Origin of the sequence: Psychromonas ossibalaenae ATCC BAA-1528 (assembly GCF_000381745.1) — a bacterium.
GTDB lineage: Bacteria > Pseudomonadota > Gammaproteobacteria > Enterobacterales > Psychromonadaceae > Psychromonas > Psychromonas ossibalaenae.
Window position 1 is genome coordinate 1 of the sequence record NZ_KB907009.1, and the last position, 41,011, is coordinate 41,011.

The following is a 41,011-nucleotide window of genomic DNA, read 5'->3' on the forward strand; positions in this document are numbered from 1 at the left end:
AAGAAGATATGCCCAACGTTAAAGCCATAACGGGTTGGACTGCTTGAATAAAGCCGAACCATAGAATTGTTAAGTTGCAGGGAAATCTGCAAAGAACTGGATTAGCGTTGGCACTAAATAATTACTGAGGCTTATAAAGCCAAGAGCAGTAGCCATACAACATTGCATGACTACATCGCTTAAATTCAGATGGGTGACTGGTGCATATTGACACCAACATTGTGATTTTTAGGTGTGTATTAACAAACAACAAATTAGCGGTTCATGTACGATTTAATACTTGGTTAAAAAACACCCAAGGAAACTTGCATACCAGCTTGACCAGAACTCACTAATGGGCGACCCCATAGATGTTAGGGTATTAGGTGCGTACTTAGTCTGACAAATATGCATCTAATGCCAATACCTCAGATTCAACACTTTGATGGATGCGCTTAATAGATTCATTATCAGCCGCGCTTCCTAATATGCAGAAAAGCGGCAAAAGGTGTTCCGGTGTTGGATGATTAAACAAAGGATATGGTGCATCATCTACATAGTTTAAAAGGCTTTTGATATTACTCGTTTGTAGATTTTTGCAAACCCATTCAGTAAACAAATTTACTTTCTTTGCTCTATCAGGATCAGGTCTTTTCGTAAACAGTTCTCGCAAGTTATGACTTATCCCGCCAGAGCCTACGATCAATATATCCTGCCCGCGTAAAACTCTCAGACATTGACCTAACCGATAGTGTGCTTCAGGCCCGAGCTGACTATTGATAGAAATTTGTACGATGGGAATGTCTGCTTTCGGGAAAATCAATTTCATCGCTATCCAGACGCCATGATCCCAGCCTTGGCCAGCATCTAAGCGGGATTTTATTCCGCCTTCACTCAACAAAACAACAACCTTTTCTGCCAGTTCAGGTGCTCCCGGTGCCGGGTAGTTAAGAGCGTACAGCGCTTCAGGAAAACCATAGTAGTCATGGATCGTAGCTGGATTCTCTCCGCTAGTGACGACAACATCATCATGCACATCAAAATGCGCTGAAAAGATAACAATTGCTTTTGGTCTAGGAAGCGTATTACCTAACTTACTTAAAAATTTCCTTGCGGCACTCTCCTCTATTGCCATCGCTGGAGAGCCGTGTGAAACGAAGAGTAGCGGAAACAGTGTTGAATTCGATTGTGCCGTCATAAAATTATACTTCGGGCCCTACTGGTACGATCCCTGTGGGGTTTAATGCTTTGATTGAATAATAACCCTGTTTGATGTGATCAAGGTTAACTGTTTTTTCAATACCCTTAATTGATAGAATGCGTTTAACGTAGCTAAATAGGTTCGGCATACTAGCTAATGTATTACGGTTACACTTAAATAACCCGTGATAGGCCGCATCAAAACGAATCAGGGTGACAAACACTCTGATATCAGTTTCAGAAATTGTGTTAGCAAATAAGTATTTATGACTGCCTTCTAAGCGGTCTTCAAGTTCATCCAGCATGTTAAATACTTTATGATAAGCCTCTTCATAGGCTAACTGCGAACTTGCGAAACCCGCCTGATACACGCCGTTATTGAGATTGTCATAAACTCGTTTATTTAATGCATCGATATCTGCGGCAAATTCATCGGGGTATAGATCCAAGGTTGATCCGGTTAAATCATCAAAGGCTGTATTTAGCATGCGAATAATGTCTGCCGATTCATTGTTAACCACAACCTTATTCACTTTATCCCAAAGAACGGGGACGGTTGCGCGCCCTGTAAAGGTTGAGTCTGCCGCTGTATATAGCTCATGCAGGTATTGATAGCCGTTAAGTGTGTCAATATCTGAACCAGGATGACCGCCAAACTGCCAACTTTGCTCTGTTAGCACAGGGTTAACAGCGCTAATGCTGATATAGTCGCTTAGCTGTTTAAGCTCTCTGACCATTAGTGTGCGTGATGCCCATGGGCAGATATAAGCAACATACAAATGATAGCGACCTTTTTCCGCTTTAAAGCCGCCAGTACCAGTCGGACCTGGTTGACCATCTTTAGTGATCCAGTTTCTAAAGCTAGAAGTTTGCCGAATAAATCGACCATCTTTATCTTTTGCCTGAACAGGCTGCCAGCTTTCAGTCCACACGCCGTTTACTAACATATTCTTTATCCTTATAGTATTTGTGAAAAAGTAACAATTTGTTCTGATTGAGGTTTGTTGGACAGATCTATTAACGGCTTTGTAACCATGACTTAATTAGATTATCCAATGAATAACGACCTGCGCCTTGAATGGCCAAAGAAACCGATGCGAACAGTAGAATTAGTGCAAATTCATAACCATTGTCGGCAAGGAAAAGACCATTTCCCCAATGTACTGTCATTGCGATAAGCATGGTAAAGGCCGTCACTGCTGCCGCTGGACGTGTTAACAATCCGAACATAAGCGCAATACCGCCAAAAAACTCTCCACTACCTGCCAATAAGGCCATTAGCATACCCGGCTCAAAGCCAATACTTGCCATCCATTGACCCGTTCCTTCCAGACCATAACCGCCAAACCAGCCGAACAGCTTTTGAGCACCGTGAGCACTTAAAACAATCCCTAATGGAATGCGAATTGTCAGCGGTGCAATACTCGTTGTTGTGTTTAATACAGATTTAATATTTTTAGAATTCATCATTATTGTCCTATTTCAATTAACTCATTTAAGTTATGCATTACCCGTTTGTTTTGCATATTCATAATATAATTAACAACCGTGAAAGGATAAATAGAGAGATTGTTGAATAACTATCAACAAAACGTTGTCAATCAGGGGCGAGGCAAATCAGTAAAAATAACGCTTCGATTTTAGGGGAGTTCAGTGAGCTGGCCGCATAGGCTTGAAACACTAATTTTTCAGCTGATAAGCTTTAATAAAGCAAAAAGCCCTACAGCTATCAAAGCTCGTAGGGCAATAAAGGCAGGATGCATATTTGCAGGTTAGTTAAACGTCTTTGAATAACGTTTCATAACCATAGTAGAGCCGTCAATATTATCGACAAATTTTTGCGCTGCCGGGTCACTCATGAATGAAGCCATAGAGGCATCAGCATCCTTCGCAGATTCCCAGTGTACAATGACAAGCCACTCTCCATTCTCCCCAGCGGCTGATTCACGTGATATGAATCCTGACTGTTTAGCAACATGTTGCTCTTCAATCGCTTTATCAATTGGAGCAAACTCACTATATGAGACTCCCTGTTTCAGTTTTAGTGTGACAATTTCAATGACTGCTGTGTCTGATGCAAAAGCACTAGAAAGTGTAATCATCATAGTTAGCAATACTAAAGATAATCTTTTGAAATAACGCATAATTAATATTTCCTCTGTTCAGTGATAATAAATAAGTTCAACTGAGTTAACTTTTTAATAGTTACCTCAAGGTGATTGGTTAATTCAGTTTGCTGCACAGGAGTAATTTACCTATGTTTAAAAACATGATAAATGCTATATTTATTGAATTATTATCAACAATACGTTGCAAATCATGGATAAAATCGATGCAATGCGGGCCTTTTCGACAGTAGTGCAAGAGGGCTCTTTTTCTAAAGCTGCAGAAAAATTAAAACTGTCACCGCAGTTAGTGAGTAAATACGTCTCGCAGTTAGAAAGCTATTTACAAACCCGACTTCTAAACCGCACTACACGTCGAGTCAGTACAACAGAAGCAGGCCTCGCTTATTTTGAACGATGCCAGCAAGTGCTTATTGATATAGAAGATATGGAAAACTCGCTTGGCGCCCTGCAGCAACAGCCTTCAGGAACACTGCGGATCAGCGCTCCCATGTCATTTGGGATGCACCATTTGTCAAAAGCATTAGTTGATTTTCAAAAGCAATACCCTCTAGTCGAGGTAGACTTACAGCTAACAGATAGAAAAGTAGATATTGTTGAAGATGGTATTGACATGGCACTACGCATCGGAGAGTTGAAAAGCTCATCTTTGATTGCGAAAAAAATTGCCCCAATCCGCTTAGTCATCTGCGCTTCTCCGGATTATCTAACATCCAATGGAACACCGAATAACCCAAGCGACTTAGCTGATCATTGTTTCTTGCGCTATAGCTATACCGATAACAGTGCTAGTTTTTCTCAGTTTAATCTAAAAGCATCTGAGATTAAGTTTAAAAGTCACTTTGTCGCAAATAACGGTGATGTTTTAGTTAATGCCGCAGTTCAAGGTGGTGGTATCACCATTCAGCCAACGTTTATCACTGGCAAACCTATATCCGAAGGAAGGTTAACGACTATTCTGGAAGAATATGAACCCGCTTCTTTAGGGCTTTATGTTGTTTATGCTCACCGGCATCATTTAGCAAGCAAAGTACGCTGCTTCATTGATTTTATCGGTGATTACTTTGGCTCTCCTCCTTATTGGGATCAGTATTGAACTCTGTTACAGAGGTAATGCCAACAATAAAAGTTAAACCAGACGCTTCAAGCGATAGCATACAAACAAAGTGAATCAGCTGCATGAGGTTTCAGGTTAAGCGAAACCTCTGAAGCTTACTGCTTAATCCAAATGCTTAATAAACTTCGCCGGTGAACCGCCTACCATAGTATCGGGCGGTACGTCTCTGGTAACCACGGAGCCGGCAGCTACAATGGATCTGGCGCCAATGGTCACTCCCTGACAGATAGACACATTGCCGCCGACCCAGACATCATCTTCTACGATAATAGGTAAACACTGGAATTCCCAGTTACGGCGTTTGCGGTGATCCAGCGGATGAGTAGGGGTATAAAACTGGGTGCTCGGGCCGATTAATACATTGTTGCCTATGGTGATCGGTGCATTATCCAGCATAGTCACACCCATATTAATATAGGTGTCACGGCCCACTGAGATAGTTTTTCCGTATTCGCATAAAAACGGCGGGCAGATAATGCTGTTGTCACCAAAGGATTTTAATAACTTGTTGAAGTAGGGTTTAGCTTTAACAAACTGACGTTGATTGATACTCTGCAAAAGAGCAAATGCTTGATCACGTAATTCATCAAATTCAGGTGCAAGGGCATCAAAATCCAGTCCCTGCTGCATTTTTTCAAATTCATTCATGGCTTATTACCTTTTTATTATTTTACATACACTGCATTGTTATCCATATTGATCTGGATATCAGCCCAGTTATTAAAGGTTTTTAAAGTACCGTTTATCTGCTCGCAGTGTCCCGCATGCATAATCTGGGCAACCGACATGCCGGCATTTAAGCCGCTTTCAATGCCGGCTTGTGCATCTTCAAAGACTAAACAATTCTGAGGCTCTATATCCAGCCACTGTGCGCCTTTTAAATAGGGAGCCGGATCCGGTTTGCTCTGCAGTACATCATCAGCAGTTACCAGGATATGCGGCACAGGCAGTCCGGCTGCCTTTAATTTTGTTAAGGCGACACGTTTTGAACTCATGGTGACGATTCCCCAGGGAACTTCGCCTAAATTTTCCAGCATGCTCTTCGCGCCGGGAACAGCAGTTACATTACGGGATAATTTTTCTTCATCAATCAGCAGCTGCGTAATTTCAGTTTTAATATCTAAATGCGGAGCATATTTTGCAATGATTACCTTGCCGTGTGTACCGTGCATCTCCGCAAAAATGGGAGCTGCATCGATTTTATGTTTATCGGCCCATGCTTCCCATAATGTTTCAACCGCAGTCGTGGTATCTACTAAGGTACCGTCTAAATCAAATAACAATGCTTTTGTAACTAACATATTCACCTCTAACCCCATAACGGGCATAAACAAGCAATAAAAGATGTGTAAAAGCGCATTTTCGCGCACCAATAAACGCATTTAACCCTAGATCTTCGTGCAAAATCAAGTAAAATTATGGAAAAAAGCGCAAAAGGCCAAAAATGTTACAGCAAGAAAGACATAACAAGATATTAGATCTGCTTAGCCAGTTAGGCAGGGTTTATGCCACCGAGCTGAGTGTGACCCTACAGGTATCTGAAGATACGATCCGCCGCGATCTTAAACAGCTCGACGAAGCCAAACTACTGCGTCGTGTACACGGTGGGGCACTGCCGCTGCAGCAGGAGTTTGATGAGTATCGCGAACGCCATGAAGAGGTGGATCCGCTGAAAAAACGGGTGGCACTAGCTGCGATTCCATTTATTAAAGAAAACCAGACTATACTGCTGGACTCGGGCACTACTTGTCTGCAGCTGGCGATGAATCTACCCACCCACTTTAATTTTACTGTGGTAACCCCCAGCCCGCTGGTGGCCACCAAACTGATCCATCATAATAATATTGAGCTGATTTTATTAGGCGGAAAAATATTTAAACCTGCGGTAATGGCATTAGGCGCAACCACCAATGCCATGCTGCGCAAGATTCATTTTGATGCCTGTTTTTTAGGTATTTGCGCCCTGCATCCGAATAAAGGGCTAAGTATTAATAACCTTGACGAAGCGGAAACATTAGCCACCATTATTGAGCAGTCAGAAAAGGTTATTGCTTTAGGTTCATCACTAAAACTTGGCAAGATGGCCACGCATAAAGTCTGTGACAGTAATAAGCTGGATCTTTTGGTGACGGACTCAAACTCGGATCAACATATTTTAAATCTATTAAAAGAAAAAGGTGTGCAGATCGAAATTTGTTCTGATTAATAAAAAGTAAAGGTTTAAGGAAATAATGGCAAAAAACTCCCAACAAGAAGCTTTGCTGACTGAGCAGCGGATTCACCAGGCAATCATTGATATATTTATGGAGCAGGGCTGGCAGGCGGTTACCTATGGTTCGCTGGCAAAGCATACTGGTTTGTCCCGCGGCGGTGTGCAGCGCATTGTTCCGAATAAGGAAGCCATGTTAAATGCTTTTCAGGGACAAATATTTCAGTCTGTTGCTGGCAGATTAGATTTTACAACCTCGGCTGCGCTATTTAAGAGCTGGAATGAGGCGCTTGATAATGCGCAGTTTAGACATTGTATAAAATATCTAATCACCGCAGTCAATGCCGACTGTGGCGGTAAACAAAAAGCTAAAGCGGGGTTGGACAAGCTGGCGGACATGGCTGGTAAAGACAACATGCATAGTTTATTAGGTATTGCTATTTACCGCTTATTAGATTAATTCCCTCTTAATAATAAGGTATTTACTGCTTATTTCCAAAAGTACAGAAGCGCTGTCACATTTATTAAACTGAAATATTTCAAATTAGAAATCAGTTATCTAGCTCTAATGTAAAAGATAAATAATCGTCTAAGCTTGCTTTGTTATCATTACAACTGGAATGCTTATGGAAAAAATACCAGCTTTGACACCGGCATCACTCAGGTACTGCATATCAGCTTTTTCTTTTTTCTCTTTCTGTACAGTCTGACTGGAGTGAATTATGCAGGAAGATAATACCGGGGTGGTTAAAAGTAAAGCTAAACAGCGCTCCATCTTTCGTGAACTGACTTTCTGGTTTTTAATACTTTCTCTATTACCGGTAAGCATCACCTGCTGGATAAATTATCAGCAGGCAAAAAACAGTCTGGTTGATGCAGCCGGTAAGCAGTTAATCCAAGATTCACATCTCACTCAGGCATTTATTCGTAACTGGTTTGATTATCGAATCAAGGATATTAAGACTCAGGCAAACTCTCCCGTTAATATTAAATTTATGCAGCGGTTAAACTATGGCTGGTTCCACAGTCAGCTGCCGTTAACAGAATATATAAACAGTTATGACTGGCAGTTTAGAAGCGAAATTTTACAAGGTGGTCTGATAAATTTTTGTAAGCAGTATGAATATATTGATGATCTGTTCTTGATTGATACTCAGGGTAATATTTTATATTCAGTAAAAAAGAAAAGTGATCTGGGAGTTAACCTCTTTTCTTCACAATTGAGCAGTACAAAGTTCTCAAAAGCGGTATCTGAAACGCTTGAGTCAGGACAAACCGGGTTTTCCGACCTGGAACGTTACGCGCCTTCAAATAATAAAATTTCATCTTTTTTAACTGTGCCTTTAATCGACGAAGAGGGCATGATGATCGGTGCTCTTGCTGTGCAGCAGCAGCTGGAACATATTTTTGCCCACATGACTCATAAAGAGGACAAAGGTTCTTCGCTGGTACATTATTTAACTTCCTTAGACGGGGAGTTACGCTCCCCGATCTCGGAAAATTTAAATACTGTATTAACGGAAAAAATAAGCAGCGAACAGTTTGATTTATGGGTTGATGAACATACAAAACTAAAAGCTGACAGTGTGCAGGAGGATCAGCATAAGCAGGTGGTGTTTGAATATTTAGGCCCTTTTGCGAAAAAAGTGTTTGGTACCCATGAATTAATTACAATTCAAAATGTTAAGTGGCTGCTGATTACTGAAATAAACAGTGAGGAGGTTTTTCAAAGTAGTAAAGAGATGGCCGAAACTGTGCTGCTGATATTATTCTTGCTGGTATTAGTGATTGTTGTTATCACGATTATTCAGGTAAAACGTATTACCGATCCGATTCAGGCATTAGTAAAAGCCAGCTTAAAAATTGCCCAGGGAAATACAGAACAGTTTGTTGAAGTTGCAGCAAATAACGAAATTGGGCAGCTTGCTGATGCATTTAATGACATGGTAAGTAAACGTAATCAGAGTGATTTACAAATTGTAAATAGTAATATTAAACTGAAAGCCGCTTTAACCGAATTATCCAGTCAGCAGTATGCCTTAGATCAGCATGCTATTGTTGCGATAACGGATATCCGGGGCACCATTACTTTTGTCAATGATAAATTCTGTGAAGTCAGCGGTTATAACCATGATCAGCTAATTGGTAATGATCACCGTATGCTTAAGTCCGGTTATCATTCTGATGCGTTTTTTAACAACCTCTATCGAACCATTGAAAGTGGAAAAATATGGCACGGAGAAGTCTGTAATAAAAGCAAAAGTGGTGAGCTTTTCTGGCTTGATACAACAATTGCCCCCTTTAAAGATAAAGACGGCTCTCCACAGAGTTATATCTCGATCCGCACTGATATTACCGAGCAGAAAAAGGCAGAGTGGCAGCAGGCCGCCAATCTGAAAGTTGCCGCGGTAAAATTAGATATTACAAAGTCTCTTTCAGCACACTCCCCGCTTTCTGAGCGTTTATCTGAAGCACTGCATAATATGATTGAACTGCCTGATTTTGGTTTTAATAATACGGCATGCATCTATTTATATGATGAACAGCTTGCGGAGTTTACTCTAGGTGCTTCGATAAATAATTTTGTTATTAATAAGGCAGAAAGTAGGGAGCTTCTACAGTTATGTAAGAAGAGTATTGCTTCACAGGCGGTTGATGTTATTAGTTCCTGCCATCACGACTGCTTAGGGGAGGAGAAACACGGGCACTATATATTACCTCTAAAAAGCAGCATCGAAAATGATATTTCCAGTCACTCTCCGCTGACCGGAGTGCTAGTTTTATCGACTCATGAAACGGTGAATTTAACTACAGAGCAGATGAATATACTGCATGACGTTTGTGATATTTTTATTAATGTACTTATCCGTGAAAAAGCCGGCAGACTGCTGCAGCAGGCGACTGTGACAGCTGAGCAGAACAATCTCTTAAAAGGCGAATTTTTAGCCAGTATGAGTCATGAAATCCGTACGCCGATGAATGGGGTACTGGGTATGTTAGGTTTACTGCTTAACAGCAAGCTTAATGAAGATCAGCAGCATAAAGCTCTGTTGGCTAAGTCAAGTGCCGAGTCGTTACTTGGACTGATCAATGATATTTTAGATTTCTCAAAAGTTGAAGCCGGTAAAATGGAGCTGGATATTATTAACTTTAATCTACGGGAAGTCCTAGGAGAGATCTCTGAGGCGATGGCGCTTCGGGCGCAGGAAAAAGGTATCGAGATTATATTAGACCTGACTAATGTCGATCATTCCATGGTAAAAGGGGACCCGGGGCGTCTGCGTCAAATTATGACTAATTTAATCAGTAATTCGATTAAATTTACCGAGCAGGGAGAAATTAAAATTACGGCCTCAGCGTACAATACTCAGGAGGAAAATATTGACTTCAGCTGCTCGGTTGAAGATTCAGGAATAGGTATTCCACAAGATAAAATTTCCACTTTATTTGAAATTTTTACTCAGGTAGATGCATCTACAACGAGAAAGTACGGCGGAACCGGATTAGGTTTGGCAATCTGTCAGAAGTTATGTTTTTTAATGGGCGGGGAAATTTATGCGCAAAGTGAAGTTGCTAAAGGGAGTATTTTTACTTTTACTGCCAAATTACAAACCAGTCATCAGTCGCAAAAAGTGCTGCCGCGGGTTGATATCAGTAAACTGCAGTTATTAATTGTTGATGATAACAGTACCAACCGGCAGGTATTACGCGGCCAGTTAGAGCACTGGGGGGCTTCGGTTGTCGAAGCGGAAGACGGCAGGCAGGCGCTGCAGATATGTACAGAGCAGCTGGCAGATAAGCATAAAATTTTTGATGTTGCTTTTTTAGATATGCAGATGCCGGAAATGGACGGTGCCCAGTTAGGAGAAATAATTAGAGATAATCACGCTTTTGATGATATGAAATTAGTTATGATGACTTCGATTGCCGCTCGTAACGAATCTAAGTTCTTTGCAGACTTAGGCTTTAATGCATATTTTCCTAAGCCGGCTACAACCTCTGATCTGTTTGACGCCTTAAATGTTGTTGTGGATAACGGTGAAGTGTTAAAAGATGCGTTGCCGTTAGTCACGCATGATTATTTAAGTACCCTGGTTCGTAAAAGAGATGTCAAATCCTGTGATAAATCACTAATTAAAATTCTCTTAGTCGAAGATAACCGTGTTAATCAGTTAGTGGCGCAGGGGATTTTAGAAGAGCTTGGTTTTAGTGCAGATATTGCCGAAAATGGTCAACAGGCTTTATCTATTCTACAGGCTTCATTAAATAACAGCGCTTATCAGTTGATCTTTATGGATTGTCAGATGCCGGTGATGGACGGCTATGAAACAACCCTGGCTATACGTAACGGAGATGCCGGCCGATCCTACACAGAGCTGCCTATCATTGCCATGACCGCTAATGCGATGGAGGGAGATCGGGAAAAATGCTTGAACTCAGGTATGGATGATTATATCGGCAAGCCGATTGATCCTAAACTTGTTGAAACTAAATTAGTTCACTGGTTAGGCTGTGACAACGAGCGTCGTGAAAGCGTTGAATTACAGCAGGGTATTAATACCAGTAGTGACGCCGCGGTTGAGCAAAGCTTATTGTGCTGGGATAAAGCAGATGCCCTGCACAGAGTATTAAACAAAGAGCCGTTATTAATTACTCTGATTAAAACTTTTATTGATGAAATGCCATCTAAAATCGATGAATTAAGCGGTGCGGTTAATAATAATGATCGCAGTCTGATTGGACATTCAGCACATACGATTAAAGGTGCTTCTGCTAATCTAAGTGCGCTGGCTCTGGCATTTTATTGTTCTGAATTAGAGAAAGCGGCTAAAACGACAAGTATTGAATCCTGTTTACAGGCTTTTACTCTTGTGAAGCAAAGCTATACTGAATTAACGGCCGAATTTAACGCTTATTTACAAGCTGCTGATAATGACAGTGAACAGAAACAGTTTGTCGGTAGCCGTTTGACTGAAAGTGAAATACTTAATCAGCTGAAGCAGTTAGCTGTCCGTTTACAGCAGAGTGACTACATTGAAGGTCAAGAAATATCACCGTTAATCGAAAGTTGTGTTGTGCCGGATATAAAACAAAAGCTGCTTAATTTACAGGAGTTGATCGGTTTGTTCGATTTAGCTAATGCCTCCAGATTAGTTGAACAAATAATTGATGAAATATATAAGCTCCCTCTACAGCAAAAGGATTGATAATGTCAGATAAAGCGTTAGTTTTAATTGTTGATGATTCAGCGACTAATCTGCAGGTGCTGGCCGCTTGCGTGAAAGATTATCATCAGTTGAAAGTGGCAACCGACGGGGAAAAATGCCTGCAGATTGCTCATCAAAGCCCGCAGCCTGACCTTATTTTATTAGATGTGGAAATGCCGGGCATGAACGGACACGAAGTCTGTAAGCGTCTCAAAGCAGATCCTCAAACAGAGGCGATTCCGGTTATTTTTATTACCGGTCTGCAGGGAGATAAAGATGAGGAGCTCGGCCTTAAACTAGGGGCTGTCGATTATATAGCCAAACCTATCCGGCCGGCGATTGTCATTGCGCGTGTTAATACTCATATCACCTTAAAACTGCAGCGTGATAAACTTAACCAGATCGCTTTTAATGACCAGTTAACGGGATTATATAATCGCCATTTTCTATTTGATGCCGCCGCTAAAAAAGTCTCCCGAGCATTAAGACACCAGTATGAACTGTGGCTGCTGATGATTGATATCGACCACTTTAAAATGATAAATGATACCTATGGCCACCCCATGGGAGATCAGATATTGAAACAGGTTGCAGCTGTGCTGGCGGTTGATAATCGGGTGGAAGATCTGGCTGCTCGATTCGGCGGAGAAGAGTTTGTGGTCATATTTGATCCCTGTGAAGATCAGGATGCATTAAATAAAGCGCAGCGGATCCTGCGTAAAATAGAGCAGCTTAAACCGCAGGGTATTAAAGTGACTGTGAGTATCGGCATGGCTAAATTAAAAGTCGAAGATGGTGAGTTTGAAAGGTTATTAAAACGTGCCGATGATGCATTATATAAAGCTAAGCAGGGCGGCAGGAACCGTATTGAGCTGGCGGCATTCCCTTAGAAGCTAAAAATTAAAAAGGCAGCCGAAGCTGCCTTTAGTGTCTTTAACAACTAGTTAAACATTAAAACGGAAGTGGATAACATCACCGTCTTTAGTTACATAGTTTTTACCTTCTAAACGCCATTTACCCGCTTCTTTCGCGCCTGATTCACCTTGGAATTCAATGAAATCATCGAAACCAATAATTTCAGCACGAATAAAGCCGCGTTCAAAGTCGGTATGGATAACACCGGCAGCCTGTGGTGCTGTTGCACCCACTTTAACTGTCCAGGCTCGTACTTCTTTAACACCGGCTGTAAAGTAAGTTTGTAAATGCAGCAGCTGGTAACCACTGTAGATAACGCGGTCTAAGCCGGGCTCTTCCTGGCCGATACCTTCTAGGAACTCTTGTTTGTCTTCTTCATCAAGCTCTGCAATTTCAGATTCAATAGCAGCACAAACAGGTACAACAACCGAGCCTTCTTTTTCTGCAATCTCACGTACCTGGTCTAAATATTCGTTATCTTCAAAACCGTCTTCACTTACGTTGGCAATATACATAGTTGGTTTAGAGGTTAAGAAATTTAAGTAAGCAACTGCTTCTTTTTCTTCTTTACTTAACTCTAGACCGCGTACCATGCCGTCAGCTTCAAGGTGTGCTTTGATTTTTTCTAAAACCGGCATTTCAAATTTAGCGTCTTTATCACCGCCTTTTGCTTTTTTAGCGACACGCAGGATACTGCGCTCACAGCTTTCTAAATCAGCAAGTGCAAGTTCGGTATTGATGATCTCAATATCATCTTTAGGGTGGATTTTACCCGCTACGTGAACGATATTATCGTCCTGGAAACAACGAACAACGTGACCGATTGCGTCTGTTTCACGAATATTCGCTAAGAACTTATTACCCAGGCCTTCACCTTTAGATGCACCTTCAACTAAACCTGCAATATCAACGAATTCCATTGTTGTAGGTAATACGCGCTGCGGGTTTACAATTTCAGCTAACTGATCAAGACGAGGATCAGGTACAGGTACAATACCTGTATTAGGCTCAATCGTACAAAATGGAAAGTTAGCAGCTTCAATGCCCGCTTTTGTTAACGCGTTAAATAATGTTGACTTACCTACATTTGGTAAACCGACGATGCCACATTTGAAACCCATGATTAATATCCTATTTTGTTAGTTGTTTGTGTTAATTGATAGATAGTTTTGTGAATATTATTCAGCTTTAAAACTATGTAAGCGATTCATCGCTTTTTCTAACCCGTCCTGCCCTAATATGTGGGTACAACGTGCAGCTTCATCAATACTTTGGTCAATCAGGTTCTGCTCGCTGCTTGGTGCTTTGCCAAGTACAAAACCACTGACTCTATTGCGGTCACCAGGGTGACCAATACCGATACGCAGACGGTAAAAATTTTTATTGTTGCCAAGTTTAGAGATGATATCTTTTAAGCCGTTATGTCCGCCGTGTCCGCCGCCTAATTTAAACTTCGCAATACCGGGAGACAGATCCAGTTCATCATGTGCGACGAGGATCTCTTCAGGTTTAATGCGATAAAAATTCGCCATAGCAGCCACTGATTTTCCGCTAAGGTTCATAAAGGTCGTTGGTACAAGAAGACGCAGATCGTTACCAGCAAATTGAATACGTCCGGTAAGGCCGTAAAACTTTGCTTCTGCTTTAAGCTGGATATTTTCTTGAGAGGCGAGCTGGTTTAAATACCATTGCCCTGCATTGTGTCTGGTTTGCGCATATTCGGGGCCTGGATTAGCCAGGCCCACAAGCAGTTTAATCGTAGTTGACACGATTACTCAGCTGCTGCTTCTTCTGTTTCAGCTACTGGAGCTTTCTTAGATAGTGCGATTGAAACTAATGGAAGGTCATGTGAAGCACCTTTGATTAGTTCAACTGACTCAACACCAGTAGGAAGCGCTAGGTCAGAGATATGTACTGTTGCGCCGATTTCCATTTTGCTGATATCAACTTCAATGAATGCAGGCAGATCAGAAGGCAGACAAGAAACTTCAACTTCGTTAGCAAGGTGAGAAACTACACCGCCGTTTTTAACTGCTTCTGAAGCATCTTCATTGATGAAGTGCAGAGGAACAGTTGTATGCAGTTTTTGAGATGCATCAACACGTAGAAGATCTAAATGCTGGATACGCTCTTTGAATGCGTGACGCTGGATATCTTTAAGCAGTACTTGCTCTGCAACACCATCAATTTCAAGATCTAGAATTGAAGAGTAAAATGCTTCTACAGTTTCAACTTTAAGTAGTTCTTTATGTTCAAAAGTTACTGATACAGGCTCTTTAGCTGCACCGTAAACGATTGCTGGTACTAGATCTTCGTGACGAAGGCGGCGGCTCGCACCTTTCCCTAGGTCTGTACGAGATGTTGCGATTAATTTAATAGACATGGTGTAACTCCAATAACGAGGGGCTTTACATTAAGCTCCTCAAATTTAAAATAGATTTTATCTTGCGACCAGATAAAACCGCCTTACCAGTCTCATGTGAATGAGGCAGATAAAAAAGGCGCGCTATAATAACGCGCCGAAAGAATTTTGTACAACATTAAAATAGATTCAAGGTATAAAAAAACGCTTAACTGTGAAAACAATTAAGCGTTTTTTTGAAAAGCGCGTTAAACCAGGTTTAAGTGCTTTTACTTAGTAGTGAAACATTGCCGAGATTGACTCTTCGTTGCTCACGCGGCGAATAGCTTCTGCAAGCATGCCGCTTAATGTTAACTGCTTAACTTTACCCGTAGCAAGAAGCTCATCAGAAAGCGGGATAGAATCGGTAACAATGAATTCATCTATAACAGAGTTTTTGATGTTTTCAACCGCTGAACCAGAGAATACAGCGTGTGTTGCATAAGCATAAACAGATAATGCGCCGCGCTCTTTAAGAGCCGCCGCCGCCTGGCATAATGTGCCGCCGGTATCAATCATGTCATCAACGATAATACAGTTACGGCCTTCTACTTCACCAATCAGGTGCATAACTTGTGCTACGTTTGCTTTCGGACGACGTTTGTCGATGATTGCAAGATCGGCGTCATCTAATAATTTAGCGTGTGCACGTGCACGTACAACACCGCCGATATCAGGGGAAACGATCATCGGATTATCCAGTTTCTTCTCTAACATATCTTCAAGAAGCACAGAGCTGCCGAATACGTTATCGACTGGTACGTCGAAGAAACCTTGAATTTGTTCTGCATGCAGGTCAACCGTTAAGACACGGTCCACACCAACGTTCGATAAGAAGTCAGCAACTACTTTTGCAGTGATTGGAACACGACTTGAACGTACTCGGCGATCTTGACGTGCATAACCAAAGTAAGGGATAACGGCAGTAATACGACCCGCTGATGCACGACGAAGCGCATCAATCATCACGATTAACTCCATTAAGTTATCATTGGTTGGTGCACAAGTTGATTGAATGATGAAAATATCATCGCCGCGTACATTTTCGTTAATCTGTACGTGAATCTCTCCATCACTGAAGCGTCCGACTTCTGCACTTCCTGGTTTAATGAAAAGTCGATCAGCAATTTTTTGGGCTAATTCGGGTGTGGCGTTACCGGCAAATAGTTTCATATTTGGCACTGTGAGGACCTCTGTAATCCTGATGGGTTACGTTAAAAAGCAACATGCTGATTAACATTTGTTACTGATTATTAAAGATAATCAGTAAAGTAAGTTTTATTTTAATGTGGATAATAACTGCCTTAAAGGGGAGTTATTCAAGCCCTGCGCGGTGAAAGCATTTAACCATGCAGGAGTTTTCTCCAACAAAACTTGGGCGTCGGGTAAACTGTTAAATGTGCTGAAAACACATGCACCAGTCCCGGTCAGCCGAGTCGGTGCGTATTCTATCAACCAGTCTATTATCTTGGCAACCTCCGGATAGGTATTTTTCACACAGGGCTGGCAGTCATTTGACCATTTTTGATTCATTAAAGCAGCATGCTCCCGCTTAACCGTAGTGCGGATTAACTGCGGATCACCAAATACTGCTGGTGTTGAAATAAAACAGTCTGGCACTGCGACTAGGTAACTGTTTTCAATAGGGTTTGCCGGGCTTAGTTGTTCACCAACCCCCTCGGCTACTGCCGCTTTTCCATGCACAAAAATCGGTACATCCGCCCCTAGTTCAAGGCCGATATCAGCTAGCTCCTGTTCGCTAAGATTGATGTTCCAGTGATAATTTAATGCGACTAAAGTTGTGGCAGCATCTGAAGAGCCGCCGCCTAAGCCCCCTCCCATAGGTAAATTTTTCTGTAAATGAATAGATGCGCCATAGTTCTCGGGAGCGTGAGCTTTTAAAAGCATAGCCGCTTTGTAGATCAGGTTGTCTTTTATATCTAAACCTTCTATCTCAGGAGTGATGGTTATTTCACCAGACTGGTTTGATCTGATGGTTAAATAATCACATTTATCAATAAATTGAAATAGTGTCTGTAATTCATGATATCCGTCTTCCCGCTGGCCGTTTATATATAAAAAAAGGTTGAGTTTAGCGGGCGCCGGCCAACGGATCGTATCGGTATTTATCATGTTTTATCTCTTTATTAAGCTGCTTTGAAATCAAGATAGTAGCGATTTATTGTTTTTAAATACAGGATTGATGTAATTATTTAATTTCATGTAGAAGACCTGTACGAAATATTTTTCGCGCAGGGTATCAAACGGATTTGTCCAGTTTAGTGCTAACCGCTTACTGGTGAATAAGATCAGCACTAAACTGGTTTTTAGGTTGGTGATATGTTTTACTCTTCAATTAAGCGATGATCGATCTGACTCTGGTGTTCCTGCGGTTTAAACTGATTAAACCGAGGAAGAAATTTGTCCCAGTCGATTATATGGCTGTTTATTTCAGGACCATCGATGCAGGCATGCTTGCGGATCAGCTTACCATTTTCCATAACCGGCACCATACAGGCGCCGCACATGCCCGTCGCGTCGACCATGATCGAGTTCAGGCTGGCAACGCATGGCACCTTATAATTGAGTGTTAAATCACTCACCGCGCGCATCATCATTGGCGGACCGATAGTGACAACCTCGGCAATGCATTTTTCGGCTTTGTCGAGATGATTAACCAGCATCTCTTCCAGCGGCATGGTGACAAAGCCTTTAATCCCCAACGAGCCGTCGTTACTGGCATAAATCACTTCAAGTAGATCCGGGTAGCGGCTGCGCAAGGTTTCAAGGCGACCGTTGTCTTCTGTCCAGAAGCATAAATCTCGGTTTCTGAAGCCTGATATCAGGGTGACTTTATTACCTGTTTCAAGGTGTGCACGCATAATCGGATATACGGCAGGCAAACCCACTCCACCTGCGGTGAATATCACGCGCTGCTTTTCTGGATGTATAGCTATATGACTTGCCTGTCCAAGCGGACCGGCAATAGCGGCAAAACAGTCTCCCTGCTGCATCTGGTTAATTATTTTTGAGCTGCTGCCAAGGCCCTGGATAACGAGAGTAATGGTGCCGTCTTCTCGATTCCAGTCAGCAATAGTCAAAGGTATCAGCTCACCTTTATTATCGGCTAATACGCGTACAAACTGTCCGGCTTTAGCTGATTGTGCAATTAAAGGGGCTTTGATGGTGAATTCAACAATGCCGTCGGCTAACTGACTGCGCTTAATGATTTCTGGCGGGGTTTGCCCCAAATCCGTATAGCGGCTCGCTCGTTCGACAAGATTATTAATCTCCCGGGCATTAAAATTCAAACCCTTCATGATTTCCTTCGCTGCCGCCTGGCCGTCACCAGCGGCTTTAATCGCAGTAGATCCGCCGCGGGCTGCGTCGCCACCACTATAAATACCGCTTAACGAAGTTTGCTGCGATCCTTTATTGAGCAGTACGGTGCCCCATTTAGAGGTTTTTAAATCAGGCTCTGCATCTTTAACGATTGGATTGGAGTTGTTACCGAGCGCCATGATGACTAAATCAACCTGCATCAGTTCAGTTTCGCCGGTTGCCTGCGGGCGCCGGCGACCCGATGCATCCGGTTCACCTAAGACCATTACTTCGAGTTTAGTGCTGGCGAGCTGGTGGTTTTTGTCCCCGTTAAACTCACAGGGAGAACGCAGTTCTTTAAGTTTGATTCCCTCTTCGATAGCATGGTGCAGCTCTTCAACTCGCGCAGGCATTTCCTGGCGGGTACGCCGGTAGACAATCGTCACGTCGGCACCCAGGCGGCATGCGGTACGTGCTGCATCCATTGCGGTATTACCGCCGCCGATGATCATCACCTGTTTGCCTTGAACGTAAGGCAATGGAGTTTCATACTCGGCTTCATTAGCATGCATCAGGTTAACCCGGGTTAAAAACTCATTGGCCGACATGATATTAAGCAGATGTTCACCCGGTACATTCATAAAGCGAGGCAAACCAGCGCCTGTTCCCACAAATATTCGTGTAAAACCTGCTCGTTTTAAATCAGCAAGTGTGGCTGTTTTACCCACAATGTAGTTGGTCACGAAGCGGCCGCCAAGTGCTTTGATTTTGCCGACCACATCATCGATTAACTGATTTGGTAAACGGAATTCGGGAATGCCATAGCGCAGTACCCCGCCGAGCGCGTGAAATGCTTCAAATATTGTTACAGGGTAACCCGCTTTCGCTAATAGATAGGCGTTAATCAGGCCTGACGGGCCGGAACCTACAATAGCAACCGGTGGTTTGGAGGCTACAGCCCAGGGACTGCACACGACGGTATCGTCTTCTGTGCCGTTTTTTAACTCACGCTGCGGTAAAAACCATTCTAGCTGTCCGATCTCGATCGGACGTTCGTTAAGGGTACACACGCCTTGACACTGAAGTTCTTGAGGGCAAACTCGACCGGTTACATCGGGCAGCGGGTTAGCATCGCGAATCAGTTCAAAAGCGGCTTTAAACTTGCCTTCACCCATCAGATTTAATACTTGAGGAATATGAATTTTTACCGGACAGCCGCCGTCATTATCACCGCTCTCCTCGCCTTGTTTATTACAGCTTGGAATACCGACTTCACAAGGACTGTCTTCACATTGTTTGTCACGTAATACTTCCAGCCAGACAAACAGATCCACTTCTCGTAAGCTGTAACCCAGGCCCATGTAACCAAGGTAACCCTGGTTAACCAGGTCAAAGTCCCTGCGTCGTTCATCAGCTGGACGGACATAAGGGGGAATATTATTTTTTCCCGGCCAGCCCGCTGACAAACCTTTAAACATAGGATAACGGCTGGACAGATGTTGATCTAATCCGTGGATAAATGCACGTTTGTGTTTAAGCGGACTTCGCCATAAATAGCGCTGCAGGGTGATACTGAGTTCATTATCTGCTAGCAGTAATTCCCACAGTTTTTCTGTAAAGGCTGCGTTTAGTTTACCTTGTTTCATCATTTGCCGGATAGCCTGCTGGCTGTCGTCAATGATCATCTGTTGAAACCGCTGCGGGTCCTGATCCATCCGCTGCATCAATAAGTTGCGCTGTGACTGAGATAATGTGGCTGTCATAATTACACCTCCGCCGTGGCTGGCGTATTGAGCTGAATAATTTCAGCGTCACATTCATCAGCGATACGAGCCGCCCGATTGATAAGTTCATCATTGATTACGGTATTTTCCAGTGCGCCGGGAATGACGCGGCTGACGACTTTTGTGGTGCCGTTATCGACAATGGTAATTTTCTCAAATAACTCACTTAACTGCTGGTAGCAAGTTTTGCAGTCAGTGCATTCACCCTGCTGCTCATCGCTAATAACGACTAAGGGTTTATTCTCTGTACTGTCTGCTGATTGTGCAGCTTCAACCTGAGTCACTGGAATAGACTGATCAGGAGAAAAAACGCCGGCGGTCATCGCAAGTTCCGCTAAGCCGTTGGCGATGCTGTCGATCGTCTGCTCTTTGGCTTCGACGGCTTGTTGATAGTGCAGCTGCCACTGCTTGAGCTGCTGCTGGTAATCCCGCTCAATTTTCACCAGGTGCTGACCGCTGATGTACTGCAGCATTCGCCAGTTACGTAAGCGTTCTTCTGTCAGGGCAATAATCGAATCCGAAACACGCAGCTGGATTAAATGGCGCTGTTTGTCAGTTGACCAGATAAACGGCACTTTATCGATGCGCTCTGACGGAGTTAACGCGATGTAGTCGGCCGTCTCTACGAGCGATGCGCAGCTGTCGACAGCTTGGAAATGTTTCTTAAAGCGTCCTTCATGCAGAGCAAAATCAGCCGGAGTAAAGGGTACTTGTTTTAACTGGGTCATACCATCAGCATCGGTATAAGTAATCGTTTGTGCTGCCCAGTCCTGCAGGAGGTCAGGGTTTCCTTCTAATGAGAAGCGCTGTGCTAATGTTTCACCTTTACGCGGATCATGAACAAAAACCGGATTCATGCGGCTCTCAACGGCCCATCGAGAATGACGTGTACTGGCATCATCGGCAATACCATGCTCACCCATGCAGGGTGTATAGACGTCAAACAGAGCGGGGGCATCTTGATAGTTCAAGTACTCCGTCAAGTTTGACATAAAGTGACCCTGCAGCGCTGTTGAGGTTTGTACAACCATCACTTTCGGGTGGAAGGTCGCAATAATGCCTAACTCCTTACGCGCCTCTTCTTTACCGCTGTGAGTGGCACCGATACGGCTGAGATCCGAGTCTTGCGCCGTGAAGCTTGAGGTCGATGCCTGGCCGCCTGTATTAGAATAGCTGCCGGTATTAAGTACCACGATTTTTATTGGTGTCGATGTTGTCAGTAAACGGGACAGTGCACCGAAACCAATATCGTAAGTAGCGCCATCACCGCCGATGCTGAATACCGTCGGCAGCAGCGCCAGTTCCTGCTCGGAAAGCTGTGTCCATTCAAGGTAGCGCAGCTGCTTGTCATGGACTTGCGGGTCATAGAGATCATCAATATCCAGTTTTGCACTGCGCACGGCTTTGATTTGTGCCAGCTGATTAGCAGCTTCACCTTCAAATAACCCTTTCGCGACAGCCGGAGTATCCTGGAATAAGCTGTTTACCCAGGGATCATTATACGGATTTGACGGGAACGTTGATGCGTAAACGCTGCTGCAGCCTGTCGCATTGGCAATAAGGGCATCAGAAGGACCGTTACCCGTCGGGCCATGTTCGTAGTGGAATAGACGTTTGTCTAATATCGAGATGGTCTGCTGGATACGTTCAGCTCGATCTGCATCCTTTTTATCAGTCAGTATTATAGGCAGCTTGACCTGTAACTGCTCAATTAGATTTTCTAACTGTTCGATATGTGTTTGATAACGCTGCTGCTGCAGCGCGCGGTTTATCGATGTGATTAAACGCAGCGCGGTCACTTCACCGCAGCCTCGACAAGCACCATGACCAGAAGTCATTGCGTAGTAATTATCACGATCCAGTAATAAGCGTTTTGCTTCACCACTGGAGCGGGTCGCCTGTTCGATGAATCGATTCGGGGTTTTCGGCATTTCTGCTAATGTATTAAAGGTCTGATGCATCTGCGTATTAAGTTCACTAGTCTGACGAACTTTTTGAAGTGCGTTAGGACCGCAAACCTCGACGCATTCCATGCAGCCGCTGCATTTGCTTGGGTCAACAGTAACGCTAAACAGCCCGCCAGATCCCGGTAGTGTATTTTCCATGGCATCAAAAAAAGGTTTGGTGCGGCTGAAGGGCATATCTTCAAGCATGCTGCAAATACTGAACAGATGCTGCTGCAGTGCCTGGTTGGTGAATGTCATTTCATTGACGGCGCGTGCCGCTAGTGCATGTAGAGCCGTTGTTTGACCTTTGGCTGCGCTGTGGTATTGAAAACGAACCGCATCACAAAGAGAGGGAACTTGAGCCTTGATAAGTTCAAGCTGTGCCGGCGGCAGTTTCAGCCTGCTGACGGCAAAATTTAAAATATCGTGCAGTTCATGCACTGCATTAGGAATTGCGCCGTCAGGGCAGGCAATGGTGCATTCCATACAACCGGTACATTTGTCTATGTTGAATATTGGAACATTTAGGCGGAATAAACCTTTATCTTTAGTTACCGCACTTGCGGGCGGCAGAAACATGCCGGAGCCGGGGATGACAGGGGCTTCGCTGATACTGCCGTCAGCGTATTTTTTACCGGCAATATTGTCAAAGTAAACCTGATCGAATAAACCGCAGCTGGCGTTGTTGGGGTTACAGTGCCGCTTGTGTGCGGCTTCTTCGCTTGTATCATTATCACTGAAGTCGGTATAGCAGACCGCTTGTGTTGCTTTCACGCCGTCGCGGATAACCGCCATATTTCCGGCCACAACTTTTTCTCCTTTGGCGGCAAATTTTTTATTAATTTGTCGCTCAATACGTTCTAACATCTGTTGTGCATCAGCACCGTCTGTTACCTGCTTGGCATGGCCGCATAGGGCGCCGATAAAGGCAATGCCCATCATTCTAATTTCTAAGTCGGGCGTCGGCGCGTGTTTGCGGGCAACGGCAAAGGCATCGACGACATAAAAATTAATGTTTTGCTCACGTATGTACTGGCGGGCACTTTGCGGTATCTCCTGCCATACCTGCTCAGGCGTATGGTGGGTCTGGAGAATAAAAGTGCCGTTTTTGCTAAGCCCTGCAAGCGGGTTGGTATGCATGAACACCTTATGATCCGGTGACAATACCACTTCAATCTGCAGAAGTTCGGCGTTGGTTATTTTGATCGGCTCTGGTGACAGGGTAATGAAGAAATTAGTTGGTGCGCCGCTTTTTTCTGAACCGTATTTAGGCATTGATTTTGAATGTAAATCCAGTGCACCTGCTAGAATGTCGGTAAGCAGTTTACCCGTTGCAATGGTGCCGTAACCTCCTACAGAGTGGAAACGGATGCGCATTGCACTTTCCGGAAGCAGGTTCGGGTTTTCACCGGTTTCCAATGCCATCAGTTCAGTATTCGGATAGGCTTGATGTAGACGCCGCTGGGTATCGTTTAATTCTCCCGATGCTGTGTATTCAAAGAACTGACTGCCTAAGTAGAAGAAGGGTTTACTATCTTCTGCTTTCATATTTTCAAATGCGGCGATCAGATGACAAGGCTGCAGATCATGACCGCCTAATCCAAAGATACCGGTACTGATCTGCGGTGGATGGGTGAGCGCCATAATGCCTGTGTGACGAAGAGTGACCGCATTTTCAGCTGCTTTAAATAAAGCACGCGAGACACGTTCAGTCAGGCGCGTTTCATCGCAGCGCTCAAGAATGGTAACCGATTTTTTACCTGCTAGTTTTTCAACTAACTGCGCTTCCGGAAAGGGATGGAGCTGCTTAATTGAAATCACGCCCACTTTATGACCCTGGCTGCGCAGATAACTAGCAACCGCTTCTGCATCATCGGTAACAGAACCCAAACCAAGCAGTACGTACTGTGCATCAGTGCACATAAATTCCATAACCGGCTCATAATGTCGGCCTGTTAATTGTGCGTACTCATTCATTGCCTGCTCGATAAACTGCGGTACATCACTCATAAAATGTGTACTGTGATCGATGATACCAGCTTGATAATCAGGTTGATTCTGAACTCCGCCGGTTAAGCCGGGGTTGTGCGTATCAACTAACGCGGGTACCCGTTGACGCGTATCTTTCTGATAAGCGTTCAGCCATGTACGGCGCCATTTTTTGTGCAGTTCGGCCGGAACGAATTCATTGCTTTCGCTCAGACGAATACCGTTATTATCTTCTTCTAACTGTTCGCTAAACAGTTCAATATAATCTTTTAAACTCTGGCATTTATCCGGCCAGAACTGATCCTGGTATTTGTTTATAAACTGCTTGAGCTGCCATACCCGTCCTTTTGCACCATAAAGCATTCGCTGTGCTTCAGTTGGTGCGGTAATACGATCGCGAGGGTCTCCAAGGTACTGCTTTAGCATTTCCGGCTCAGGCAGTTTAACTTGACTCTGAATGTGACTGGTTGCAAAACCATCCATTGTATTAGCAACTGGAATAAGGGAGAGAGCGCTGACTCGATAAGAAATGGCGGCTAAATCGGCTGCCTCCTGAGAGTTGCTGGAAAACAAGGTGGTGTAACCAGCAGAGAGCAGAGCGTAGACATCATCATGACCGGCCATGACATTAAGTGAGTGACGGGAGACTGAGCGTGCTGCAACATGCAGTACAAATCCAGCAGCTTTTTTACCGACCGTTACATAATGAGACTCTAACGCATACAGGATACCTTGGCTGGAGGAAGCATTGGAAATGTATTTTCCGCCGGTTAAAGCTGCGCCTAATGCGCCGCTTTGTGCGGAGTGCTCACCTTCAGGCTCAAAGAAAAAGGGGTGTTCACCCCAAACATTGCATCCGCCCTGGGCACGGAACTCTTCATATAATTCAGAAATTTCAGTCGATGGCGTAATGGGATATCCGATCACGCCGCCACATACATGATCCATAACATGTGCAACCGCGCCGTTACCGTGAATGACAGTGGCTAAACCTGGGTATTGTGGAAAATCCTGCTGTTGTTTATCAGATTTGGACAATAAAGACATGAGCTATTTCTCCTTGTATGTATTAGGCAAGCTAATCGGTCGATGACTCTGGCCAACAACATACAAAACGCCATGAATTTTCGGCAGTTCAGGAAGTTTAGGCGCGTATCTCAGCTTGAAACCTTAAAACCATAACTATTTGAAAAACAAAATGTGTGTCCTTGAAATAGTACACTAGTCGCGGGAAGATAATGCGCAGATGTTCACAAAATAGACGCTTGCTTTCGTTCTCAATAAATTATTATTTTAGACAAGCAATCCGGATATACATTCATTATTGATGTGAAGTTAATTTAACTAACATGCCTGCTGAATTTGGCCGATACCCTGAATGAGATGAAGAACTCTGTAAATGAGTAGATTTTTGTCGGGTGAGGTGTCGGAAAAACATTTGGTGCAGTGAACGTTTAACGACTGAAGTAAATGCTGCAGATAATATCTGCAGCAGGGGATTTCTGCGACTGCGCACGGTGTTTTTTTCTGATTATGCTTTATCAGTAATAATCCATTTATTGATAGCAAACTTTAACCGTAAATTCGGGCGTTTAAGCTGTAATTTATGCGGCAGATTAATATGCTGTGTAGTTTTATAGTCGGCATAATCAATTGACCAGTTGATATTGTGTTTGTCCTGTCCATTTAAGCTTAGTAATTGATTATTTTCATTCAATTGATACACAGCATCAGTCGGGTTGCCTTTAATCCACTGCTGCAGCACATCAATCGGTATAACAAATCCTGACAGCTGCTTAATTAGGGTTTCTGTATCGTCTCCGTAATAGGTTTTACCATCAAAGATAATTTTTGTCTCGCTTCGATCTTTTTTAACATCTAAAACGCTTAATCCGACAAAGTTAGTTAAAGTGATTTGAAACTCCTGGTCGGACTGCTGCCAGAACAGGTTCAGACTGATACGCTCTTCCGGTGTGATAAAAGCCAGTTTGCCGCTTAACTGCCAGTTATTTAAATTTTGTAACTGCCGCTGGTGTTGAGACCATGAGTCATTCTTCGGGGCATCGTCAACTGGTATTTGTGCGCATCCGGATAATATGAATATAAAGCAGAAAAAGAGAAAACGTATTTTCATGGGCTGTACACCAAGTGAGATAAAATAGAATAGTAACGAGTAACAAAAAAAAATACAGTAAAATTTTTGGGAAGGGGATAACGACTGTCACGGAGTTACACAAGAAGCTCAGAAAAAGTTTAAGCCTCCTTCTTCAAATTCTTCTGCCTGTTCGCATATTTCTCCAGCTGATAATAAGTCCTCATAAATATGCACTTGATTTCTGCCGTGATGTTTTGCGTAATATAATGCAGTATCTGCTTTAATAATAACCTCGCGCGGATCATTTTCTTCAGTGATCTGTTTTGCACCGATGCTGACCGTCAGTTTTTCAATTTTAGCATAGCGGTGAGACTCTATTACTTTTCTTATACGTTCAAAGGCCGTCTGTGCATCCTGCTGATCGGAAGCTTTTACTATTAAAACAAACTCCTCTCCGCCAAAACGAAATACTTTGTCGATATCCCGGACACTTTGCTCCAAAAGACGGGAGACGAGTATTAATATTTCGTCACCGTAGATATGGCCGTAGTTGTCGTTAATATCTTTAAAATGGTCAATATCCAGCACGCACAGCCAGTCTTTCTGTTTACCATTATAATGTCGGGTGTCCAGTTTGTCGTGCTGGTGGGGAGGAACACTGCTCGTGCAGGGGGGGCTGTTTTTAATTAATAAACGCGTGATTTCAGACTCCAGAGTTTCACGATTCAAAAGACCTGTTAACTTATCCCGGTTAGTGACAGCAATAAGTTCTAGGTAATTGCAGTAGATTTGTAATAAACCGTGAACCAGGCATCTTTCATCCTCTTCTCGGTGTTTACTGGTCTGGATTAATACAGCAAAAATTTCGTTATGAGCATTAAAAGCCGGGTAGATGATCTGGTCTTGTAGATGACTGTGTTCCTGGTTTAAGGAAACAATTTCCCCTTTATCAACAACATCAAAAATTGCCTGCTGGAAATGTTCGGAAAAGCGCTGTTTTCTGGTAACCTCGGTGGTGATGATATTATCCTGAGATGCGAATGCTGACAGCCCTAGCCTGATAGCCGGCTGTAATGAAATAACCTGGTAAAGGTGAAAGCTGCTTTTTTTATCAAATTCCATCAATGTTTTTAATAAGTTATGTTCAATAACCTTAGGGTCTCGGTAACGTGTAATTTCAGCTAAAGAGTTAATGAACTTTATAGAATTAATCTGTTTCAAAATAACTCCGAAGCCGTTGACGATCATTACAATATAGTCTGCTTTTAAAAAAGATCGACATAAGTACTTGTTTTGTGATCTATTGAACAATTTTAAATCAATAGTCAATGGGTTAATTCGGATACTTTTCCCTTATAGTGAGGAATAGAGGCAGGTTTTCTAATAAAAGATCAACCAGTTTCGGATCGAAATGCACACCGCGCTGCTGTTTAAATAATTCTAGTATTTTATCTAACGGCCAGGCCTCCTTGTAAACTCGTGCACTGCCTAATGCATCAAACACGTCGGCTACTGCTGTTATGCGTCCGTAGATATGAATATTTTCACCTGTGAGTTGTTGTGGGTAACCACTTCCGTCCCATTTTTCATGATGCTGATAGGCAATAACGGCTGCTGTTTTTAATACTGGACGGCTGGAGTGATTAAGTAAGTTAAACCCGATTTCCGCATGTGTTTTCATTATTTTAAATTCGTCTTTATCAAGCTTCCCCGGTTTCTTAAGCACGGCATCCGGAATGCCGACTTTACCAATGTCGTGCATCGGAGAAGCAAGTTTGATCAGTTCTGCTTCATCTTTATTAATACCGTTAAGAAGCGCTAATAGTTCAGAATACTCCGCAACACGACGGACGTGATCGCCTGTTTCTTTTGAGCGTGTTTCGCCGATCTCACCCATGGCGTACACAATCTCTTTCTGCGTTTCAATAATCTCCTGATTGAGCGCCACAATTTCAGTGATATCAGCTCCATATACCACGATACCATCAAGTTGAATTGAGCCCCTGATTACTAATGAATAAACGCAGCCGTTATTCAATGTCAGTTTACTGCGTTGAATCAGTTCTTGATTTATGATCGGTTGAATATCTGTTCTAACTAAGTCTTGAAATTTTTCTACTTCAGGAAAAAGTTTTTTAGCAGGTTTGTTAGAAAATGCGAGCTGGCTGTCTGATTTAAAAATAAACACTGGCTGAGGGTTATATCTCGGTAAAAAATTAACAAAGAGATGTTCTTTTGCCTCTTGAGTTTCTTGATGAAGAAGATGAGTAATGGGGCATTTTGATGTTAATCCTGTATGGATTAACATCAACCCGGCAGGAATTAACAAGTACCATAAAGAATGGGAACCAAGAGCTACCAGCAGGGTACCGAGCAGCACCCTGATATTACTGTCTTTTTTACTAATATTGATTAACATTCGACGAATAACCTTAGATTATATTTATTAATTCCGACAATATAAAAATACTATCTCTAAAGCTGAATGTTGCAACTTACTAACCTGAATTGTCAGCTGTTTTTAGTCGATATGCTAAGTGAAACCACATTTTCATCTTACTGTACAAGCAGTTCCTGGGCATTCGCCAAAGTGCGTTCAGTAATGCTGTCTCCGCCTAATAAACGCGCCAGTTCATTTAAACGGTCTTCACTATTGAGCTTTAGCATCGTGGTATTTGTTGTCTTACCATCACTGTGTTTATTCACAAACATCTGCTGATGACCGTTTCCGGCAACTTGAGGTAAATGGGTTACACAGAATATCTGTGTATTTTCTCCAAGGCTTCGCAGCAGTTTGCCGACAACAGAAGCCGTTGCACCACTGATACCGACATCGACTTCATCAAAAATCAGTGTGGGTGTAGATACCCGCTGGCTGATTATTACTTGAATCGCCAGACCGATTCGCGATAACTCACCACCGGATGCTACTTTACCTAAGTCCTGTAATGACTGGCCTGCATTGGTCGCAACCTGAAACTCAATACTGTCAATACCAAGCGGACTTAGAGAACTGCCTTGACTTAATGCAACATGGAACTGTCCTTCCTGCATATTCAGCTTCTGAATACTTGCAGTTACTTTTTTACTGATCTCTTTACTGTAACGTAAGCGGCTTTGGCTGAGTTTTTGTGCATGCTTAAAGTAATCCTGTTCGGCCTGCTGCAGATCCTGGCTAAGCTGTTCAATTTGAGCTTCACTATTGTTTAATTGTTTATACTCTTTGGCCAGTTTCTGATGATGATGATAAAGTGATTCTGGCTGTACCTGATGCTTACGAGCAAGCGCCAGCGCTTCACTCATGCGTGTTTCTAACTGCTGAAAGTATTCAGGATCAAGCTCTAAATTATCACTGAAATGGCGCAGTTCGTAACTTGCTTCTTCGATTTGAATAACTGCTTCCTGCAGACTGGTCACAATGCTCTGTAAATTTGCATCGTTTTCCATTTGTGATTCCAGCAGAGAAACACTTTTACGCAATAAACTCAGCGAATCTGTTTCCTCGCCTTCCGTTAACTGATTTAAGCTGACCTGGCAGGCTTCCAGCAGACTGCCGCTGTTTGCTAAACGTTTATGCTCCTGTTCAATAACCTGAAATTCGTCTTCACTTAGTGCAAATTCGTCAAGCTCTACAATCTGGTATTCCAGCAGCTGTTTACGGGCTTGTTTTTCCTGCTGGTTAAACTGCTGCTGTTTTAATTGTTTATTTAAGAAGTGCCAGCCCTGATAAGTATCTTTTACTTTCTGCAGCAGAGCATGGTGACTTGCGTATTCATCGATAACTGCAAGCTGAATATCATTTTTGAGCAGGCTCTGGTGAGCGTGCTGACCATGGATATTAACTAATAACTGCCCGAGACTTTTTAATTGTGAAAGCGGTACAGGGGTTCCGTTAATGTAGGCGCGTGAGCGTCCTTCACGGGTAATAATACGGCGTAATAAACACTCTGTATTAGCGCTTAAACTGTCTTCAAGGTCATTGTTTTTTAGCCAGTTTTGAGCATGCGGCGTATCATTAAGCGTAAATCTGGCACTGACTTCTGCTTTTTCTGTGCCTGTTCTGACCATGTTTGCATCTGCTCGAGAGCCTAGGCACAAGCCAAGTGCATCGATAGCAATTGATTTACCTGCACCTGTTTCTCCAGTGATGGTGGTCATACCGTTATGAAATTCAAGTTCTAGAAATTGAACAATGGCAAAATGTTGCACGGTTAATTGATTAAGCATAGTGGTCACACCTCAAATACTGCAGATAGCTGCTGTTTAAAACTACTGTTTGTAGGTACAGTGTATTACTGTTTTTTTAAACAGTAAAGTGAGGTGTGCTAAATTAAAGGAAATTTTTTAAAAGAAGTTAAAAAAGTTTGTTACCCCAGCCGAGTTTATTCTGCAGCACATGGAAATAGTTATAATTTTCAGGATGTACCAGTTTCAACTGATGTTTGGTTTTTCTGATTATAATTTCATCGCCGGGTAAAACGGATAAATTTACATGGCTGTCGCAGCTGATCTGCATCTCAGTGGTATTACTTTCCGCTACTTTTAAACGTACACAGCTGCTCGCATCAATAACTATCGGACGGCTGTTTAAGGTATGTGGAAACATAGGCAGCAGACTAATCGCATCAAGGTTCGGGGTTAAAATCGGCCCGCCGCCGGAAAGAGAATAAGCTGTTGACCCTGTTGGTGTAGAGATAATTAAACCGTCTGCACGCTGGTTAAGCATAAAGTCATCATTCACATAAACTTCAAATTCAATCATATGGGCGATTTTATCCGGATGTAATACCGCTTCATTTACTGCTGTATTACTGCTCTTCATATGTCCGTGGCTATGAACCTGTGCTTCCAGTAAAAACCGATTTTCTACCTGATAGTTGCCTTGTAAAACTTCATCCAGCGGGTGCTCAAAATCATCGGGATCCAGGTCGGTTAAAAACCCTAAATTCCCCCTGTTTACGCCGATAACCGCAATATCAAAGCGGGCGAGTACTCGTGCCGCTCCGAGCATGTAACCATCCCCGCCGATTACAACGGCTAAATCACACAGCTGGCCGATACCGACAAGATCGGCACTTTTTACCTCTGCGATAGGCAGGTCAGCGGCAATACGATAATCAACAATCAGCTTTAACCCTTTCTTTTCTAAGAAACGGTATAAAGCCAGCAGAGTCTGCCTAGCTTCTGGGTGTTGAGGTTTTCCGATTAAACCGATAGTTTTAAATTCAGTCAGATCAGTATCTTGGCCTGGCATAGGGCACCTATATAGGAATAAGTTAAGTACTGTGAGTATACCGTTTACTCACCCTTAATAATAGAAGGCGGTACTATGATGTACTAATGTGCTTAGTTGACTATTGATAAATGCAGCAGAAGTAAGCTGGCAAAGTTAATCAGCAAAGAATTTAAGCATATTGTTATAACAGGCTTGAAACTATTATTGTGATCCCCATAATAGGGCATATATAACTTAATAATCGTAACAGTTAGGATTGAATAATGAGTACAAAACAAAAAGTAAGCCCTGAAGAGCAAGTTGAAACGGCTGCAGAGCAGGTTGAAGCCGCTGAACAAGTTGAAACTGCTGCCGAGCAGGTTGAAGCTGCTGCAGAAGAAAAGGTGGAAACTGCGGAAGAGCTAAATGTGCTTGAGCGCTTAACTAAAAAACTGACAGAAACAGAAGAACAGCTGAAAGAGCAGAAAGATCTGACTATCAGAGCGCAGGCTTTTGCACAAAATGAAATTCGTAAAGCCGGTATCGATGCTGAAAACCGCAGAAAATCAGTACTTAAAAGTTTTTCAAGTGGATTAGTGCCGGTTGTGGACCATCTAGAAATGGCCATTCAGCATGCAGATAAAGAAAATGAAACGCTAAAACCAATGCTTGAAGGTGTTGAAATGACCTTAGCAGAACTGGTTAAAGCAATTGGTCAACTTGGTGTGGTTCAAATTGATCCGCAGACTGGTGATGATTTAAACCCAGAAAAGCATCAGGCAATGAGCATGCAGGTAGTTGAAGGTGTTGAGCCTAACAAGATTGTTGCTGTTATGCAGAAAGGTTATGAGCTAAGCGGCGGACAAATTGTTCGTCCTGCTATGGTCGTCGTTTCTAAAGCTGCTGAATAACTGTTAATTGATCAGTGTATTAAAAGGTACTGCGGTACCTTTTTTTGTGGGCAGAGATAATATTGAAAAAAAATTAAATTTTTTTATTAATAAACCTTGAAACTGAAAAATGACCCCTCATATATAAAAACATCAAAGCGACAGTGTAATTTAAAAAATGAACATCTGTATGCTTACAAAACAAAAACATAATTAAGATTGGAGAAGAGTAAGATGGGTAAAATAATTGGTATTGATTTAGGTACAACAAATTCATGTGTTTCTGTACTTGATGGTGATGTAGCTAAAATCATTGAAAATGCAGAAGGCGAGCGTACTACTCCTTCAATCATTGCTTACACAGACGGTGAAACGTTAGTAGGTCAGCCTGCTAAGCGTCAGTCTGTAACTAACCCACAGAATACACTTTTTGCTATCAAACGTTTAATCGGTCGTCGTCACGAAGATGAAGAAGTACAGCGTGATATCAAAATCATGCCTTACAACATTGTTAAAGCTGATAACGGTGATGCATGGGTTGAAGCGCAAGGCAACAAAATGGCGCCGCCGCAAATCTCTGCTGAAGTTTTGAAAAAAATGAAAAAAACTGCAGAAGAGTACTTAGGTGAAGCTGTTTCTGGTGCGGTAATCACTGTTCCTGCTTACTTTAATGATGCACAGCGTCAGGCAACTAAAGATGCCGGCCGTATTGCTGGTCTTGATGTTAAACGTATCATCAATGAGCCGACTGCCGCTGCATTTGCTTACGGTGTTAACAATGCAAAAGGCGACAGTGTTGTTGCAGTATACGACTTAGGTGGTGGTACATTCGATATCTCTATCATCGAAATTGATGAAGTAGACGGCGAAAAAACCTTCGAAGTACTAGCAACAAATGGTGATACTCACTTAGGTGGTGAAGATTTCGATAACCGTTTAATCAACTTCTTAGTTGCTGAGTTCAAATCTGAACAGGGTTTTGATTTAACTAATGATCCGCTTGCAATGCAGCGTGTTAAAGAAGCTGCTGAAAAAGCAAAAATTGAACTGTCAAGTGCACAGCAGACTGATATCAACCTGCCTTACATCACAGCTGATGCAACAGGTCCTAAACATTTAAATATCAAAGTGACTCGTGCAAAACTTGAGTCTCTTGTTGAAGACATGGTTAAAGCAACACTTGATCCGCTGCGTATTGCATTAAAAGATGCTGACCTTTCAGTTGGTGAAATTAATGATGTTATCTTAGTAGGCGGCCAGACTCGTATGCCTTTAGTTCAGTCTATGGTTGCTGAGTTCTTTGGCAAAGAAGCGCGTAAAGATGTTAACCCTGATGAAGCTGTTGCAATGGGTGCTGCGATTCAAGGTGCGGTACTTTCTGGTGATAAAACTGACGTACTTCTTCTAGATGTTACGCCGTTATCTCTAGGTATCGAAACAATGGGTGGTGTTTTAACAAAAGTTATTGATAAAAACACAACTATCCCGACTAAACAGTCACAAACTTTCTCTACTGCTGAAGATAACCAGAGCGCTGTAACGATTCACATCTTACAAGGTGAGCGTAAACGTGCTGCTGATAATAAATCTTTAGGTCAGTTCAATCTTGAAGGTATCCGTGCTGCTACTCGTGGTACACCGCAGATTGAAGTAACTTTTGATATGGATGCGGACGGTATCTTACATGTATCTGCAAAAGATAAAGATACTAACCAGGAACAGAAAATCACTATCAAATCTAGTTCAGGTCTTTCTGATGAAGAGATTGAACAAATGGTGAATGATGCAGAAGCAAATGCTGAAGCAGATAAGAAGTTCGAAGAAGTTGTACAGGCGCGTAACCAGGCTGATGCAATGATTCACGGTACACGCAAACAGATTGAAGAAGCTGGTGACGCATTAGCTTCTGATGAGAAAGAAAAAATCGAAGCTGCGCTTAAAGAACTTGAAGAAGCAACTAAAGGCGAAGACAAAGAAGTAATCGAAGCAAAAACTACAGCACTTGCTGAAGCATCACAAAAACTGATGGAAATTGCACAGCAGAAAGCACAAGCTGAACAAGCTGGCGGTGCTGATGCACAGCAGCCTCAGGAAGATGCAAAAAAAGATGACGATATTGTTGATGCTGAGTTTGAAGAAGTAAAAGACGATAAAAAATAATTCATGAACTGTTGAAGTTTCAATGAATAACATTACGCGGATTATGGAGTTTTTCATAATCCGCGACTTTGTTTTAGATAAACAGCAATTTTGAGAAGTAAAAATGTCGAAACGTGATTGTTATGAAGTGCTTGGTGTCAGCCGAAGCGCAACAGAGAAAGAAGTAAAAAAAGCATATAAACGCTTAGCTATGAAATATCATCCGGATCGTACTAAAGGTGATGATGCCCTTGAAGAAAAATTCAAGGAAGTAAAAGAAGCTTACGAAATTCTAAACGATCCGCAGAAAAAAGCCGCTTATGATCAATATGGTCATGAAGGTGTAAATCAGAGTCATGGCGGCGGCGGATTCGGTCATGGTGATTTTGGTGATCAGTTCGGTGATATCTTTGGTGATATTTTTGGCGGCGGCCGTCGCGGCGGTGGTGGTGCACAACGTCCGCAGCAGGGGTCAGACCTTCGCTATAATATGGAATTAACGCTGGAAGAAGCGGTAAAAGGTATTTCCAAAGAGATTGAGATTCCAACACTGGTCCATTGTGAGCAGTGTAACGGTTCAGGCGCTAAAAAAGGTACTCAGGCTAAATCATGTGGTACTTGTCATGGACAGGGCCAGGTGCAGATGCGCCAAGGTTTCTTTGCAGTTAACCAGACTTGTCCAACTTGTCGCGGTAAAGGAAAAATAATTACTGATCCGTGTCATAAGTGTCATGGTGACGGTCGTTATGAGCGCAGTAAAACATTATCAGTTAAAATCCCGGCCGGTGTTGATACGGGTGACCGTATTCGTTTAAGCGGTGAAGGTGAAGCTGGGGAACACGGCGCACCAGCGGGTGATCTGTATGTACAGATGAATGTCCGTGAACATGAAGTCTTTGTACGTGACGGTAATAACCTATACTGTGAAGTGCCGATTAGTTTCACAGAAGCGGCGCTAGGCGGTGAAATTGAAGTACCAACCCTTGACGGGCGGGTAAAACTGAAAATTTCAGCTGAAACACAAACCGGCCGTATGTATCGTATGCGTAATAAAGGTGTTAAATCAGTACGCAGTCACAGTACCGGTGATTTAATGTGTAAAGTTATTGTCGAAACGCCAGTGAAGCTGTCAAGTAAACAGCGTGAACTGTTAAAAGAGTTTGAAGCTTTATGCTCATTAAGTTCAAAGAAAAATAAACCTAAGTCAGATGGTTTTATTAACAGCCTGAAAACGTTTTTTGATGATTTAAGTAAATAATTCTATAAAAAACTTATTCATTTTAAAGCCACCCTTACGGTGGCTTTTTTATCGGAGGTCAAATGCTGGAATTAGTTATTGGCGGTGTGCGCAGCGGCAAAAGTGATTTTGCAGAAAACAGGTTAAAGTTGTGGCTGGATCAGGATATGCAGCAGCAGGCTGTTTATATTGCAACCAGTGTGGCGATCGGTGAAGAAACCAAAAGCCGTATTGCCCGGCATCAGCTGCACCGGGACAGTAAAATCAGTACCTGTGAGCTTGATTATAAGGAGCAGGATCTGCAGATTTACCTTGAACAGTATAATAAGCCGCAGCAGCTGATTTTAATTGAGTGTTTATCAACCTGGGTCGGCTGGTATCTTTCTCAAGATAAATCGTTAAAAGCCTGCACTGCAGATTATGAATTAGTTAAGAATAAGTTTCTTCATGAACTTAGTCAGTTACAGGCAAAGGTTGTTATTGTCACTGGAGAGGTCGGCTGCGGTCTGATTGGGGAAAGTAAGCTGATGCGCTGTTATGCGGATAAGCTGGGAGAATTAAATCAGCAGGTGGCGGCCTTAGCGGATCAAGTTACGCTGGTAACTGCCGGAATAGCGCAGACAATAAAAACCAATACACAGTGAAAATAAATTTAAAATAATTTGTTTTAGGCCTTTAAAAATAAATTAGCCTCCCCATATTAATATAAATCGCTAACAAGGGATGCTTTATTTGAGTCATCCCCTCATTTAATAAGAGAACAAATATGTCTGAATTACAACTGATCACTAAAGAACAACAAGCAAGTTACGGTATTGGCCTACAGATGGGTGAGCAGCTTGCCGCTAACCCTTTTGACGGACTATCTGTAGCAGCTGTTTCTGCTGGTATCGCTGACGCATGTGCCGGCGCAGAAAGTAAAGTTGCTCAAGCTGACTTACAAGCTGCTTTTCAGGTTATTTCTGAGCGCATGCAGGCTGCAGCTGCTGAGAAGGCTAAAATATTAGGTGCTGCCGGTGCTGCTTACCTAGCTGAAAATGCTAAAAAAGAAGGTGTTGTAGTTACTGAATCTGGTCTTCAGTATGAAGTGATTGCTGCTGGTGAAGGTGAAAAACCAACTGCAGAATCTACAGTAAGCGTTCATTACCACGGTTGTTTAGTAGACGGTAAAGTGTTCGACAGCTCTGTTGAACGTGGCCAGCCTGCTGAGTTCCCAGTTGGCGGTGTTATCGCCGGCTGGACTGAAGCACTACAGCTTATGACTGTTGGTTCAAAATACAAGCTGACTGTTCCTTCTGAACTTGCATACGGTGAACGCGGTGCAGGTGCTGCAATTGCTCCTCATTCTGTACTAGTATTTGAAGTTGAATTATTAGACATTAAATAATTCCAGTCCCGTTAATTAACGGAAGTTGAAAACATTCAAGCTCCTAATCTGCTTACAGATTAGGAGCTTTTTTATTGTTTCTTAACAGCTCCAAAAAAATAGATTTCCGCTTCAATAATATCCCCGTAAAACTGTACTTCTTCTGATACGCAAGATTCAGCATCTATCCTTACTGCTTATATTAAATAAGGTATAAGTTGTCATTTACAAAGCATAGCTTTATCTGTAATACAGAATGTATGGATAACCCTTTACGCTCGATACCGGGAAGAAGCGAGCGTAGTACGATCTACAAATCACTGACTGAAGACACTGTTCTCGTTGTATTCCATGTTTCCACCGCAAATACGGAATAATTCTGCCTTTCTACAATAGATAAAACCTATTACAAAACACAACCATTTGAAAAGCAGTGTTAAAACATGTAACGTTTATTTTTATTATAAATATTTGATGGGCGTGTTTCTTGTGGAAACACGGAACTTTTCCGCCTAATAAGATGTTAAGTTTCAGTGATGGCTTGATCTAACATTCGACTAAGTAGGGACTATGAGCAGAACAGCAGAAAGTACAATAAAGGGTTTTCTATATCAGTTCCAAAAAACAATAAAAGCGATCCTTGAATCGTCATATGAAGACACAGTCACAGTAGAAGGAATTGTTGAGGATGTTGATGTTTCACATACTGACGGCAGTACGACAGCTATTCAGTGTAAATATCATGAATCAGTTGAAGTCTTCTCTACTAGCCTTATTTATAAACCATTACTTCAAATGGCTGCCAATTATTCCTCAAACCCTGAAGCAAATATAATTTATCGTTTGTTTATTCACGTTAAAAATCAAGCTAATACAACGCGAAATATCACTAAAACTGAACTTAACTCTGCTCTAGGGTCTACTAATCTGAAGCTTCAACCTACAATTAACCGAATTTCGGAAGATTTTGATAAGGATGATTTTTTAACAAAGTTAACTCTTGAGTTTGGTGAGTCTATTGATGATTTATCTATTAGTATAAAGGGTTTGTTGGCAGAAATTGAGATTCAAAATTCTGATGTTGAGAATATACTGTATCCAAACTCCATAAACCATATTGCTAGGGTTTCATGTGGAGATACTCCTGAGTCGCGAGAGATCACTAGGCAAGATTTCGAAAACTTACTATCTACTTCGAATAGTACTGCCATCTCCAAATGGACACTTGCATTAAACACTAAGAAGCAGCTATTAACATCTAAAAGAAAGCAGTTATCTCAGTATTTATCTTTAAATTCACGAGAAAGATACTTCTACCTTTCTAAAGATCAACTAACTGATTTCAATGAAGGTATTGTGGTGTTTATCAGTAATTACCTTGCTAAATACCACACAAAAGCATTGCATCTTAAAACGCCTACATTTGTGTTTGACTGCGAGTTAGACGTACTACTAGACATTCAATCTCGCTTATTTAGGAAGAATATCAAGGCATGTACTGGCTATGTCGGCACTAAGTTTGAAGTTCAGGAGTTTTTCCGTGAACCAATTAGTCGAAATAGCCGAAGTTTAGTAAATGAAAGAGAATTTCAAATTCGGATTCTGTCATATATGGATCAACCTGATGCGGTAAATCATAGAAAATGCGATGACTTATTTTTTGTTTGCCAAAATAAACCTAATCAAATTGATTGTACTGACATTGAAACATCCGAGATAGGGGTTCCTAATTTTAGTGAACTTGAATTTGTATTAACCATAAGGAACGAATATGAGTAGCATTGGCAGTGTAATGATTAGTTCTCCGTCTCAAATAACAATTCAAATCAATTCTATAGATATTTTCGAGGCGAATAAATCGAGTTTGCAAGTAGGTAAATATCTAAAAATAGAGGATGGTAATCATAACTTTGCAATCGCTATTGTCAAAAACATTGCGGGTAAAAATGATGATGATAAATGGATTTTTACCATTGATGCAACCCCCATCGGCGCACTGATAGCAAATGGTAGCGGTTATGACTTTAAAAAGGGAACTCCTGTTTTACCTGTTCCAACAGAACCCGTTTACATTATGGATTCAGAAACCCTTGATATTCTATTCTCTAGTGATGGAGGGTTCGACTTTAATATAGGTACTCTTTCTAATAATTCGGCTGTTAATTTCAACTTACACGGGAATAAGTTTTTCAGTAAACATATTGGTGTTGTTGGTTCTACTGGTTCTGGAAAGTCGTGCGCCGTATCGGGAATACTGCAAAAAGTTGTAGGTATTGATTCTAGCGGCTATTCATTGCATGGATCGAAAAACAATTCACACGTCGTTATTTTTGATTTACATTCAGAATATGCAACTGCATTTAATATTGGTGAACAAAGAGCGTTTACTTTAAATAATTTAACGGTAGATGATCTTCAATTACCATATTGGCTTATGAACTCTGAAGAGTTAGAGAGCATGTTTATTGAGAGTAACGAAAGTAATTCTCATAATCAAATGGCTATTTTTAAGCGGGCTGTTATTGCAAATAAAAAATTGCATAACCCCCTGCTTGTTGATGCGACCTATGATACCCCATGTTACTTTTCAATTAGTGAAGTTGTAAATTATATTGACAATTTTGATAGAGAAGTTATTGGAAGAAAAGAAGGGGAAGGGAAGCCAAAGCTTATTTGTGGTTCGCTAGTAGATAATCAAGATGAAGAATATTTTAATTCTAGACTTACTTTCGTAGCTAATTCAGCAGCAAAAGACACAAAAGCTACCAACGGCCCATTTTACGGTGAATTTAACCGCTTTATATCTCGATTAGAAACTAGGCTTTCAGACGACAGGCTAAGATTCCTTTTAAAGCCAATAAAAACTGACGGCGAAATATTCAATACAAATGATTTTAGTGATCTGTTAAAGCAATTTATCGGGTACTCTAATAAGTCGAATATAACAATTTTTGATCTGAGTGGAGTTCCATTTGAGGTGTTAAGTGTAACTATTAGTTTATTATCTCGAATAATTTTTGATTTCTCTTTTCATAATTCAAAGCTTAGACATGCCGAAGGAGAAGATAATCATATTCCAATTTTGTTAGTTTGCGAAGAAGCACATAATTACGTCCCCGCTTCTGATTCTGCAATGTACAGAGCGTCAAGAAAGTCTATTGAAAGAATTGCCAAAGAAGGCAGGAAATATGGATTGAGTCTTATGGTTGTCAGTCAGAGACCATCTGAAGTTTCACCAACAATATTTTCACAATGCAGTAATTTCATTGCGTTACGTTTAACAAATAAAGCTGACCAAAATTACATTAAAGGGCTTTTACCTGAAAACACTAGTGCAGCTGCTGAAATGCTTCCTAGCCTAGGTCAAGGTGAAGCTCTTATCGTAGGCGATGCTTCTATTATGCCCAGTTTAGTTCAATTACCTAAGCCAATACCTGAGCCAAAATCTGCAAGTGTTGATGTTCATTCTGTTTGGAATGAGAGCTGGAAAGAACCGAGCTTTATCAATGTGATAAAACGTTGGCGTAAAGAAAGATCTGACCTGGTCAACTTAATTCAGTCACCCTAGTTAAGTTCTTTAAGCTACTTCTTTTAATGGTTTAGCCATACGCTCAAATTCATTGGGACTTTGATAATTCAGGTATGAATGCATCCGTTGGCTGTTGTACCACATTGTGATGTAATTCAGTACATCTTGCTGAGCTGCATAGCGCTTTCGATAATTGCGCCAGTGGACTCTCTCCTGTTTCAAGCTGCCGAAAAAGCTTTCTGCTACTGCATTATCCCAGCAACATCCTTTTTTGCTCATACTACCTACAAACTTATGCAACCTCAGTATCCGTCTATATTGATGGCTCGCATATTGAACGCCTTGA

General features: G+C 42.1%; 31 protein-coding genes. 12 read left to right on the forward strand and 19 right to left on the reverse strand.

Going from position 1 to position 41,011, the window contains the following annotated elements:
- Positions 1-373: 373 nt before the first annotated feature.
- The 4 genes from G327_RS0117495 to G327_RS0117510 form a co-directional block, all read right to left on the reverse strand.
- The gene (locus G327_RS0117495) at positions 374-1,177 is read right to left on the reverse strand and encodes a DODA-type extradiol aromatic ring-opening family dioxygenase (protein ID WP_019616103.1); all 804 of its coding nucleotides are present in this window, start codon (positions 1,175-1,177) and stop codon (positions 374-376) included.
- A 4-nt stretch (positions 1,178-1,181) separates the two neighbouring features.
- Complete coding sequence (locus tag G327_RS0117500) at positions 1,182-2,126, reverse strand: glutathione S-transferase family protein (RefSeq protein ID WP_019616104.1); 945 nt, start codon at positions 2,124-2,126, stop codon at positions 1,182-1,184.
- Positions 2,127-2,196: 70 nt separating this feature from the next.
- Positions 2,197-2,646 carry a DoxX family protein gene (locus tag G327_RS0117505; RefSeq protein WP_019616105.1) on the reverse strand — a complete coding sequence of 150 codons (450 nt, stop codon included), beginning with the start codon at positions 2,644-2,646 and terminating at the stop codon, positions 2,197-2,199.
- Between the two features lie 305 nt (positions 2,647-2,951).
- Complete coding sequence (locus tag G327_RS0117510; protein WP_019616106.1) at positions 2,952-3,323, reverse strand: hypothetical protein; 372 nt, start codon at positions 3,321-3,323, stop codon at positions 2,952-2,954.
- A 175-nt stretch (positions 3,324-3,498) separates the two neighbouring features.
- On the opposite strand from G327_RS0117510, the gene G327_RS0117515 reads away from it, so the two are divergent.
- Positions 3,499-4,401, forward strand: coding sequence for a LysR family transcriptional regulator (locus G327_RS0117515; protein WP_019616107.1), 903 nt, complete (start codon positions 3,499-3,501; stop codon positions 4,399-4,401).
- A gap of 123 nt (positions 4,402-4,524) precedes the next feature.
- On the opposite strand, the gene G327_RS0117520 is transcribed toward G327_RS0117515, so the two are convergent.
- Positions 4,525-5,070, reverse strand: a complete 546-nt coding sequence (locus G327_RS0117520) for a sugar O-acetyltransferase (protein WP_019616108.1) — start codon at positions 5,068-5,070, stop codon at positions 4,525-4,527.
- A 17-nt stretch (positions 5,071-5,087) separates the two neighbouring features.
- Entirely contained in the window at positions 5,088-5,723 is a 636-nt protein-coding gene (locus G327_RS0117525; RefSeq protein WP_019616109.1) for an HAD-IA family hydrolase, read from the reverse strand.
- Positions 5,724-5,866: 143 nt separating this feature from the next.
- Between G327_RS0117525 and G327_RS0117530 the strand changes: the two genes are divergently transcribed.
- The 4 genes from G327_RS0117530 (at position 5,867) to G327_RS0117545 (ending at position 12,728) form a co-directional block, all read left to right on the forward strand.
- Positions 5,867-6,628: a DeoR/GlpR family DNA-binding transcription regulator gene (locus G327_RS0117530; protein WP_019616110.1), complete on the forward strand. Its 762-nt coding sequence runs from the start codon at positions 5,867-5,869 to the stop codon at positions 6,626-6,628.
- Between the two features lie 25 nt (positions 6,629-6,653).
- Complete coding sequence (locus G327_RS0117535) at positions 6,654-7,091, forward strand: TetR/AcrR family transcriptional regulator (RefSeq protein WP_019616111.1); 438 nt, start codon at positions 6,654-6,656, stop codon at positions 7,089-7,091.
- A 262-nt stretch (positions 7,092-7,353) separates the two neighbouring features.
- Positions 7,354-11,838 (forward strand): response regulator, encoded by a 4,485-nt coding sequence (locus G327_RS26195; RefSeq protein ID WP_019616112.1) that lies wholly within the window; start codon positions 7,354-7,356, stop codon positions 11,836-11,838.
- Between the two features lie 2 nt (positions 11,839-11,840).
- Positions 11,841-12,728 (forward strand): diguanylate cyclase, encoded by an 888-nt coding sequence (locus G327_RS0117545; protein ID WP_019616113.1) that lies wholly within the window; start codon positions 11,841-11,843, stop codon positions 12,726-12,728.
- Positions 12,729-12,782: 54 nt separating this feature from the next.
- Here the strand turns inward: G327_RS0117545 and ychF are convergent, their stop codons facing one another.
- The 12 genes from ychF to nadK form a co-directional block, all read right to left on the reverse strand.
- Positions 12,783-13,874: a redox-regulated ATPase YchF gene (gene ychF / locus G327_RS0117550; RefSeq protein ID WP_019616114.1), complete on the reverse strand. Its 1,092-nt coding sequence runs from the start codon at positions 13,872-13,874 to the stop codon at positions 12,783-12,785.
- 57 nt (positions 13,875-13,931) lie between these two features.
- Positions 13,932-14,522: an aminoacyl-tRNA hydrolase gene (gene pth, locus G327_RS0117555; RefSeq protein ID WP_019616115.1), complete on the reverse strand. Its 591-nt coding sequence runs from the start codon at positions 14,520-14,522 to the stop codon at positions 13,932-13,934.
- Between the two features lie 2 nt (positions 14,523-14,524).
- Positions 14,525-15,136: a 50S ribosomal protein L25/general stress protein Ctc gene (locus G327_RS0117560; protein WP_019616116.1), complete on the reverse strand. Its 612-nt coding sequence runs from the start codon at positions 15,134-15,136 to the stop codon at positions 14,525-14,527.
- A gap of 252 nt (positions 15,137-15,388) precedes the next feature.
- The gene (locus tag G327_RS0117565) at positions 15,389-16,336 is read right to left on the reverse strand and encodes a ribose-phosphate pyrophosphokinase (protein ID WP_026339426.1); all 948 of its coding nucleotides are present in this window, start codon (positions 16,334-16,336) and stop codon (positions 15,389-15,391) included.
- 96 nt (positions 16,337-16,432) lie between these two features.
- Complete coding sequence (gene ispE / locus G327_RS0117570) at positions 16,433-17,287, reverse strand: 4-(cytidine 5'-diphospho)-2-C-methyl-D-erythritol kinase (RefSeq protein ID WP_019616118.1); 855 nt, start codon at positions 17,285-17,287, stop codon at positions 16,433-16,435.
- 212 nt (positions 17,288-17,499) lie between these two features.
- Positions 17,500-20,238: a sulfide/dihydroorotate dehydrogenase-like FAD/NAD-binding protein gene (locus G327_RS0117575; protein WP_019616119.1), complete on the reverse strand. Its 2,739-nt coding sequence runs from the start codon at positions 20,236-20,238 to the stop codon at positions 17,500-17,502.
- Positions 20,239-20,240: 2 nt separating this feature from the next.
- Positions 20,241-25,241 carry a 2-oxoacid:acceptor oxidoreductase family protein gene (locus tag G327_RS0117580; protein ID WP_019616120.1) on the reverse strand — a complete coding sequence of 1,667 codons (5,001 nt, stop codon included), beginning with the start codon at positions 25,239-25,241 and terminating at the stop codon, positions 20,241-20,243.
- Positions 25,242-25,725: 484 nt separating this feature from the next.
- Positions 25,726-26,328 carry a lipoprotein insertase outer membrane protein LolB gene (gene lolB / locus G327_RS0117585; protein ID WP_019616121.1) on the reverse strand — a complete coding sequence of 201 codons (603 nt, stop codon included), beginning with the start codon at positions 26,326-26,328 and terminating at the stop codon, positions 25,726-25,728.
- Positions 26,329-26,436: 108 nt separating this feature from the next.
- Positions 26,437-27,510 carry a GGDEF domain-containing protein gene (locus tag G327_RS25035; RefSeq protein WP_169337246.1) on the reverse strand — a complete coding sequence of 358 codons (1,074 nt, stop codon included), beginning with the start codon at positions 27,508-27,510 and terminating at the stop codon, positions 26,437-26,439.
- Between the two features lie 112 nt (positions 27,511-27,622).
- Positions 27,623-28,708 (reverse strand): HD domain-containing phosphohydrolase, encoded by a 1,086-nt coding sequence (locus G327_RS0117595; RefSeq protein ID WP_019616123.1) that lies wholly within the window; start codon positions 28,706-28,708, stop codon positions 27,623-27,625.
- Between the two features lie 137 nt (positions 28,709-28,845).
- On the reverse strand, positions 28,846-30,516 hold the full coding sequence (gene recN / locus G327_RS0117600) for a DNA repair protein RecN (protein WP_019616124.1): 1,671 nt from the start codon (positions 30,514-30,516) through the stop codon (positions 28,846-28,848).
- A 127-nt stretch (positions 30,517-30,643) separates the two neighbouring features.
- A complete protein-coding gene (nadK, locus tag G327_RS0117605; protein WP_019616125.1) occupies positions 30,644-31,543 on the reverse strand; it encodes an NAD(+) kinase in 900 nt (299 codons plus the stop codon).
- Between the two features lie 245 nt (positions 31,544-31,788).
- Here nadK and grpE point away from each other — a divergent pair, with 245 nt between their 5' ends.
- The 7 genes from grpE (at position 31,789) to G327_RS25040 (ending at position 40,704) form a co-directional block, all read left to right on the forward strand.
- Entirely contained in the window at positions 31,789-32,415 is a 627-nt protein-coding gene (grpE, locus tag G327_RS0117610) for a nucleotide exchange factor GrpE (RefSeq protein ID WP_019616126.1), read from the forward strand.
- Between the two features lie 213 nt (positions 32,416-32,628).
- Positions 32,629-34,554: a molecular chaperone DnaK gene (gene dnaK, locus G327_RS0117620; RefSeq protein WP_019616128.1), complete on the forward strand. Its 1,926-nt coding sequence runs from the start codon at positions 32,629-32,631 to the stop codon at positions 34,552-34,554.
- Between the two features lie 103 nt (positions 34,555-34,657).
- Positions 34,658-35,791, forward strand: a complete 1,134-nt coding sequence (gene dnaJ, locus G327_RS0117625) for a molecular chaperone DnaJ (RefSeq protein WP_019616129.1) — start codon at positions 34,658-34,660, stop codon at positions 35,789-35,791.
- A gap of 62 nt (positions 35,792-35,853) precedes the next feature.
- Positions 35,854-36,414 (forward strand): bifunctional adenosylcobinamide kinase/adenosylcobinamide-phosphate guanylyltransferase, encoded by a 561-nt coding sequence (locus tag G327_RS0117630; RefSeq protein WP_019616130.1) that lies wholly within the window; start codon positions 35,854-35,856, stop codon positions 36,412-36,414.
- Positions 36,415-36,536: 122 nt separating this feature from the next.
- Complete coding sequence (gene bamJ, locus G327_RS0117635) at positions 36,537-37,157, forward strand: BamJ family beta-barrel-assembly machinery protein (protein ID WP_019616131.1); 621 nt, start codon at positions 36,537-36,539, stop codon at positions 37,155-37,157.
- A 549-nt stretch (positions 37,158-37,706) separates the two neighbouring features.
- The gene (locus G327_RS0117640) at positions 37,707-38,915 is read left to right on the forward strand and encodes a hypothetical protein (RefSeq protein ID WP_019616132.1); all 1,209 of its coding nucleotides are present in this window, start codon (positions 37,707-37,709) and stop codon (positions 38,913-38,915) included.
- Positions 38,908-40,704 (forward strand): ATP-binding protein, encoded by a 1,797-nt coding sequence (locus G327_RS25040; RefSeq protein WP_019616133.1) that lies wholly within the window; start codon positions 38,908-38,910, stop codon positions 40,702-40,704. The genes G327_RS0117640 and G327_RS25040 overlap by 8 nt, the downstream gene beginning before the upstream one ends.
- Before the next feature lie 9 nt (positions 40,705-40,713).
- On the opposite strand, the gene G327_RS0117650 is transcribed toward G327_RS25040, so the two are convergent.
- The coding region (locus G327_RS0117650) for an IS3 family transposase (RefSeq protein ID WP_019616134.1) at positions 40,714-41,011 on the reverse strand (298 nt) is incomplete at its 5' end.

Coding starts and splice junctions, on each gene's coding strand:
- G327_RS0117495 (WP_019616103.1), bottom strand. CDS start 1,177: ATGACGGCACAATCGAATTCAACACTGTTTCCGCTACTCTTCGTTTCA.
- G327_RS0117500 (WP_019616104.1), bottom strand. CDS start 2,126: ATGTTAGTAAACGGCGTGTGGACTGAAAGCTGGCAGCCTGTTCAGGCA.
- G327_RS0117505 (WP_019616105.1), bottom strand. CDS start 2,646: ATGAATTCTAAAAATATTAAATCTGTATTAAACACAACAACGAGTATT.
- G327_RS0117510 (WP_019616106.1), bottom strand. CDS start 3,323: ATGCGTTATTTCAAAAGATTATCTTTAGTATTGCTAACTATGATGATT.
- G327_RS0117515 (WP_019616107.1), top strand. CDS start 3,499: ATGGATAAAATCGATGCAATGCGGGCCTTTTCGACAGTAGTGCAAGAG.
- G327_RS0117520 (WP_019616108.1), bottom strand. CDS start 5,070: ATGAATGAATTTGAAAAAATGCAGCAGGGACTGGATTTTGATGCCCTT.
- G327_RS0117525 (WP_019616109.1), bottom strand. CDS start 5,723: ATGTTAGTTACAAAAGCATTGTTATTTGATTTAGACGGTACCTTAGTA.
- G327_RS0117530 (WP_019616110.1), top strand. CDS start 5,867: ATGTTACAGCAAGAAAGACATAACAAGATATTAGATCTGCTTAGCCAG.
- G327_RS0117535 (WP_019616111.1), top strand. CDS start 6,654: ATGGCAAAAAACTCCCAACAAGAAGCTTTGCTGACTGAGCAGCGGATT.
- G327_RS26195 (WP_019616112.1), top strand. CDS start 7,354: ATGCAGGAAGATAATACCGGGGTGGTTAAAAGTAAAGCTAAACAGCGC.
- G327_RS0117545 (WP_019616113.1), top strand. CDS start 11,841: ATGTCAGATAAAGCGTTAGTTTTAATTGTTGATGATTCAGCGACTAAT.
- ychF (WP_019616114.1), bottom strand. CDS start 13,874: ATGGGTTTCAAATGTGGCATCGTCGGTTTACCAAATGTAGGTAAGTCA.
- G327_RS0117560 (WP_019616116.1), bottom strand. CDS start 15,136: ATGTCTATTAAATTAATCGCAACATCTCGTACAGACCTAGGGAAAGGT.
- ispE (WP_019616118.1), bottom strand. CDS start 17,287: ATGATAAATACCGATACGATCCGTTGGCCGGCGCCCGCTAAACTCAAC.
- G327_RS0117575 (WP_019616119.1), bottom strand. CDS start 20,238: ATGACAGCCACATTATCTCAGTCACAGCGCAACTTATTGATGCAGCGG.
- G327_RS0117580 (WP_019616120.1), bottom strand. CDS start 25,241: ATGTCTTTATTGTCCAAATCTGATAAACAACAGCAGGATTTTCCACAA.
- lolB (WP_019616121.1), bottom strand. CDS start 26,328: ATGAAAATACGTTTTCTCTTTTTCTGCTTTATATTCATATTATCCGGA.
- G327_RS0117595 (WP_019616123.1), bottom strand. CDS start 28,708: ATGTTAATCAATATTAGTAAAAAAGACAGTAATATCAGGGTGCTGCTC.
- recN (WP_019616124.1), bottom strand. CDS start 30,516: ATGCTTAATCAATTAACCGTGCAACATTTTGCCATTGTTCAATTTCTA.
- nadK (WP_019616125.1), bottom strand. CDS start 31,543: ATGCCAGGCCAAGATACTGATCTGACTGAATTTAAAACTATCGGTTTA.
- grpE (WP_019616126.1), top strand. CDS start 31,789: ATGAGTACAAAACAAAAAGTAAGCCCTGAAGAGCAAGTTGAAACGGCT.
- dnaK (WP_019616128.1), top strand. CDS start 32,629: ATGGGTAAAATAATTGGTATTGATTTAGGTACAACAAATTCATGTGTT.
- dnaJ (WP_019616129.1), top strand. CDS start 34,658: ATGTCGAAACGTGATTGTTATGAAGTGCTTGGTGTCAGCCGAAGCGCA.
- G327_RS0117630 (WP_019616130.1), top strand. CDS start 35,854: ATGCTGGAATTAGTTATTGGCGGTGTGCGCAGCGGCAAAAGTGATTTT.
- bamJ (WP_019616131.1), top strand. CDS start 36,537: ATGTCTGAATTACAACTGATCACTAAAGAACAACAAGCAAGTTACGGT.
- G327_RS0117640 (WP_019616132.1), top strand. CDS start 37,707: ATGAGCAGAACAGCAGAAAGTACAATAAAGGGTTTTCTATATCAGTTC.
- G327_RS25040 (WP_019616133.1), top strand. CDS start 38,908: ATGAGTAGCATTGGCAGTGTAATGATTAGTTCTCCGTCTCAAATAACA.